Source organism: Bradyrhizobium sp., from assembly GCF_049519115.1.
Taxonomy (GTDB): domain Bacteria; phylum Pseudomonadota; class Alphaproteobacteria; order Rhizobiales; family Xanthobacteraceae; genus Bradyrhizobium.
On sequence record NZ_JBEKRB010000003.1, the window covers coordinates 112,757 to 168,401 of the forward strand.

Below are 55,645 nucleotides of genomic sequence, written 5' to 3' on the forward strand. Positions count from 1 at the left end.
TGGAGACGGAGCTGCGCGGCAACTCCCCCGTCGGTGAGCGGCAGGTGAACTTCCGCCTGCGCGACTGGGGCATCTCGCGTCAGCGCTACTGGGGCTGTCCGATCCCGGTGATTCATTGCCCGAAATGCGACGTCGTGCCGGTTCCTGACAAGGACCTGCCGGTCGTACTGCCCGAAGACGTGACCTTCGACAAACCGGGCAACGCGCTCGACCATCACCCGACCTGGAAGCACGTCAATTGCCCGCAATGCGGGGCCACGGCGCTGCGCGAAACCGACACCATGGATACCTTCGTCGATTCGTCCTGGTATTTCGCGCGCTTCACCGATCCGTGGAACGAGACCTCCCCGACCACGCCCGATGTCGCCAACCGCCTGATGCCGGTCGATCAGTATATCGGCGGCGTCGAACACGCGATCCTGCACCTGCTCTATAGCCGCTTCTTTACCCGCGCCATGAAGGCGACCGGTCACATCGACATCAAAGAACCGTTCGCCGGCATGTTCACCCAGGGCATGGTGGTTCACGAGACCTATCAGAAAGCCGATGGCACTTACGTCACGCCGGCGGAGGTGAAGGTCGAGAGCGCGGGCGCCGATCGGCAAGCCACGCTGCTGTCCTCCGGTGAGCCGGTTGCGATCGGCGCCATCGAGAAAATGTCGAAGTCGAAGAAAAACACGGTCGACCCCGACGACATCATCGCGACCTACGGCGCCGACGTGGCCCGCTGGTTCATGCTGTCGGATTCCCCGCCCGACCGCGACGTGATCTGGAGCGATGAGCGCGTGCAGGGCGCCTCGCGTTTTGTGCAACGGCTCTGGCGCCTCGTTCATGAAGCGGCCGAGGCCGGCAAGACGGCGCCTGCCGCAAAGCCTGCGTCATTCGGGACCGACGCGCTTGGCTTGCGCAAGGCGGCCCACGGCGCCCTCGACAAGGTTTCGACCGGAATCGAGCGGCTCCACTTTAATGTCTGCCTGGCTTATATCCGGGAGTTCTCCAATGCACTGGGCGATGTCCTGGCGCGCCCCGGGCAACCCTCGCCAGACCTGAGCTGGGCCATCCAGGAAGCCGCCACGATTCTCGTTCAACTGTTTGCGCCCATGATGCCCCATCTGGCGGAGGCCTGCTGGGTGCTGCTCGGCCGATCGGGTCTGGTTTCGGAAGCAAACTGGCCCAAAATCGAACGAGATTTGCTGATTGAAGACAGCGTGACGCTGGTGGTCCAGGTCAACGGTAAGAAACGGGGCGAGGTCACGGTGCCCCGCGACGCCCAGAATCCAGAAATTGAGGCTGCCGTTTTGGCCCTTGATGCGGTAAAACAATCTCTGGGGGACAAGCCCGTGCGTAAGGTGATTGTTGTTCCGATGAGGATCGTGAATGTCGTTGGCTAAGATCGTCACTCGGTTTCTCGCCGTGGCCGCCTTGGCCTCCCTGACGGCCGGCTGCTTCCAGCCGATGTATGCCGAACACACAGACGGCACGCCGGGCCTGCGGGAAAAATTGATGGGGGTGGAACTCCCTCCGGTCAACAAGCCGAACTCGTCGCGTGACGCCCGGTTGGGCGTGGCGATCCGCAATGCGCTGGCGTTCAAGCTTTATGGCAATGCTACGGGGACGACACCTACTCACAGGCTTGAGATCCGATTCAACACCGGACGTAGTGATCTGATGACCGACACTACGACGGGGTTGCCGACCAGCGAAAATTACAGCCTCGACGCGCAGTTCAACTTGATCGACAACGCCACCAACAAATCGGTGATGACGGGAACAACGTTCTCGCATGTCACCTACGACATTCCGGGCAGCTATCAGCGGTTTGCCCGCGAACGCGCTTTGCGCGATGCCGAGGATCGTGCCTCTCAGGAGGTCGCCGAAAACATCAAGACGCGCCTGGCTTCGTTCTTCTTCGCCGGCGCCTGAGGTATCAGGCCTTCCTTGCCGCGCCTGCCGGCGCGAGCCACAGATTTTTTGTCGCGATCTTTGCCCTTCGCCCAAGGCGGCGGCTTCAAGACAGCGGCTTCGCCGATCCGAAAACGACAGGTATTGGTCCTTCCATGGTGGCGCTGCGCGGAAGAGAAATCGATAGTTTTCTCGCCCGGCCGGATCCGGGGCGGCCGATCGTCCTGCTTTACGGTCCGGACGCGGGCCTGGTGCGCGAGCGCGCCGAGGCGTTGTTGGCGTCGGCGGTCGACGATGCCAATGATCCTTTCTCGCTGGTGCGGCTGGACGGCGACGAGCTTTCGGCCGAGCCGTCCCGACTGGTTGATGAGGCGCTGACGATCCCGCTGTTCGGTGGCCGCCGCGCCATTCGCGTTCGCGCCGGCTCGCGGAGTTTTGCTAGCGGCATCGATGCGCTGGCGGAAACACCGCTCAAGGATTGCCGCATCGTGATCGAGGCCGGCGAGCTGCGGCCCGAATCGCCGCTGCGCAAGGCCTGTGAGCGTGCCAAGACCGCCGTCGCAATTGCCTGCTATCCCGACACCGAACGTGATCTGGCGAAATTGATCGACGACGAGCTAAAGCTCTCGAGCCTGCGTATCGCTCCGGATGCCCGCGCCGTGTTGATGAACTTGCTCGGCGGCGACCGGCAGGCTTCGCGGAATGAATTGCGTAAACTCACGCTCTACGCGCACGGAAAAAGCGAGGTAACCCTCGATGACGTGATGGCGGTCGTGGCCGATGCATCCGAGTTGAAGATCGACCCGATCGTCGATGGCGCCTTTGCCGGAAATCCTGCCGTCGTCGAGACCGAATTCGCCAAGGCCATGGTGGCCGGCACCTATCCCGGCGTGATCATTTCCGCCGCCCAGCGCCAGGCCGCGTGGCTGCACAAATCCGCGCTCGCAATCGCCGAGGGAACGCCGAGCTCTGTCGTGCTCGATGGCGGATTTCCAAGGCTGCATTTTTCCCGGAAGGCCAATGTCGAGACCGCGCTGCGCAATTTCGATGCGGCGCGGCTGACGCTGGTCATCGATCAGCTAGCGACCGCGGCGCTCGAAATGCGCAAGCAGGCAACGCTCGCCGCCGTCATTGCGCAACGCGCACTGCTTTCCATTGCAGTGAATGCAAAACGGCGGGGATGAAGCCGTCGCCGCGCTGCGGGAACGAACCCGTGATGCGGGCTAAGATAAAATCATCTCAACACTTGAAATCAGGATTTGGAACTCAACCGCCGCACGACATCGTCAAGCTGATCGAGGTCGCGGTAGCGGATGTGGACGATGCCCCCGGTTTCGTGATGATCGATGCTGACGGCAAGTCCGAGCGCGTCACTCACGGTTTTTTCCAGCGACACCGTGTTGGGATCCTTTGCCTTGCCGCCTCTCGCCTTTTGCGGTTTGCGCTCCGGCACGCCTTCCACATGGGCCAGGGCTTCGGCCTGGCGTACGTTGAGACCTTCTTCGACGATACGTTTCGCGGCGGCAGCGGGATCGGGAACTCCGATAAGCGCACGGGCATGGCCGGCTGACAGCTGGCCGAGCGCGATATAGGCCTGCACTTCTGCCGGCAGTTTCGTCAACCGCATCATGTTGGCGATATGACTGCGGCTCTTGCCGACGATTCTCGCAATATCTTCCTGGCTGCGTTTGAATTCGTTGGCGAGCGCGTGATAGCCCTGCGCCTCCTCCATCGCGTTGAGATCCTCGCGCTGGACGTTTTCGACAATCGCGATCTCGAGTGCGTCCGAATCGCTGACGTCGACCGGCACGATCGGCACTTCGTGCAGGCCCGCGGCCTGCGAAGCCCGCCAGCGGCGTTCGCCGGCGATGATCTCGAAGCGATCCTGCGCGCCGCGCACCGGCCGAACCACGATCGGCTGGATCACGCCGTGTTGCTTGATCGAATCGGCCAGTTCCTTCAGCTCGGCATCGGGAAATTCCCGGCGTGGATTGCGCGGATTCGGCTTGAGGAATTCGATCGGGACCTTGCGTTGCGCGCGTGGCCGGTCGACATGCGCAGCTTCGCCGCCGACATCTCCGATCAGACTTGCAAGACCGCGCCCCAGTCGCGAACGCGCTTCGTCGGCCATCGCCAGCTCCCTTGGATTCAACTCAACGCTCCCGTGTCGTGTTCGGTCCGGATAGTTCTTCTCGCCTAATGCGTCCGCAGCTCACGCTCGCGCTGGATGACTTCTGTTGCGAGTTTGAGGTAGGCGTCGCTGCCGACGCATTTGAGATCATAGACGAGCACCGGCTTGCCGTAGGACGGCGCCTCGGAAATGCGCACGTTGCGCGGGATCATGGTGTTGTAGACCTTGTTGCCCATGAACTGCCGGACGTCGGCGACGACCTGGTTCGACAGGTTGTTGCGCGAGTCGAACATCGTCAGCACGATGCCGTGGATGGAGAGGTTCGGATTGAGTGTGGAGCGCACCTGCTCCACGGTTTGCAGGAGCTGCGACAAGCCTTCGAGCGCGAAGAACTCGCACTGCAACGGCACCAGAATCGCATCCGAAGCCGCCATGGCATTGACGGTCAGAAGATTGAGCGACGGCGGGCAGTCGATCAGAACGTAGGTGTAATCGGCATCCGGCGAGACGTTGTGATTGAGGGCCGCGATAGCATCGCGCAGACGGAAGGCACGGCCGGCCGTCATTCCCAATTCAAGCTCAAGACCCGAGAGATCCATCGTCGACGAAGCAATATGCAAGCGCGGCACCGCGGTCGGCACCACCGCTTCGCGCAAAGCTGCCTCGCCGATCAGCACGTCATAGGTCGAACAATTGCGACTGCGGCGATCGATGCCGAGACCGGTCGAGGCGTTGCCCTGCGGATCGAGATCGACGATCAGCACCCGTTCGCCAATGGCGGCGAGCGCGGTACCGAGGTTAATCGCCGTGGTGGTCTTGCCGACTCCCCCTTTTTGATTGGCCAGCGCCAGGATGCGGGGATGGCCCGGCAAGGGTTGCGTACTATCTTCTTGTAAACCTTGATCTATTTCGCTCATAGCGTACTGCCATCGGCGCTTTTGGATGGGTTGCATCGCTCGATCCAATCGAGCTCGACAATCCAGCCGTGTCCGCCGGTGCGGCTGGGATGCAAAAGAGGTTTAATGTTCCAATATTTAGTGGCCTCGGTCAATTCTACTTCTACATCTTGGCCTTTGAGAAACAGGGCCTTTGCACCCTTCTTTACCACAGGTTCAGCAAAGCCGATGAGCTGATGTAGCGGAGCTACCGCACGCGCGGTGACGCAATCGATCGGCTCTACCACCCTATCCACAATATCCTCAATGCCGGCGAGATGGACCACCCCCGGTGCTGCGGTGACACGCAACGCCTCACGCAGGAAGGCGGCCTTCTTGCCGTTGCGCTCCACCAAATGAACCGACGCGCCTGGCCTGTCCGCGAGAGCGCAAGCCAGAACCATTCCCGGAAAGCCACCGCCGCTTCCGAGATCCATCCAGACCTTCGCAGCCGGAGCGAGGTCGAGGAGCTGCAACGAGTCCGAGACGTGCCGGCTCCAAAGTTTTGGCAAGGTCGAAAGCGAGACGAGATTGGTCTTCGCCTGCCATGTCCATAGCAGATCGACGAAGCGATCCAGCCGCGCCTCTGTTTCACGTGAAACAGGCGTCAGCGCGAGCGCAGCAGCTCTGTCGGCGGCGAGGTCCTGCTGCGAAGGAGTCTTGGCACCAGGTTCGGGGCGGTGAGTGGTCGCGTTCATGGAGAATCGTTTTGTTTCACGTGAAACACCATAGGCGTTTATCCGCCCGTGGCCGAGATCCCCGTGGCTGTTTTCCGCCGAGCTTCTCGCCGCAGATGGGCCGCCAGGATGCCGAGTGCGGCGGGCGTTACGCCGTCGAGGCGGCCGGCCTGACCCACCGTGCGCGGCTGCGCCGCCTTGAGCTTGGCCCGGGCCTCATTGGAAAGACCGGAGACCGCGTCGAAGTCGATGCCGGCCAAAACCAAGCCTTCGTCGCGCCGGAAGGCTTCGACGTCCACGACCTGGCGCTTGAGATAGACATCGTATTTGGCATCGATCTCGAGGTGGACGGCGATCCCCGGCTCAACGGCCGACAGCTCCGGCCAGATGGAGCGGACCTGCTCCCAACCGATCTCGGGATAGGCGAGCAGCTCAAAAGCGGACCGGCGCTGACCGTCTTTATTGAGTGTAAGGCCGTATCGGGCGGCCTCGTTTGGGGTCAGATTCAGCGATTGAGCCAGGGCCTTGGCGGCACTCAACGCAGCCATCTTGGCGCGGTGCCGTTCGGATCGTGCCGGCCCGACGCATCCAAGCGCGATCCCTTTATCCGTCAGGCGCTGGTCAGCGTTATCGGCCCGCAAGGTCAGGCGATACTCGGCGCGCGAGGTGAACATTCGATAGGGTTCGGTAATTCCCCGCGTCACCAGGTCGTCGATCATCACGCCGAGATAGCCTTCGGCGCGATCGAATACGATGGCTTGCGAACCACCCGCCGAAAGCGCCGCATTGAGCCCTGCCACCAGCCCCTGGGCCGCAGCCTCTTCATAGCCGGTGGTGCCATTGATCTGGCCGGCCAGAAACAAGCCGGCTAGCCGCTTCGATTGAAGGGTCGGATCGAGCTCTCGCGGATCGACGTGATCGTACTCGATGGCATAGCCCGGGCGAACCATCCGCACCCGCTCCAGGCCGGGGATCGTGGCGAGGATGGCGGATTGCACCTCCTCCGGAAGCGAGGTCGAGATGCCGTTGGGGTATACCGTGGTGTCGTCGAGGCCTTCCGGCTCAAGGAAAATCTGGTGCCCGTCCCGCTCGCCGAAGCGGACGATCTTGTCCTCAATCGAGGGGCAATAGCGCGGTCCGCTGCTCTTGATCTGGCCCGAATACATCGGAGAGCGATGCACATTGGCGCGGATCACCTCATGGGTCGCTGTCGTGGTTCGCGTGATCCCGCACTGGATTTGAGGCGTGGCGATTCGGTCGGTCATGACCGAAAACGGTTCGGGCGGATCATCGCCGGGCTGCATCTCGACTGCCGACCAATCGATTGTGGTGCCGTCGAGACGCGGCGGCGTGCCGGTCTTCAGACGACCCAGCTTGAAGCCGATACGCTCGAAAGACGAGGAGAGCTCAACAGCCGGTGCTTCGCCGACTCGGCCAGCGGGCCAGTTCTTCTCGCCCAAATGAATCAGGCCGCGCAGGAAAGTCCCGGTGGTGACAACGATCGCTCCGGCGGCCAGCTCACGGCCTTCGGAAAGCCTGACGCCTCGCAGCCTATCCCCGACAACCAGCAGCTCGTCGGCCTCGCCTTCGACCACGACCAGGTTCGCGGTCTCACGGATCGCGGCCTGCATCGCCGCTGCATAGAGCTTACGGTCGGCTTGGGCGCGTGGCCCGCGGACAGCCGGACCCTTACGTCGGTTGAGTACGCGAAACTGGATGCCGCCGGCGTCGGCGACTCGACCCATCAATCCGTCGAGCGCGTCAACTTCTCGAACCAGATGGCCCTTACCCAAACCGCCGATAGCGGGGTTGCAGGACATCGCGCCGATGGTCGAAAAGCGATGGGTCAGCAGCGCGGTCCTCGCACCCATCCGCGCAGCCGCGCTGGCCGCTTCGCAGCCGGCATGGCCGCCGCCAATGACGACGACGTCAAATGAATTGGAACGGAGAGTCATACGGCATCTTCTATACCGCAGCGATCAAACCCGAAAGTGACAAGCCGCTGTTTCACGTGAAACAGCGGTCTCTCTCAATAGTTATAGAACTGAATTTATATTCATTATTTACCGATGCAGAATTCCCGAAAGATCTTATCGAGAATGTCCTCGACATCGATTCGTCCGAGCAACCGACCCAGCGCCTGAGACGCCACTCTCAGCTCCTCCGCGGCCAACTCATCGCCTTGTCCAGCAACTGCCAGGCAGCGCCGCAATCCGTCCGCCGTCTCGTGCAACAGCCGCCTCTGTCGCTCCCGGCCGATCAGGCTGTCCTCTTCCGACCCAAAGTAATCCCGTGCAAAGGCTCCGAGGGCTACGACCAACTCCGAAATGCCAACGCCCTGAGCCGCGGAGATTTGGAAGGTCGCGCCCTGCCCTGGTTCAATCTTCGCTCCTGCCCCGGCTCGCCCATCGACCGAGTCGAGATCGATCTTGTTGCGAACCGCCCACACCACCGCCGCCGGATTCGTCATCTCGTTCCTGCCGGTCTTGTGCTCGCCGTCCGTCACCCACAGCACGAGATCCGACTCGGCGGCGCGCGATCGGGCGCGCCGCACGCCTTCCTGCTCGACGGGATCTTCGGTGTCGCGAATGCCAGCCGTGTCGATCACCGTCACCGGATAGCCATCGAGATCAAGCTGAACCTCGATCACGTCGCGCGTGGTGCCGGCATGCGGCGAGACGATCGCAACCTCTCGCCGCGCCAGGAGATTGATCAGTGTCGACTTCCCGACATTGGGCGGACCCGAAATCGCAACCGTCAGGCCGTCACGCAGCCGTTCACTTCGTCCCTGCGCCGCCAGGGTTTCCTCGATTTCGCGGAGCAAGGCTTTGATCGTCGCCAAAGCAGGCGCGATCAACTCCGCCGGCACATCGCCTTCGTCGGAAAAATCAATTCCGGCCTCAATCAAAGCCTGCGCCTCGATGATGCGCTTTCGCCAATCGCGCGCCTTGTCACCGAGCAGTCCCTGAAGCTGGCGCAACGCCTGGCGCCGCTGCCGGTCGGTGTCGGCGTGAATCAGATCGTCGAGGGCTTCGGCTTCGGTGAGATCGAGCTTGCCGTTCTCAAATGCGCGGCGGGTGAACTCGCCGGGCTCCGCAGGCCGGACATTTACAAGCTTCGAGAGCGCGGCGAACAACGCGGCCTGCACCGCGCGGCTGCCGTGAATATGAAATTCAGCGACGTCTTCTCCGGTCGCGCTTGCGGGTCCCGGAAACCAAAGCAAGATCGCATCATCGATCCCCTGCCCCTCGCAGTCTTGCAGCAGGACTCGCGTCGCCATCCGGGGTTGCGGCACCCCGCCCGCCAAGGCCTCAAGCGCCGCCTTGGCCAGCGGACCCGACACCCGCACGATCGCAATCGCGCTCGGCGGCCGGCCCGATGACAGCGCAAAAATGGTCTGCTCGCGTGGGTGCATGGCCTATTTGGCGGCGGGCCATTGAAAATGCAATGGAATTTGAATCGCCGGGCGTTGGGGGCGTTTCCTGCTGCGGCATTTGTTGCAGCATAACTTCTGAAGAACAGACCGGTCGAGATAGCTAATCACGGCCTCAAATGAAAAGGGCGCCCCCATCGGAGGCGCCCCACTCGGCCAATGGCCTAGTTGTTACGTATTCATCGATTCAAAGAATTCCGAGTTGTTCTTGGTGTTGCGGAGCTTGTCGAGCAGGAAGTCGATCGCGTCCATCGTTCCCATCGGATTGAGGATCCGCCGCAGCACGTACATTTTCTTCAGCACCTGCGGATCGGTGATCAGCTCTTCCTTACGGGTGCCGGAGCGCGAAATGTCGATCGCCGGGAAGGTCCGCTTGTCCGAAACCTTGCGGTCAAGGATCAGTTCGGAATTGCCGGTGCCTTTAAATTCTTCGAAGATGACTTCGTCCATGCGGCTGCCGGTATCGACCAGGGCGGTCGCAATAATCGTCAGCGAACCCCCCTCCTCGATGTTACGCGCAGCGCCGAAGAATCGCTTCGGCCGCTGCAACGCATTGGCGTCGACACCGCCGGTCAGCACCTTGCCCGAGGACGGCACCACGGTGTTGTAAGCGCGTCCCAGGCGTGTGATCGAATCGAGCAGGATCACGACGTCACGGCCATGCTCGACCAGGCGCTTGGCTTTCTCGATCACCATCTCGGCGACCTGAACGTGGCGGACGGCGGGCTCGTCGAAAGTCGACGAGACCACCTCGCCTTTTACCGAGCGCTGCATGTCGGTGACTTCTTCCGGCCGCTCGTCGATCAACGCTGGCCTTTGCCGATCGGGGCCACGATGTCGATCACCCGCGCCGAAAGGTCTTTCCTGGTGGGATCTTCGAGCTCGAGGCGGAAGCGCTCGTCCGGAAACAGCGGCGTCAGATTGTCGAAATTGACTTTGTGCTTGGATTTCTCCGGATCCTCGAAATTCAGCGTGTTGACTTTCAACAGCGCGAAATATCGCTCGCCTTCTTTCGGGCTACGGATATGGCCCTCGATGGTGTCGCCGGTGCGGAGCCCGAACCTGCGGATCTGCGACGGTGAAACATAGATATCGTCCGGGCCGGGCAGGTAGTTGGCGTCCGGCGACCGCAAGAAGCCGAAGCCGTCGGAGAGAACCTCGACAACGCCTTCGCCGATAATATCGGTTTCCTGGATCGCGAGTTGTTTAAGAATGGCAAACATCAGCTCCTGCTTGCGCATGGTGCTGGCGTTTTCGACCCCCTTTTCTTCCGCAAACGAAACGAGTTCCGCCGGCGTCTGGGCTTTGAGGTCTTGAAGTTTTATTTCCCGCATTGGGATGGTCCTGTGGAGTGCTTAGGGGGAGGGTGCAAGGAGGCTTTTTGGAAATGCGGACCTGAATCAGAAAGTCCGCAGGTCTGAGCAAGGAAAGCGCCAGGAAGGCTTCAAACCTGATGCGGCGGCCGGTCCAATGAGGAAACCGGGACACGACCACATCCGCCTGCGTAGGGTGGGAATGTCCCCAATATAGAAAATCAGCCGAGTTTCCGCAAGATGGCCTCAGACGATGCCACCGCCCGCAAGCGCGGCTAAAACGGTTTAACCACTACCAGGATAACGATCCCGATCATCAGGACGGTCGGTACCTCGTTGATAACCCGATAAAATTTCTGTGACCTCTGATTCCGGTCGGCCGCGAAATCCTTCACGCAGCGGGCAAAAAAGCCGTGGACGCCCGACAGCACGACCACCAGCAATAATTTTCCGTGTAACCAGCCCATCGAGAACAAATGACCAGCCCAGGCCAGATAAAGCCCGGCCAACCAGGTCACGATCATCGCCGGATTGATGATCGCCTTCAGCAGCCGCCGTTCCATGACCTTGAAGGTCTCGGACTGCTTCGAACCAGCGTCGGCTTCACAGTGATAAACGAACAGCCGCGGCAGATAGAGCATGCCGGCCATCCAGGAGATGACCGAGATGACATGCAGCGCCTTGATCCACTCGTACACCGTTTCTCACTTTCCTCGGAACGTCCGCAGCGCGACGACGTTGACCGGCAACGGCGCGGTCGCTTCCAACTGATCTTTGCTTCAGCCCGGCAACACATATCCGCAAGCGACGCTTATCTAAACTAATAATTTTAGAATCTTAGAGTTTGAGTCTGAGTAGCGGTGAATTAGACCCACGCAAAAAAGCCGGACCGTTCTCCAGCAGTTCTTCACAGCTATCGACAATTTCGGCACCAACTTCGTTGATGGCCATTACGCCAGACGTTTCAGTTGTTTGGCGGGCGGGCTCGTCTGTTTATAAAGAGACAAATCCACAAAACCTCACTAACGTTGGTAGTGCGGAGTAGACTTATCCTTGTCGGGAGCGCTGTGAAGAAAAAGGCGGGTTATCCCGGAAGGGGCGGTCCGGCCTAAAATATCTCAGAGAAGCTCCACAAGGATTCACAGACCACACAGGGTTTTACGTGCCCACGACCAGCAATTATTTCCACCTGCATCTGATCTCTGATTCGACCGGCGAGACATTGATTACCGTGGCGCGCGCGGTCGCCGCGCAATACGCCAACGTGACGCCGGTCGAGCATGTCTATCCGCTGGTCCGCAGCCAGAAGCAGCTTGATCGGGTATTGGCCGAAATCGAGGAAGCGCCCGGCATTGTGCTGTTCACGCTTCTGGAAAAAGATCTCGTCTCAAAGCTTCAGGCCAAATGCCAGGAAATCAACATTCCGAGCCTGTCGATCATCGGTCCGGTGATGCAATTGTTTCAAGCTTACCTCGGCGCACCGACGTCGGGCCGGGTAGGAGCCCAGCACACGCTGAATGCCGAATATTTCAAGCGGATCGATGCGCTGAATTATACGATGATGCACGACGACGGCCAGCACGTGGAAGGGCTCGATGAAGCCGACGTGATTCTGGTCGGTGTGTCCCGCACATCAAAAACCCCGACTTCGATCTATCTCGCCAACCGCGGCATCCGCACCGCGAACGTACCGCTGGTGCCGGGGATTCCGATTCCACATCAGTTAGAGACCTTGACCAAGCCGCTGGTCGTCAGTCTGCATGCCACACCGGAGCGTCTTATTCAGGTAAGGCAAAACCGGTTGTTGAGCATGGGTGACCGCGACAACGACACCTATATCGACCGGCAGTCGGTGACCGACGAAGTTGCATACGCGCGGCGCCTATGCGCCAAGTTCGACTGGGCACAACTTGATGTCACCCGACGCTCGATCGAGGAAACCGCCGCGGCGATCATGAAGCTTTTCACCGACAGACAAAGGCAGCGGCTGTCCGAATGACGTTGTGGCTGGGAAAAGCGCCGTTGATGCTGGCATCGCAAAGCAAGGCGCGGCAAGCCTTGCTTGCCGATGCGGGGATCGAATTCGAAAGCGATCCAGCTGACATCGATGAGCGAGCCATCCAGGCATCGTCAGGTCTTTCGGCGCCGGGCGATATCGCAGGCCTTCTGGCCCGTGAGAAGTCCCGCACGGTTTCGGACCGACGGCCGGGACGATATGTCGTTGGTGCCGATCAGACGCTGACGCTGGGATCTCGGATTTTCAACAAACCGGCGGGAAGGGCGCAGGCCGCCGACCAACTGCGCGCGCTTTCGGGCCACTGCCACGAACTTCATGCCGCGGTTGCCGTGGTGCGCGATGGAAGGCTAATGTTCGAACATGTTTCGTTCGCGCGCATGACCGTGCGGCGGCTAGGTGATGCCGAGATCGACAACTATCTCGAGAAGGCCGGCGATGCGGTGACTTCCAGCGTCGGCGCCTACCAGCTTGAGGGGCTCGGTATTCACTTGTTCGAGCGGATCGAGGGTGATCACTTCACCATCCTGGGCCTGCCGCTGCTGGAGCTACTCGCATTTCTGCGCAGCGAGCATCTGCTGGGTATTTGACATGATCGTCCTTGGATTGACCGGTTCGATCGGAATGGGAAAGTCGACCACCGCGCAATTGTTCGCGGAAGCCGGCGTGCCTGTTTATGACGCCGATGCGGCCGTGCATCGGCTCTATGAAGCTGAGGCGGGACCGGCCATCGAGGCGGCATTTCCGGGTACGACAACAAACGGCAAAGTCGATCGCAACAGGCTCTCAGCCCGTGTGGTGCACGATCCCGCCGCCATGAAGCGGCTTGAGGAAATCGTTCACCCGATGCTGGGCGCCTCGCGGCAGAAATTTCTCTGGGATGCCGAACAATCCGGCGCGGCGGTTGCGGTGGTCGACATCCCCTTGTTGTTCGAGACCGGAGGCGAGAAACGTGTCGATGCGGTGGTCGTGGTCACGACGACGCCCGAAATTCAGCGAGAGCGGATTCTGGCCCGCCCCAATATGACCGAGGAAAAACTCGCAGCCATTTTGGCCCAGCAAATGCCCGACGCGGAGAAAAGAAAGCGTGCGCATTTCGTGGTGGATACATCGCATGGTCTTGATCCCGTGCGAGCGCGGATTCGCGACATTCTGGCCGAGGCTGCTAAAATGTCACCTCCACGAACCTGATTCGGCTCTTCTAGGCGGCTTATTTCCATGCGCGAAATCGTTCTCGATACCGAAACCACCGGCCTCGATCCGTTACGCGGGGACCGGCTGGTCGAAATCGGCTGCGTCGAGATTTTCAACCGCATGCCGACCGGGCAGACCTTTCACCGCTATTTCAATCCCGAACGGGACATGCCGGCGGAGGCCTTTGCCGTCCACGGGCTTTCCAGCGAATTTCTTTCCACTAAGTCGCTGTTCGCGGAAGAGGTAGACGAGTTCCTGGCGTTTATTGGTGATGCACCGCTCGTCATTCACAACGCCTCGTTCGATATCGGTTTCATCAATGCGGAACTGGACCGGATCAAGCGGCCTGCGATCTCAAGAGAGCGGCTGGTCGACACCCTGCTGCTGGCGCGGCGCAAACACCCGGGCGTGTCCAATCGCCTCGATGATCTTTGCTCGCGGTATTCGATCGACAATTCGCGGCGTACCAAGCACGGCGCGCTGCTCGATTCCGAGCTTCTCGCCGAGGTGTACATCGACCTGATCGGAGCCCGGCAATCGCAATTAGTCCTGGCCTCGGAATCCCGAGACACGCGAGCGGCGGCCTACGGCGAAATGCCGCGGCGGCAGCGCGAAGTTCCGCTCGCACCCCGCATCACCGAGGCCGATCGTGCGGCGCATCGGGACTTTGTCGTGACCCTCGGCGACAAGCCGATCTGGAACGACTTTTTGCCGGCGGTCTAAAGTACAATCCGGAAAAGTGTACGCTCAGCTCGGCTTGATCTGCGAAGCCTGCATCTCTGCGGCTTGCCGTTCCATGTTCTGACGGTAAAGGCCGACAAAATCGACCGGGTCGAGCATCAAAGGCGGGAAGCCGCCGTCGCGGACCGCGGTTGCGATGATTTCCCGCGCGAACGGGAATAACAGGCGCGGGCATTCGATCATGACCAGCGGGTGCAGATTTTCCTTCGGCACATTGACGATCCGAAACACGCCGGCATAGACGAGTTCGAAGCTGAACATCAGCTTGCCGGCATGCTCGGCCTTGCCTTCGACCGACAGGGCGACTTCGTAATCATTTTCAGCAACGTTGCCGGCGTTGACGTTGATCTGGATGTTGATCGCCGGCTGCTGCTGTTGCGGCGCCAATGAAGCAGGCGCATTCGGGTTTTCAAACGACAGGTCCTTGGTGTACTGCGCCAGCACGTTCAGTTGCGGAGGAGGGGCCGCCTCGGGAGGCGTGCCATTGCCGTTGGTCATACGAATTTCTCCTGGAGCGATCTGGCGAGCGGAGCCGCTTGGCACATCCGGTTTCGCCTTAAAGGGAAGCAAAAAGCCTTGTCGGGGCGAGTGGCTATCATAGGCCTGCCTCTTTCCACAAGGATGACCGTCAAAGCGGATCGTGAAAGCGGCCCGATTTGCTCACTTACACCAGGTCGGGAACGAGAAGCGTCTCTAAACGATTGAATATGCGTGATTTCCGGTGCCTGTGGGGTTTCCCCTCGGACCTGAAACGCGCTACAATTAAGTGCAGGGCAAACCGGCCAAGGCGGGATCGGCCTGTACGTAACGCGTCCAGCATTTCTGCCGGCAGATGCCATTGGCCGGACAAGGTTTCGTGCTTACATGAGGCTGACCCATCCATGATGTAATATCTGCTAGTGCCCGCAACTTTCCGAAGTTCGTCAAAGGTGGTTGCTGAGCTGTAGTACGAACTCCGGAAAGTGCGCACTAGCCCCCAAGGGGCGCTCTACCGCCGTTACCGCCACCGGCGTCTAGAACCAGAAAGCGAATTCGACGTGGATATTTATACCATTATCTTCCTGGCGTTGGCCGTGTTCATCTTCCTCCGTCTGCGGAATGTCCTTGGACAGCGCACCGGCAGCGAACGGCCGCCCTATGATCGCGCGGCGCGCAACGTCGTGCAGGGCGCGCCCGACAGTAACGTCGTTCCAATACCTGGAACCGTCATTGACCAGACGCCGCTGGCGCCGACCGCTGACGTTGCGCCGCCGACGGATCGCTGGAAGGGGTTTGCCGAACCCGGAACGCCGCTGGCCCAGGGTCTCGACGGGATCGTCGCGCAGGATTCATCGTTCGATCCCCGCCATTTCGTCACTGGCGCGAAAAGCGCCTACGAAATGATCGTATTGGCATTTGCCAATGGCGACCGCCGCGCGCTGAAGGACCTGCTATCGACCGAGGTCTATGAGAGCTTCGAGGCCGCGATCAAGGACCGGGAGCGGCAAGAGCGCAAGACCGAGACGCGCTTTGTTTCGGTCGACAGGGCTGAGATCGTCAGCGCCGAAGCGCGCGACCGCAACGCGCAACTCACCGTTCGCTTTGTCTCGCAAATGATTTCGGTCACCCGAGACAAGACCGGCGCGATTGTTGACGGTAACCCGGACAAGGTCGCCGATATCACCGATGTCTGGACATTCGCTCGCGACCCGGGTTCGCGCGATCCTAACTGGAAGCTGGTTGGCACCGGAAGCGTCCATTAATCGCGCGCGGCGTATCGCCGCCGTGCTTGGTGTGACGGTTCTGGCGCTGTCGGTGATTCCACTGACGGCATGGGCGGCGCGCAAGGCGCGAACGTCGCTCGCTTCGCGCAGCGCGCAACTGCCGGCTCCTCGCGTCATCCCCTATCCGCAGCTTGAATGGCCGATCGTCGTCAACGGCGGCCAATATACGCCGTTGAATTGGGCCGACATCGCCGGCTGGGCGTCGGACGATCATGTGCAGGCCTACAAGGCCTTTCGCGTCAGTTGCGGCTCCATCGCGGCGCAACGAAATCCGCCAGAGGATTCCAAGGCGCTCGGCGCCTCGTTGCGCGAGCCTTGCCGTGCGGCCAAGGCCCAGGAGATCACGGAGGACGGCAAGGCGCGCGCGTTCTTCGAGACAAATTTCCTGCCCTTGCAGATATCGCGGCTTGGTGAGGATGCCGGTTTTGTCACCGGATATTATGAGCCGATCGTCGACGGATCGCGTACCCAGACCGATGTCTACACCGTTCCGGTCTATCGCCGGCCCTCCAATTTGTTTGTTCGGGGTTTCAAGCAGGACGCCGTTAGTCTGCCCAACAAGGGACAGGTGTTTCGCAAGATCGGACGCCGCAAGCTTGTGCCTTATTACGATCGCGGCGAAATCGAAGATGGCGCGATCGCCGGTCGTGGGCTTGAAATCTGCTGGCTCAAGAATCAAACCGATCTTCTGTTTTCGCAAATCCAGGGGTCGGCCCGGATTCGTCTCGAGGACGGCGCGACCATCCGCATCAATTACGACGCCCATAACGGTTTTCCCTATACGGCTGTCGGCCGTGTCCTGATCGACCGCGGCATCATTCCGAAGGAACAGATGTCGATGCAGAAGATCAGGGAATGGATGGAACAAAACCCCGTCGGGGCGAATGAATTGCGGCGGCAAAACCGGGCCTATGTGTTCTTTCGCGAGGTGTCGCTCTCCGACAAGGATGAAGCGGTGGGCGCGCAAGGTGTGCCGTTGACGCCGGGGCGCTCGATCGCGGTCGACAACTCTCTTCATGTGTATGGCACGCTGTTTTTCATCGAAGGCGAGTTGCCGATCGAATCGTCGCAGTCGAAGACACCGTTCCGGCGGCTGATGGTTGCGCAGGATACGGGTTCGGCGATCACGGGTCCTGCGCGCGCCGACATCTACTACGGTGCTGGCAGCGAAGCCGGTCGCGTGTCCGGCCGCTTCCGGCACAACATGCGCTTTGTCATGCTGGTGCCGAAGAGCCTTGATCCGGCCGCCCGCGGTCGCAAGATGCCCGCGCCGGATCCACGGCCCTCGGAGAAGATCGCCAAGCTATTTCCGCCGACTGAACCCTTGAAGGATAAGCCGAAAGAGCCGCCCGATAGCGCCAAGCCGACCACGGGATCAACGGCCACGGCGCCAGTCAACGAAGCCAAGGTGCCGCTGCCGGAGGCGCGACCGGTGATCGAGCCCGAGCAAACCAGTCGCCGTCATCGCCGGCTTCATCGTTACCGTCGATAGAATATGAAGCGACCGCCGCAAATCCTGGACCCGCCGCGCCGCAAGCGAGCCCTGAGCGAGGAGGAGCGCGCGCTGTGGGAGAGCGTCACCAAGCAAGCCAAACCGCTGCGAAAGAAACAGCGGGTCACCGATACCCAGGCGTCTTCCGCAAACGCGGAAGTGCCTGTTGCTGCCAAAGCCGTGGCTCATCCGACTTCGGAGATTCCCACCGCCGTTCCGTCGCCAAAGAAGCCAGTCGTGCCGCCACTAGCGCCGCTCGGCCGCCGCGAACGGTCGCAACTGTCGAAGGGCAAGAAGGAGATCGAAGCCCGCCTTGACCTGCATGGCATGACGCAGGCGCGGGCGCATCGTGCGCTGTCGGGTTTCCTGCATCAGGCGCATGGGGAGGGTCTGACCTTCGTGCTCATCATCACCGGCAAGGGCAAGATCGGCGCCGAATCCGAGCGCGGCGTGCTTCGCCGCCAGGTGCCGCAATGGCTGAGCCAGCCCGAATTTCGAACGTTCGTGGTCGGCTTTGAAGAAGCCCATATCGGCCACGGCGGCACCGGCGCGCTTTATGTGCGTATCCGGCGATCGCGGATTTGAATCCCATAGCGTCAAAAAATAAAAATCAGAACGGCCGGATCACCCCGACGCGCGGGATCAGCGTCACGATCCAACCGAGCACGCCTGTCTTCTTGTCATCACCAGCGACCGGCGAGGCGACTCGCGCGGAGGGCAGGGCCTTGACGGCATGCAGGATCAGAAACAGGCACACCGCCCAGTTCGAGATCCATCGCGAATAGTCGAACACCATCGAAAACATGATGAGGTAAGCCGCGGTCACCGCAGCGATGCCGGCGACAACGATGCGGCGCTGGAAATCGTCGGCGAGCGACCGGATCAGATCGGCAAAATATCGCCAGAGCGGCGAATGCAGCCAGATCAATAGAGCGAAGACCGGCACACCGAGAATGTTCGACGGCATCCGCTGCCACGTATCACTGATTTCCTTCGCCAGCGGCTGGTACCAGATATAACTGAAGTTCAGGAGATCGGTGCGAGACGGATCGGCCATCCGGGTTTTTAGATAGGCTGTGAACTCGGCCGCAGGAATCGGCATCGTCCCCCGGAACTGCAAGGCCAAAAAGAGCGCGCCAAGCGCTAAAAGGGAGATCACTCCCACCGCGAGATTGGTTCGGTCGATCCCCGCGTTCAGATAGTGTCGGAGGATCACGATCACGGCGATGGTCGGCACATACATCAGAAGATGGATGTGATGAATCAGGATCAGGATGACCGAAAAGAATGTTGCCAGCAGCACAAAGCCGGTCGATTGCGCCGGAATGAGCAAAAGGACGATCGCAAACAGGCAGCCGTAAATATCGAAATGCCCGAGCGTGTGCATGAAATTCTTCAGGAAGAACGGCGAGCCCGCGGTGAAGACGAACAGCGGCATATGGGTATCGTCAAAGCCGAATGTGCGCCGGAATAGTTTGACGAACAGAAGCGCGGTCAGGACCCAGACCGCGCCGCCAAGCGCGAAAACCAGCCACACCGGCACCTTTTCGGTAAACAGCGACACAATCGCGCCGATCAGGGCGCGTTTGACGAACCCGAAATGATAATCGACGAGCAGATGAATGTAGGGGACGTAAGGCGGCAGCGTGATCTTGTGGATCAGCACCCCGGCCATCACGGCGACGTTGACGGCGAGCATCACGCGCCAGGGATTTTGCCATGCACGAAGGCTCATGCGTGGCTTTCGATGTCGTCCCGGCCAAGCGAGTGCTGGCGAGTGCGAGCCGGGACCCATAACCACCGATGTTGGTATTGCGCCAAGGCTGGAGCCGCTTTTTCGTTTGTAACGAGCGTTTGTGGTTATGGGTCCCCGCTTTCGCGGGCACGACAGCCACAATGATACGATTATAAGATAAACCGGCTCAAGTCGGTGTTCCTGGCGAGATCGCCGACGTGTTTTTCAACATACTCGGCGTCGATCCGGATGGTTTCGCCGTGGCGATCGGGCGCGGCGAAGGAAATTTCGTCCAGCACGCGCTCCATCACGGTCTGCAGGCGCCGGGCGCCGATATTTTCCACCGACGAATTGACGGCAACCGCGATATCGGCGAGCGCGTCGATGGCACTGTCGTCGATGTCGAGCGTCACGCCCTCAGTCTGCATCAGCGCGACATATTGCTTGATCAGGGAAGTCTCAGGCTCGGTCAGGATCCGGCGCATATCGTCGCGGGTCAGCGCCGACAATTCGACACGGATCGGTAGCCGTCCCTGCAATTCGGGCAACAGGTCAGATGGTTTAGCGATATGGAACGCGCCGGAAGCGATGAACAGGATATGATCGGTTTTCACGGCGCCATGCTTGGTCGACACCGTCGTGCCTTCGATCAGCGGCAGAAGATCGCGCTGCACGCCTTCGCGCGATACCTCGCCGCCGACGCGGCCGTCGCGCACGCAGATCTTGTCGATCTCATCGAGGAACACGATGCCGTTGTCCTCAACGGCTGTGATCGCCTCGAGCACGAGTTGATCGTTGTCGAGCAGCTTGTCCGCTTCCTCGTTGACGAGAGTTTCGTGGGAGCCCGCAACGGTCAATCGGCGCGTTTTGGTGCGGCCGCCCATTTTGCCGAAGATGTCGCCGATCGAGATCGCGCCCATCTGTGCGCCCGGCATGCCCGGAATTTCGAACATCGGCATTCCGCCCGAGGACTGGGTTTCGATCTCGATTTCCTTGTCGTTGAGTTCGCCGGCGCGCAGTTTCTTGCGAAACGAGTCCCGCGTCGCCGCGCTCGAATTGGCGCCGACCAGCGCATCGAGCACGCGCTCCTCGGCTGCGAGCTGGGCTCTCGCCTGAACGTCCTTGCGCCTGCGCTCGCGGGTTTGCGCAATCGCGACTTCGACGAGATCGCGGACAATCTGCTCGACATCGCGGCCGACATAGCCGACCTCGGTGAATTTCGTGGCTTCGACCTTGATGAAAGGCGCGCCGGCAAGTTTGGCCAACCGCCGCGCGATTTCGGTCTTTCCGACCCCGGTCGGCCCGATCATGAGGATGTTTTTCGGCAACACTTCCTCGCGCAGGCCTTCGGCGAGCTGCTGACGCCGCCACCGATTGCGCAGGGCGATGGAGACGGCGCGTTTGGCGTCGGCCTGGCCGACGATAAAACGGTCAAGTTCGGAGACGATTTCACGGGGAGAAAAGTCGGTCATGTTTCCCAAGTAAGCTCAATTGTGGACAGCACAAGTTGCGTCAGATGATGGGTGGTCCTGCCTGCCAGTGCTTGATGGCCTCGAAAGGGTGAATCAACATGATGATGTTCAGCGTAAGATTGTCACGAATGTGAAGTCCCACGAGGATCTCGAATGCGAGCCCGAGCGCGATTGTTAGCGCAACCGGCAGCTTTCGCGCCAGCAGAAACCCTACGATCATTGAAAGCGTATCCGACACCGAATTGACGATGCTGTCGCCAAAATAGTCCAGCGACACCGTGGCGCTCCGATAGCGCTCGATAATCCAGTTCGAGTTTTCGATCACCTCCCAACCACCTTCAATCAGCATCGCCAGGATAAGGCGGGCCGGCCAGGCAAGACGCGGCAAAATCAGCCAGCTAGCGCCGTAGAACAAAAACCCATGGATAATGTGCGAGAAGGTGTACCAGTCGGTCAGGTGCTGCGAATTCTCCGAGCTCTGCACCACGCCGTGCCAGAATTTAATGTAACCGCAGGCACAGATCGGGCGCCGGCCCATCGCCAGCAGGATCGACGCCTGAAGTGAGAGCAGTAGCAGGGCAATCAGCGCCCATTGCCAGGCCGAAAGGCCTGACGCCGTGCTTCGCGTGTGAGACGTCGTCATTGATCACGCACCATCAGTAGCGCCGGACCGTCTGGCGTTTCGACGAGGTTGTCGCGGCGAAATCCGGCCTTTTCATAGGCCCGGATCGCCCGCGTGTTGAGCGGGTCGGGATCGGTCACGACGCGGGGCGTTCCGGAAGCCAGCAACCGGTCGGCAAAGGCGCGGGCGAGCGCCGAGCCGTAGCCGCACCCAATCATATCCGCTTCGCCGATGAATTGATCGAGCCCCCGGGTGCCTTTGGGTTGCGGGCCGAAGCCGGTATTCCAGGCGCTCAGGTTGTAGCATTGCAGATAGGCGAACTCTGTTCCGTCCGCGGCGACGATGAATTGCGCCATGTCGGGGTGGCCGAGATCGCCGCTCACGAGTTCGAATTGTTCGGCCGGGTCGTGCCACCACTCTCTGACATGAGGCATCTCCAGCCAGCGCTTGATGATGGGCAGGTCATCGGCCTCCATTGGACGGAACGCGTAAGCTGCCATGCCTAGTGGTCCGATAACATTCGCATCCCATTGCAGCGGCCCCATTTTGCGAATGTTAGAATCAAAAGGACCCAGCAAAATATAGGTTCTTCGTGGAGTTTTGGATTCGACATTCGCTTGGCAATCTCGCGGTTCGTTTGGTAGCGACTGTCAAATCCACTCCACTGACCGCCTTCTCAGCCCGCTTGCAGCGTCTCGATGGTGACATTGCGGTTGGTGTACACGCAAATGTCGGCCGCAATGTCGAGCGATCGGCGGACGATCGCCTCGGCGTCCTTGTCGGTGTCGATCAGCGCGCGTGCAGCGGCCAAAGCGTAGTTGCCGCCCGAACCGATCGCCATCACGCCGGCTTCCGGCTCCAGGACGTCGCCGGTGCCGGTCAAAACCAGGGAGACGTCCTTGTCGGCGACGATCATCATCGCCTCCAGCCGGCGTAAATAGCGGTCGGTCCGCCAGTCCTTGGCGAGTTCGACCGCCGCGCGGGTCAATTGGCCGGGATATTGCTCAAGCTTGCTTTCCAACCGCTCGAACAGCGTAAAGGCGTCGGCCGTGGCGCCGGCGAAACCCCCGATGACGTCGCCTTTGCCGAGCTTGCGGACCTTTTTGGCGTTGGACTTGATCACAGTCTGTCCGATCGAGACCTGACCGTCGCCGCCAACCACGACCTTGCCGCCCTTGCGGACCGTCAAAATGGTGGTGCCGTGCCAGACCGGAGTCTCGTGGGCTGATGCGTGCATGAAATACCTCGTGCCGGTTCGTATCGGCCAGATTTAGGGGCAGGCCGACGCGGTTACAACACGGCATCCCGCCCAAGCCAAGCGACCTTCGGGCCGCATGAGGGGCGCTGATTTCGGTCACCATAGCGGGAAGTTGGCCTTCAAAACGGCATCCCGCAGTGGCGAAGCCCAAGGCGGCCTGTTAAAAGGCGGCCTGCTAAAAGAACCGCGTTTTTGGCCAAGGGGTTGGCCCCAAAGGAAGACTTTTCATGCGCAGCGCCACCATCAAGCGCAAGACCAAGGAAACCGACATCGAGGTGACGGTTAGCCTCGACGGCTCGGGCGTCTCCAACGTCGCGACCGGAATCGGCTTCTTTGACCACATGCTTGATCTTCTGGCCCGGCATTCGCGCATCGATATTACCGTCAAAGCCAACGGCGATCTTCACGTCGACCACCACCACACCACCGAAGATGTCGGCATCGCGCTGGGGCAGGCGGTGAAGCAGGCCTTGGGCACCATGGCCGGCATCACCCGCTATGCCAGCGTCCACATGCCGATGGACGAGACGCTATCGCGGGTCGTGATCGACATTTCCGGACGGCCGGTTCTGGTGTTCAAGGTTGAGTTTCCGCGCGACAAGGTCGGTCAGTTCGACACCGAGCTCGTGCGTGAATGGTTCAACGCTTTTGCGATCAATGCCGGCGTGACTTTGCATGTCGAGACCCTATATGGCGAGAACAGCCATCATATCGCCGAGTCCTGTTTCAAGGGTCTGGCGAGGGCGTTGCGGACAGCAGTTGCCATCGACCCGCGCGCGGCAGGCGAGGTGCCGTCCACCAAGGGTCAGCTCGGCGGCTGATCCGGTTTGGGCGGCGAGTGACGAACTTCGGAAACGAGGGCAGTAAATGCCGGTCTATACAGTTCATGCACCCGTGACCAACAACGTGGATTTTCGCGCGACCGATCGCTTTGCCTTCGTGCGCGACGGCTTCCATGTCTGGGCCGCCGTTTTCGGCGTGATCTGGCTGGCCTGGTACCGTCTCTGGCTGGCGTTGCTCGGCTGGATCGTGCTGATGGCGGTCATCGACATCGCGATGGTCAAATTTGGCGTCGCCGGCGCAACGGTCTTTGTCGTCGATGCGTTGCTGGCTCTGCTGTTGGGATTTGAGGCCGCAAGCCTCAGGCGCTGGACGCTGTCGCGGCGCAAATGGCGGCAGCTCGATATTGTCGTAGCCGACGATGAGGAAGCCGCCGAGCGCCGCTTTTTCGATCGTTGGACCGCGCGGCTGCGCGTGACAACCAACGACCAGCCGGCGGTTGATCGCGGCGGTCCGCCGCCGACCCGGGATGTGCCTGGCCAGGCCTTTTCACGGCCGCCGTCGCCACCGCGCGACGAGATCATCGGCCTGTTTCCAGAACCGGGGGCGCCGCGGTGAGCGTTGCTATCATCGATTACGGCTCCGGCAACCTGCACTCGGCGGCGAAAGCCTTCGAGCGCGCCAGCCGCGGCATGGAAGCGCCGGACAAGATCGTCGTCACGCGCGATCCGGATGTGGTGTTTCGCGCGGATCGCATCGTGCTGCCCGGTGTAGGTGCCTTCGCCGATTGCCGGGCCGGCCTCGACGCGCTCGACGGCATGGTCGATGCCCTGACGGAAGCCGTGCGGCACAAGGCGCGGCCGTTTTTCGGCATCTGCGTTGGCATGCAATTGATGGCGACGCATGGCAAGGAGTACGTCACGACCAACGGATTCAACTGGATCGCCGGCGACGTTGAAAAGATTTCGCCGCGCGACGAGAACTTGAAGATTCCGCATATGGGGTGGAACACGCTCGATATGGTGCGCGAGCACGCCGTGCTTGAGCGGTTGCCGTTGGGGCCGAAGGGTCGCCACGCTTATTTCGTGCATTCCTATCACCTCAACGCCGCCAATGAGGCGGATGTGCTGGCGCGCGCGGACTATGGCGGCCCGGTGACCGCGATCGTCGGCCGCGACACCGCCATCGGCACGCAATTCCACCCCGAGAAGAGCCAGCGCTTCGGACTGGCTCTGATCTCCAATTTCTTGAAATGGAAGCCGTGATTCTTTTTCCCGCCATCGATCTGAAGAACGGGCAGTGCGTGCGCCTCGAACAAGGCGACATGGCGCGCGCCACTGTGTTCAATCTCGATCCGGCGGCGCAGGCCGCAAGCTTTGCCGCACAAGGATTTGAGTATCTGCACGTCGTCGATCTCGATGGCGCCTTTGCCGGCAAGCCCGTCAACGCGCATGCGGTCGAAGCGATGCTCGCCAAGGTCACTATGCCGGTGCAACTCGGCGGTGGCATCCGCGATTTGAAGACGGTCGAGGCCTGGCTCGAAAAGGGCATCGCGCGGGTGATTATCGGCACAGCTGCCGTGCGTGATCCTGAACTGGTCAAGAGTGCCGCCAAGAAATTCCCCGGCCGTGTCGCAGTGGGCCTCGATGCGCGCGACGGCAAGGTCGCGGTCGAGGGCTGGGCCGCGACGTCCGAGGTGACTGCACTCGATATCGCGCGGCGGTTCGAGGACGCGGGCGTTGCCGCGATTATCTTCACCGATATTGCGCGCGACGGCCTGTTGAAGGGCCTCAACCTCGACGCCACCGTCGCATTGGCCGATTGCATTTCCATTCCCGTCATCGCTTCCGGCGGATTTGCGTCGATCGACGATGTGAAGGCGCTATTGACGCCGCGCGCCAAGATACTGGCCGGCGCCGTCGTCGGCCGCGCGCTTTATGACGGGCGCCTCGATCCTGCCGCAGCACTGGCGCTGGTCCGCAGCGCGCGTGCGGTAGCTTAGGAGTTTCGATGTTCAAGGTTCGCGTGATTCCTTGCCTCGACGTGAAAGATGGACGCGTGGTCAAGGGCGTCAACTTCGTCGATCTGCGTGATGCCGGCGATCCGGTCGAAGCGGCGATCGCGTATGATGCCGCCGGCGCCGACGAGCTTTGCTTCCTCGACATCACGGCTACCCACGAAAATCGCGGCATCATGCTGGACGTGGTGCGGCGTACGGCGGAAGCCTGTTTCATGCCGCTGACGGTCGGTGGCGGCGTGCGCACGGTCGACGACATCAAAACATTGCTGCGTTCCGGCGCCGACAAGGCCTCGATCAATACCTCGGCCGTCAGCCGGCGCGAATTCGTCAAGGAAGCCGCCGAAAAGTTCGGCGACCAGTGCATCGTGGTCGCCATCGACGCCAAGCGGGTGAAACGCGGCGGCTCCGACCGTTGGGAAATCTTCACCCATGGCGGACGCAATTCGACCGGGATCGACGCGATCGAATATGCCCAGGAAGTGGTATCGCTCGGCGCCGGCGAAATCCTGTTGACCTCGATGGATCGGGACGGCACCCGCCAGGGATTCGACCTGCCGCTGACCCGGGCGATCGCCGACAGTGTTTCCGTCCCGGTCGTTGCATCTGGCGGGGTCGGCAATCTCGACCATCTGGTGGACGGCGTCCGCGAGGGCCATGCCAACGCGGTGCTGGCGGCCTCGATCTTCCACTTCGGCGAATTTACCATCCGCCAGGCCAAGGAGCACATGGTCCGCGCCGGCTTAGCCATGCGGCTCGATCCCTGACGACTCTTTGTGACAGAAGTGCTAGATGAGAGACGCCATTGGCGCCCGTGGCGCCGGGCGTGTGAATCGAAGTTGAGCTCGAAGTGATGTCGCGTTTTTCGCTCCACGACCTGGTCAAGATCATCGACGCCCGTGCGGCGTCGGACGGCGAGACCTCCTATACCCGCAAACTCCTGGACAAGGGGCCGGAGCATTGCGCCAAGAAGTTCGGCGAGGAGGCGGTGGAAACCGTGATCGCCGGGGTTGGCAACGACCGCGACCACCTCATCGCGGAGAGCGCGGATTTGCTGTTCCACTGGCTTGTCTTGTTGAAGTCGCGCGGCGTCAGGCTTGAGGAAGTCGAGGCCGCGTTGGCACAGCGCACCGGCATGTCCGGGCTTGAGGAGAAGGCCGCGCGCAAGCGTGACTAATGTTAAGCCTCGCGGAGCGAGATAGGCGGCGTCATGGATATTCGGGCCCCGGATCAGCAGTACAATCCTTACCGGATATTCTCCCGGGAGCAGTGGGCGCGCCTGCGCGATGGAATGCCGATGACGCTCGAAGCGAGCGAGATCGCAAAGCTTCGCTCGGTGCATGACCGGCTCGATCTCAGAGAAGTTGAGGAGATCTACCTGCCGCTGTCGCGGCTGTTGTCGATCTATGTGGATGCCATGCAGCGGCTTTACGTTGCCCAGCGCCGCTTCCTCGGTATCCAGGACCGCAAGATGCCCTACATTATCGGCGTGGCGGGCTCGGTCGCAGTAGGAAAATCCACCACCGCGCGCGTGCTGCAAGCGCTGCTGGCGCGCTGGTCGCCGCGGCCGAAGGTCGATCTCGTGACGACCGACGGTTTTCTGTTTCCGAATGCCGCGCTCGAGCGGCAAGGATTGATGCAGAAAAAGGGCTTTCCCGAAAGCTACGACCTGCCGAGGCTGTTGTCGTTTCTGAGTGACATCAAAGCCGGCCGCGAACGGGTGCGGGCGCCGGTCTATTCGCATCTTACCTACGACATCATCCCCAATGAGTGGAACGAGGTTGATCGGCCGGACATCCTGATCGTCGAGGGCGTCAATGTGCTGCAAACCGGCCGGCTGCCGCGGGACGGCAAGGCGGTGCCTGTGGTGTCCGACTTCTTCGACTTCTCCGTCTATATCGATGCGGAGGAGCCGGTGCTCCGCGACTGGTATATCCGCCGTTTCCTGGCGCTGCGCGACACGGCGTTCCACGATCCCCGGTCGTATTTCCATCGCTACGCGCCGCTGTCGGATGAAGAAGCCACCGCAACGGCGATCGCGATCTGGGAACGCACCAACCTCGCCAACCTCGAAGACAATATTTTGCCGACGCGGCCGCGCGCGACGCTGATCCTCAAGAAAGGCGCAGACCACGTGGTTGAAACCGTTGCGCTGCGCCGGCTCTAATTTTTCCTACTTTAGTGCCCGCGGCCTTTCCTCGTCGAGGAATCCCATCAGTTCATGGAAGAACTGCATGCGGTTCTTTTCCATCATCACCGTATGGGTTCCTTCGCTGAGTTCGATCAGCCGCTTGTACGGCGTGTTCTTGAGCTGGGCGAAATAGTTTTGCGCCTGATAGCTCGGCAGATCCGCGTCCCATTCGGCATGGAGCAAGAGCGTCGGCACGGTGATTTTGCCGGGATCGTAGAGCGCCTTGCCGGCGCCATAGGTATTCGCGCTGTCCTCCATCACCCCGTTGGGCGCGCGCAGCATCGGCGGATTTTGTTTTGAGGCTTCGCGGTCAGTGGCCCAGGTCGCGGTGGCCCAGGCCTCGAACACGCCGGGCGGAATCAGGTCGGCCTGTTTGTCCTCGGTGACGCCTTTCAGCCAGCGTGCCCTCGCGGAATCCTTCGACACCAGCCGGTATGCGCCCAGCGGCGTCGCATTTGGTGTGGCCTGCTCATTCCGAATCCATTGCGGCGCGTACAGCACGAGCTTCTCGATCTTATCGTTATGCTCGCTGGTGTAGGAGCCCGCGATCGAAGTGCCCCAGGACCAGCCCATCAGATTGATCTTGCTCACCTTGCGCTTGTGCAGGATGTAGTCGACCGCGGCGCCGAGATCGTGGGCGGCGACTTTCGTCGACACGATCGGCTTGTTGGCTTCCGGCGGCTGGCTCATCTCGGGAGGCCTGGTCGAACGCCCATAGCCCCTGACATCGACGAGATAGACGTCGTAACCGCGCAGCGCGATCAGGTCCATCATCGACACGCCCTCGATCGGCAGGTCGAAAGCGGTTTCCGCCGGGTAGGTCGCGCCATGCACAAACAGCAAAATCTTGTCGGAAGAACTCTCCCGGCCGGCGAGATGCTTGTTGCGGACGAATAGCTGGATGCCCGCATCTCCCGACGGGATCATGGCGTCGGAAGTCTCGAGCTTGGGTTCTTTGGCATTTGCCGGAGGAGGGGCAAAAAGGCCCGTCGCGAGAAACGTCGATACAACTAAAAAAGAAAACCGCAAAAGCTGGCCGCGCATCGAATGCCTCCCTGACGTTTTTTTGGAGCATGATCCGGAAAAGTGGATTCCGGCTTTCCCTCGCGACAAACGCAAAAGCGGTTGCGCGGAGATCATGCTCGACCGAGATATTTGGCCGATGCTCGATGGAATCGGGTGCGGCTGTCAAGGCGGGGGAAAGCAATCGAGGTTTGCTTTAAGGCAATCAGCTCAGACCACGAGGTGAGGGGAGGCGCCGAGCCGGTTAAGTGCGTCTGCGAGTTTTTCCCGATCGAGCGGCTTGACCAGAAACCCGTCCATGCCGGCTTCAAAGCAGGCATAGCGATCCTCGACCAGCGTATTCGCGGTCAAGGCGAGAACGGGCGTCCGCCGCCCGGCTCCCGCTTCGTTGACGCGAATGCGTTTGGTAGTCTCGATACCGTCGAGGCCGGGCATCTGGATATCCATCAGCACCAGATCGTAGGGCGTGCCGGCGGATTTCGCCGCAAGCCATGATTCCAGAGCTTCCTCGCCATTGGTGGTGATGACCGCCTGATGTCCGAGCCGGGTCAGCAGGGAACGCATCAACAGCGCATTGATCTCGTTGTCTTCGGCGACCAGCACGGAAAGGCCGCGCAGTGAGATGGCAATGGCCTCAACCGTCTCCGCCTCGGGCGGGGCATCTTCGACAAGGTTCCTCGATGCAAGACTTGCTTCAGCAAGACTTGGCGCGGATATTTCCGGTGGCCCGACAAGACGGGCGGCAAGCGAAGCCGCGCGCAGTGGTTTGACGAGATATCCCGTGAGCGCCGAGGTGGCGGATTGCACTTCCTGCCGCGTGGCGGGCGTGAAGAGGACGATTCGTTGAGGCGCGAAAGGCTTGGCGGCCTCCGCCAGCGCCTCGACCTCTGAGGTACCGAGCGTGTGGTCGAGCAGGACCGCATGCCAGGAGCGCTCCGGCAACAGCGCGCAAGCCACATCCGGGTCGGAGACCATGCAGGTCTGGCCGCCCCAGCCTTCAAGCCGCCGCGCAATCAGCGACGCTTCGATCGTCTGGGGCGCCACCAGCATCACCGACCGGCCGCCAAGATCGGGCACAGGCGGCGGCTGGGGTGCATCGGAACTTGCCGTCAGGGGGAGGCTCACTTCAAAGGTCGAGCCTTCACCAAGCGTGCTTTGAAGCGTGATACGGCCGCCCATGCGTTTGACGATGCGTTCCGAAATGGAGAGGCCAAGGCCGGTGCCGCCATAGCTCCGCGCAATGCGCTCGTCGGCCTGTTCGAATTCGCAGAAAATGCGCGCCTGCGCCTCGGGCGCAATGCCGATACCGGTGTCGCGCACCAGGAACGAGATTTCGTTGGGCCAGATGCCGGGCTCGACGATCAGCGCCACGCCCCCGGTTACAGTGAACTTGATTGCGTTGCCGGCGAGGTTGAGCAGCACCTGCCGAAGCCGCGCAGCATCGCCAATCACTTGCGCCGGCAGGCGGTCGTCGATGAAGGCTGCGATTTCAAGTTTTCGCGCCTGTGCCCGCGGCGCCAGCAGTTCGGTGATATCCTCGATCAGGGCCGCCAGCGCAAAGGGGCGCGATTCCAGGTCGATCTTGCCGGCCTCGATCTTGGAATAATCGAGCAACTCCTCGATCAATGCGAGCAGCGCATCGCCGGAAGTCTTCACCGCCTTGGCATAGGTCGTCTGCTCCGGCGTCAGCACGGTGTCGAGCAGCAAGCCGCTCATGCCGATGATTCCGTTCAAGGGCGTGCGGATTTCGTGGCTTGCCATCGCGAGAAAGCGCGACTTGGCGCGGTTGGCGGCATCGGCCTGGTCGCGCGCCTCGGAAAGCGCGCGTTCGGTTTCGGTGCGGTCGGTAACGTCACGGCCGACGCACTGCATTTCGGCCGGTGCGCCGGCATCGAAACGCACCAGCGCCTCGCGCCAGGCGATCCATCGCAGGCCCAATGCGGTTTCGATTCGTTGGTCGTGAATCCGTGTGCCGCTGGATTCGATCGCGCTTGCACCCTGTTCAACCACGGTGAACTGGAAACGGCTGCCGATCAGCTCGTTGCGCTCCTTGTGCGCCAGTTCGCAATAGGCGTCGTTGACAAAGGTGATCCTGCCGTCGGCGCCGCGCAGCACGATCAGGTCGCCCTGCGACTCGAACAGGCTGCGGGCGCGCTGTTCGGCTTCCTGCAGTTCCCAATTGCGGTCGGCCATCGCCTCGTTATGCAACACGATCTTGCGCAGCTTCTTGCGCAGGAATCGCAAGCGCATGCTCACCGTGGCAAGCGCCAGACAGGCGATCGCAAACAGAAAGCTTGCGCCGATCGCGAAGCTGTTGGGGTCGTAGCCCGAATGTTCGGAACGGCTGCCGGCAATGAAGCCATAAGCGCCGCCAAAGGCCGCGGAAAAGATTACAAACGAGCGAACGGTGACGGATAGCCAGGGATGGCGCCGCGAGAAGCGGCGCAGATGCAATTTGATCCGGCTCATCTGCCCCATCATCGATCACCCAATTGTTTTTCGTGCTCGCTTATTTGGCGATGAAGATGCCGCGCACCACCTTGCGAAGTGCTTGAGGGCACTCTGGTTCCGTCCGTGGCGTGCGAACGTGGTTAATCAGGGGTTAATCGCGCGAGGGGTGGCTCAGAGCGAGGCGGCCTTGAGCGGATGCCTGGCGAAGTTGGCGCCGACGACGAGCGCCGCCGCCTCGCGCTGGGAGAATGTCCTGGAGCGGACATAGATCCGATAGTCGGCCGGGCCATCATGCGACAGATAGATAATGGGTACACCACGCGATGCCGTGTCCGAAATCGCGACGGCGTGGGTGGCGGGATCGGCGTCGCAGGCGCCGGCTTCCGCGACATCAGAGTCGTCGACGAGGGCGAAGTCGGCCGCTTCCGCGCTCTCTGTGACTTGTACGCGCACGCTCGCTTCTGCCGGATCGTCAGTGAAGGCGACATGAAGGTCGGCGCGCCAGGGCATGTCGGCGATTTCCACCGAGGCGCTGGCGCTGGCGATGCAGGGATGCGGGCCGGGCAGGAGCCCGCCGCGTGCGAACAGTGCGGCGGCAACCAGAGGAACGGCCGAGGCCAGGATCTTAAAGCGCAACATGGAACCGCCCGCACATTCCGGCCCCGACACAACGCGGGCCTATGGTTTGCGGAGTGTAAATAAAACAGGTTACCGCGGGGTTGACGGGAAGTGTGTGGCGCGGTTTGCGACGCATTCGTTCTCACCTGTCAAACAGCGCACAATCGTCATCGCGAGCGTTAGCGAATCGATCCAGAAGAGCTGGATTGCTTCGGAGCTATGTTCCTCGCAATGACGCGTGCTAGCATTCTCGCGACGTCAAACGCCCGAGTTGTGCATCAACTTTTCATCCCGACCTCAGAGGGAGCAGGGAACGTCGGGTGCGTCAGCGCACCCGCAGCCTTGCGTGCAAAATGAAAAAAGCACGCAAGCAAGTCACCGCAGGTTCGCCGAAACACTCCGGCATTCCCCGCGCAATGGTTTTACGGCTTATTTCGTGGTCTCCCTGGTGATCGGGCTTTCTTGCCACCATCCCCGCGCAATGCGAAGCATTGGCGCGAGTTGATACCAGCGTCGAGATATCAGGGCGCCACGACTTTGCCGTCCGCAACCGGCGCGCTCGTCGCGCGCGCCATTGCGTCCACCGCATCTTCCGCCCCACGTTCGTGACGATCGCGAAACGCCCCTCATGCGGGCAGAAGACGCGCGGAAAAGTGCCGGTGATTTGCCCGCCGTCGCAAGCAAAAAGGCCCGCGGCACATTGGCAGGACGGGCAAATCAGGTGATGAGCCGGAAACGGCGTCAAGACCCATCGTCATTCCGGGCCTGAGAAGTTTAGGGCTTCCTCGTCTGCTGCGAATCGACTACCGCAAATAGCCACGCAACATCATTTAACCTGCACAAGGTTATGAAGCGCAAACAGCTCCGTGCCAGCGGCAAGATCGGGAGTCCGTCGAAAGACTCCGTCGCATCGCTCTATGATGCCGGCTTGCGGCATTTTCAGTCCGGATTGCTTGCGGTGGCCGAAGAGCGAATACAGCGGGCGCTGGCGTTAGACCCGCAGCACGCCGGTTCTTTGCATCTCGCCGGTCTGCTTCATGCGCAAGCGAACCGGGTCGATCTCGCGATCGATTTCGTGGCGCGCGCGATCCGCATCGATCAGGGCAACCCCGAATATTTTTCCAGCCTCGGCGCCTTATTGGCGAGCCAAGGCCAGTTCGCGGAAGCCTTGAAGAGCTACAACATTGCGCTGTCGCTCGACCCGCGCCACCTCGACGCCGCAGATAAAAGCGGATCGCTGCTGATTGACTTGAGGCGCTATGGCGAAGCGCTCGCTAGGTTCGAACAGTCCGACGCGATCCGGCCCGGTCGATCCGAGACGCTCTTCAAAAAAGCGGTGTGCTTGCAGCTTCTCGCGCGGCCGGAAGAAGCCGCCGCCAGTTACACCATGGCGCTGGCCGCCGACGCGAAAAACTATGTCGCGCGAAACAACCTGGGTGCTGTGTTGCTGGACATGGGCCGATTCGAGGAAGCGGCTGGGCATTTACGCAAGGTGATCGAGGGCAGGCCCGATGTCGTCAATGCCTTCAACAACCTTGGCCTCGCTCTAACCCGGCTGAAACGCTTCGATGAAGCACTGACGGTGCTTGATCGGGCCGTTACGCTCGATCCCAATCTCGTCGAAGCGGTCAACAACCGGGGCAACGTGCTCAGAAGCCTCGATCGCCAGGAGGAGGCGATGGCGGATTTCGATCGCGCGATTGCTCTCAAGCCGGACTATGCCAATGCCTACGCCAACCGCGCCGCCTGCCTGGACGACTTGTCCCGGTTCGAAGAGGCGTTGGCGAGTTACAGGACTGCGCTCGCCCTGAAGCCGGATCACGGGGACGCGCACTGGAATCTCGCCATCAACCGATTGCGCGTTGGCGATTACAAGACCGGCTGGGCCGAAGCCGAATGGCGCTGGAAGGCGCCGCTGGTCGATATCCAACGAAGGCGATGGGACCGGCCATTATGGCTGGGATCAGAACCGATCGCCGGCAAGACGCTGCTCCTGTTCAACGATCAGGGTTTGGGCGATGCGATCCAGTTTTGCCGCTATATCCCGCAACTCGCCGAGCGTGGAGCAAAGGTAATCATCGAGATCGACAGGCCGCTCAGGGAATTGCTGTCCGGCATCGCCGGCATCGCGCAAGTGGTGGTCAAGGGCGAGGCCTTGCCGGAGCACGATTTCCATTGTCCGCTGATGAGCCTTCCGCTGGCTTTCGGCACCACCATCGACACCATCCCGTCAAACGTACCGTATGTTTCGGTCGACCGGCACGCCAAGAACTGGGACCCATTTTTAGGTTCGACGCGAAGGCCGCGGATCGGAATCGTCTGGTCGGGCAATCCCAACCATGCGAATGATCGTAAACGCTCGCTACCGCTGAAAGCCGTGATACCGCTATTCGACACCGGGGCGCAATTCGTCAGCCTGCAAAAGCAGGCGCGCGACAGCGACCTCGTTACGCTACGCGAACTCAGCGGCATCCTGGATGCGGCGCCAGAACTTGAAAGTTTTGCCGATACCGCGACGTTGGTCCAGCAACTCGACCTCGTGATTTCGGTCGATACCAGCGTCGCGCATCTTTCGGGCGCGCTTGGCAAGCCGGTCTGGATCCTTCTGCCCTATGTGCCGGACCATCGATGGCTGCTCGGTCGCGACGACAGTCCATGGTACCCGACGGCGCGATTGTACAGGCAGACGGCGGCGCGCGACTATGCCGAGGTCATCGACCGCATGCGGGCCGATCTGCTGCGAGACGGCGCGCACTAATTGCAAGACATCCCCAGCATCATGCCAAACCGCGCTGTCTGACAGTGGGGTTCGGGGTTCGCTTGAACAGCAGGAGCGGGCCGGTCGATGAAGCCCGTCACATTAGCTGCCGGTGCCGCCGGCCGTGGCGGCGCGGTCGCTGCCATTTTCGCAAGCTGGCGGCGCTGAAACTCGGTGACGATTTGCGAATGAAGCTGCGCCTTGACTGCCTTCATTTCGATCAGCGTCATCTTGCCCTTCTGCACCTTCTCGGCCAGCATCAGATTGTTGGCGAGTTCCTGGTCCATGAGATCCGGGTACACCATCTGAGGCCTCAGCAGTTCCATGTTGCGATTTTCGCACGTGGCGGTTGCTATCGCCTGCTTCACCGGGTCCGGATACTTGCGCTTGCACTCCTCGTTTCCGGCCTGAATTTGGCTCAGGACAGATGCCGCGGGATTTTGCGGGGCTTGTGGTTGAGTTTGGATTTGAGCCCGGACTTCGCGATTTCCCACCGAAAACGCGGCCGTCAGCAGCATCAGAAAAGCGCTTATTTTTTTCGCGGAATTCATGACGCCGCTCTGCCTCGTCAAATGATTCGTTCGAGCGAAGAATCGCGCAGTTTCCCGAATGCGGCAAGCGGGGATGGCTACGTGGTTGCTTAGTCGGAAAAGTCTCTTCGTCATTCCGGGGCGCCACGAAAGTGGCGAGCTACGATGTGCAATTGCACATCGGAGAATCCATCGCACCGCATGAATGTCGGGAAAAATGGATTCCGGATAGCTGCTGCGCGGCTTCCGAAATGACGAGGGAGGGTTGTCACGCCGCCCGCTGCAAGTCCTCGGAGAGCGCGCGATAGGACAGCGCCTCGGCCAGATGCAGCCAGGTGATCTTCTCGGCGCCATCGAGATCGGCCAAGGTCCGCGCCACCCGCAATACGCGATGATAGGCGCGGGCCGAGAGCCGCATGGTCTCGGAGGCCTCGCGCAACAGTTTCGTTCCCGCCGCGTCCGGTTGTGCGATGGTTTCCAGTACGGAAGCCGGTGCTTCCGCATTGGTGCGAATGTTCGGCAGACCAATTCCGGCATAACGCGCGGTCTGGATATCGCGCGCCGCCGCCACCCGCGCGGCCACTTCTTTCGAGCCTTCCGCCGGCGGCGGCAAAATCAAGTCGGCCGCGCTCACCGCCGGCACTTCGATGCGCAGATCGATGCGATCCATCAGGGGGCCGGAGATGCGCGCCTGATAATCGGCCGTGCAGCACTCGATGCGATTACGTTTACACGCGAAGCCCGGCGCAAAGGCGTGGCCGCAGCGGCAGGGGTTCATCGCCGCGATCAGCATGAACCGCGCCGGATAGGTGACGCGGTGATTGGCGCGCGACACCGAGACCTCGCCGTTTTCGAGCGGCTGGCGCAGCGAATCGAGCACGCGCGGATCGAATTCCGGCAGTTCGTCGAGGAACAGAACACCGTGATGGCTCAGCGAAATCTCGCCGGGCTTGGCGCGCAGGCCGCCGCCGGTCAGTGCGGCCATGCTCGCCGAATGATGCGGCGAGCGGAACGGCCGCTGCGCGGTGAGCGCGCCGTCGCGGATTTCGCCCGCGACGGAGGCGATCATCGAAACTTCCAGAAGTTCGGACGGCGACAATGGCGGCAGGATCGAGGGCGGGCGCGCGGCGAGCATCGACTTTCCAGCGCCGGGCGATCTCATCATCAGCAGATGATTTCCGCCGGCGGCCGCGACTTCGCGCGCGCTTGGCGCTTTCCTGGCCCTTGATGTCGCGCAGATCGAGCGTGCTTGCAGTTGCCGCGTGCACCTTCGGCGAGGGCCGCGACAAAACGTGCGTGCCTCGGAAATGATTGGCGATCTGGATCAGCGAACTCGTCGCCACGATCTGGAGTTCGGGGCTCGCCCAGGCGGCTTCGGCGCCGCAGGCTGCCGGGCAAATCAAACCTTCCTCGCGCGCGTTCGCCCCGATCGCGGCCGGCGCAATCGAGCCGTCGAGGCCGAGTTCGCCCAATACCGTGAAGCCGGAAAGCGCGTCCGGCGGGATGGCGCCGATCGCCGCCATCAGGCCAAGCGCGATCGGCAGGTCATAATGGCTGCCTTCTTTCGGCAAATCTGCAGGCGCGAGATTGACGGTGATGCGGCGCGCGGGCAGCGCCAGCCCCGAAGCGATCAGCGCGGAGCGAACCCGTTCGTGTGCCTCGGAGACGGCCTTGTCCGGCAGGCCGACGATGGCAAAGGCGGGCAAACCCGGCGCGACCTGCACCTGCACATCGACGGCGCGGGCCTCGATGCCCTCAAACGCGACGGTGGAAACCCGCTGGACCATTTGCCCCTCCGCAATCAAAGGTAGCGGAAGGCGCCGCGAGAGCAAGAACATTCAGGGAACAGTCGGCTGAGGAAAATGAGGGCATTCGGGGCGGCCACGCTTCCCGATCCGCCGTCATCCCTCTAAAAATAAAACATATTCAATAGTTTACGTCTCTGTCACCGATGCTGCCGATTCGGGTTCCACCGGTTTTCCGAATGGCCCCATGCCGTTTCGGTTCCATTCCCGGGCGTTATCCCCGCGGAGGGAGTCATGCCGATGTATCGCGCCTATTTCATCGATAAAGACGACAGGGTGGAGTCTTTCAAACCTGTCGAAGCCGATAGCGACGAAGAGGCGCTGGCGGCAGCCACGCAGCTTGTGGATGGCCATGACGTCGAGGTCTGGCTTCTCGACAGGATGGTCGGCCGGCTGACCAAGCAAGTATAAGACAGGCGGAGTTGCAATCCACGCGGAGGGCAAGATGTCTGTATCACCACCTGATGGTTTTGCGCTGATCAAGCCGGGCCAGACCTATCTCGGCAAGCAGGGCATCGTTTACGGCGCGGGCGCGTCCAAGGAGACGGTCGGCGCGCAAAAGATCTGCATGAACGTGATGCCGATGCCGCCGGGCGCGGTCGCCAAAGCGCATTACCACAAGGATATCGAGACGATCGCCTACATGCTTGAGGGCGAGTGCGCCGTCTATTACGGCGATCATCTGGAAAAGCGCGTCGACGTGAAACAGGGCGAGCAGTGTTTCTGCGACGCCAACATTCCGCATGCGCCGCGCAACGAAAGCGGCAAGCCCTGCACCTGGATCGTCGTGCACTCCTCCGGCAGCGATCAGGACGGCATCGTGCTGTTGCCGGAGTTGGATAGGGAATTGGCGCAGCGGCTGGCGGACAAAGTGTGAGCGGCTAACTTTATTGCTAGGCCAACCGGTATCCACCCTCGGTTCAAGTCCGAGGGCATGCTTCGCTCGAAAACGCTCTGGTTTTGGGAGGACCTGATGTTCCGTTTCGCGTTCCTCGTTTTGCTGGCGCTGCCCCTCGCGACGCGTTGCCTTGCACAACAATTTCCGCTTCTGCCGGGCGGCGAGTTGCCTGTTGCCGCGATAGAACTGGACAAGATGCCGTGGACGAAAATTCCCGGCATCGACGCACAGGAATTTGCGACCATCGTGGGCGACCGCGCAAAACCAGGACTTTATATTCAACTCGTCCGCTGGCCGCCCCACTCGGTCCTCAAGGCGCACTCGCACCCCGATGACCGGTACGTGATGGTGCTGAGCGGCACGTTCTATCACGGCATCGCTGAAAAATTTGACGAGAGGAAATTGGAAGCGCGGCCGGTGGGCAGTTTCTTCACCGAGCCAAAGGGTGTTCGTCATTTCGGAATGACAAAGGATGAGGCAGTGGTGCTGTACTTTGTCGGCACCGGCCCGTCGACAACGGACAATCTCGAAAAATAAGCCTGGGACGGTCCGCCGGTCGGTGGTGGCCGGAGCCCGTTAAGGAATTGGCGGAGCGGCTCGCGGACAAAGTGTGAGTTCTTATCCCTCCACCGCGGAACGCGCGGCGAGGGTGGATCATCGTGAGCGGAAGCGAGCGATGAGCCGGGTGGGGGTTGCTTGTCCAGACCCCCACCCTGACGCCCATTTCATTCGCGTCTTCCCTCCCCGCAAGGGGGAGGGATAAGGAAGCGCCTTCATCGCGACTTATGCGCCTCAGACCGAACCGACGATGCCTTCGACCAGATAGTCCGTGCTTTCGAGCGACGGATCGTAGAGGGGAGTGTCCTTGCTGGTGATCACCTTGCCCGCATTGCTCTTGACGGTGCCCGTGAAAATCGGCTTGCCCGCCTTGAGATCCGCAATCGCGGCCGTCGCGGCATTGCGGCCGGCGTCGCTGCATCCGGCGCCGAATGCCGAGCTTTGCACCATATCCTTGTCGTACCCGCCGATCACCATGTTCGGCAGCTTCTCGCCCTTGCCGATCATGCCGGCGAAGCTCGTGTAAATGGTGCCCCACTTCAGTTCGGCGCCGGTGATGAAGCCCTTCGGCGCCAGATCAGCCTGGTTGGCGTTGTGGCCGCAGCTCTTGACGCCGCGCTTCTCGGCGGTTTCGACCACCACCTTCGGGCTGTCGATGTGGCAGGCGATGATATCGCAACCGGCATCGACCAGCGCGTTGGCGGCTTCGGCCTCGCGTACCGGCATCGCCCAGTCGCCGGTGACGATCAGTTGCACGGTGGCGTTGGGATTGACCTTGCGCGCGCCCAGCGTGAACGAGTTGACGTTGCGCAGCACCAGCGGAATCGGCTTGGCCGCGATGTAACCGATCTTGTTGGACTTGGTCGAAAGGCCGGCGGCGATGCCGTTCACATAATGGCCCTGGTCGAGATAGCAGAAATAGCCGCCGGCGTTGGTCGGATCCTTGCCCTCCTTCCACAGAGATGTCGGATGGCGAAACTCGATCTTCGGGTATTTTTTGGCCGCATCGAGCATGAAGGGGTTGAAGTAGCCGAACGAGGTCGGGAACAAGAGTGTTGCGCCGTCGATGTTGATCATCGACTCCATCGTTTTCGTCACCGCGACCGTCTCCGGCACGTTCTCTTCCTCGACCACCTTGACGCCGGGCAGGTCCTTCAGCGCCTTGGCGCCGACCGCATGGGCCTGGTTCCAGCCGTAGTCGGCGCGCGGGCCGACATAGATGATGCCGATCGTGAGGCCGGCGGCCTGCGCCGGAGCGCCGAGGCCTGACAGCACAAAGGGGCTGGCTGCCGCGCCGCCGAGAAAAGTTCTGCGAGAGAGGTTTCTGCGGGAGATGGAACGCGTGATCATCGACAATACTCCGTCCTGGTTCGCGGCATTGCCGCCGCGGTGATGGGAAGCTTGGGCAAGAAGAACCGCGAAAGCGGCAGCGAGAAAATCGTCGTTTGTTGAATCATCGTTTTCGCGATCATTTTTTCCCCCTGGCTTTCGGTCGGGAAAGCCGGGCGACCTTGGCGGAGCCGGCGCCATCGAGACCGCCGGCATAGCGCGACAGCACGGCGCCGAGATCGAAGGTGGCCTCGCGCCCCTGGTCGAACAGCGCCCGCTCTTCGACCGAGCCCAGATGATGATCCATGATCTTGATGGCGGCATCCGCATCGCCGGCGCGCAATGCGGCGACGATTTCGCGGTGTTCGTTGACGGCGCAGTCGGCCGAATGCGGCCGTCCGTAAAGCGCGAGAATCAGCGAACAGCGCGACACCACTTCACTCAAGTAACGCCGCAGCAACGTGTTGCCCGCCATCCCGCCGAGCCGGGTGTGGAATTCACCGGCAAGCCGGATCGACACGCGGGCCTCGCCCGCCTGACGCGCGGCTTCCTCGGCCCGCAGATGGCCCTCGAGTTCGGCGCCGAATTGCGGTTGCCAGCGCCCGATCACGAGACGCACCACCTCGCGCTCCAACAGGCGGCGGATTTCGAAAATCTCCCGGGCCTGGTCCAGTGTCGGTTTCGCAGTGGTCGCGGTGCGCCGCGGCGGCGCATCGACCAGTCCTTCCGACTGCAACTGGGACAGTGCTTCGCGCACCAAGGTGCGGCTCATGCCAAAACGGACGCCAAGTTCATCCTCCGGCAGTTTGGTGCCGGGCGGCAGCGCCTGTTCGATGATGGCCTGCCGCAATGCCTGGCAGGCCAGATCGACGCGGGTGGATTTCTTGCTCATCGGGTACGCGCCCAGCGATGCCGGCCCGCATTGGCCAGCGAAATCTGGTGTACGGTATCACCGGGAACTGTACACAGAATGCAGAAATAATAGCCGCCGCGCGCGAATAAGCGGCAGCACTCCGCCCAAAGTTTGCGCTCGATTAGGCCCGGAAAGCGCCGATAATCGGTGCGAATGGATCGGTCCAGAATCGTGTCTGGCAGCTCAACTGTATACGAGATTTATCTCTGGGTTGCTTGGGAGGCATTGAATGGCGGAAAACGTGATCAAATTGCAGCTCAATCAGCAGCAGCTTGAATTGATGGACCGCACCATCGCGCGCGGCGTCGCGCCGGACCGCATTGCTCTGGTGCGCCTTGCGCTCCGCGAATACGTGGCCGCGCGCCAGGCCGAGACCAAAGCGAAGCCGAACGATCGGGAGGCGCAGCGATGAGCGAGCGCGATATTCTGTTCGAACATGTTCTGGAGCCCGGCACCGGCAAGGCGATCGAACTCCTCAAAGGCCAGATCCTGCGCGTCGAGCAGGCCGAAGGCGGCCAGTGCGCCGACTTCAATTGTTTCAACCTGCATGACTACAAGGAGTTCATGCATTGCGGGCGCACCCGCACGGTGCATGGCTTTCATCCCACGACAGGCACGTTCATGTGGTCGGCGCCGCCGCGTGAGCGCGCCATGCTCTATATTTTGGAAGATACGGTCGGACGCAACGACGTGCTGTTTCCCCGTTGCAGCGCCTATGTCTACGAGGCGTCGTACGGCTTCTCGGTGCACACCAATTGTCACGACATCCAGGCTGAGGCGCAGCGCGAATACGGGCTGACCCCCGACGACGTGCACGACTCGTTCAACCTGTTCATGTGCACCGGCGTCGATCAGGACGGCCACGCCTATATGACGCGGCAAACCACCAAGGCCGGTGACTACGTCGATCTGCTGGCGCTGATGGACGTGCTGGCGGTGCCGAACGTCTGCGGCGCGGATGTGATGCGCACCAGTAATTTTGCGCTCAAGCCGCTCAAGTTGACGGTGTTCGCGGCGACCGACGCCGATCTGGCGCGCGTGCCGAAGACGCCAACACTGGCAAGCCAGCGCACGCCGAAGGATTTTCGCAATCCCACGATCAAGACCGACCGGCCGTTGCGCCGCGATCCCGCCTACAGGTCGGAATTTCCGAATACGCCGATCCGTGTCACCGAGCTTCCCGTCGCGCTGTCGGCTGAGGAGTTCGCAGCGTTCCAATCGGTCAAGCGTACCGACATCTATGGCGATGACGACGCGGCGGCGCTGCGCGATCTGCTGTTCTCCTGGTGGGAGGAGCGTTTCCTGCAGGCCCATGCCGGCGCGCCGTCGATCGAGAGTGAATGATGGACGCGATGTCCCACGCGCCCGGCGAGCCGCCGCACGACGTCACCTTCGACTTCCGCGTACTGTCGGCGCGCGACAAATACAAGCTGATGATCGGCACCGTGGTGCCGCGCCCGATCGCGCTGGTGACGACCGTCGACGCCAACGGCCGCGTCAACGCCGCGCCGTTCAGCTTCTTCAATTGCCTGTCGGCCGATCCGCCGATCCTGGCGTTAGGGGTCGAAAACCATCCGGACATGCGCTTCAAGGACACCGGATTGAATATCCGCCTGACCGAGGTCTTCACCGTCAACATCGTCTCGCATGCGATTGCGGAAGCGATGCATGTCTGCGGCGTGTCGTTCCCGCCCGACCGCGACGAATTGCAGGCCGCCGGCCTCACCGCGATGCCGGGCAAGACGGTGGCCTCGCCCTGGATCAAGGAAGCGCCAGCGGCGTTCGAATGCCGGCGTCACCTCACGCTCGAACTCGGCAAGTCACGGCAGATTATCCTGGGCGAAATCCTGTTCGCGCACTACCATTCCGACGTCGTCGATGCCGATCGATTGCACATCGATCCCGCCAAACTCGACGCGATCGCGAGGCTGGGCGGCAACACCTGCTCGACTATCCGCGACCGCTTCGACATGCCGACGCCGACCGTGGACGATTTCAGGCCGGCGGACGCATGAGCCTGTTGTTTATCGCTTCACATCGACAGCGACAGGCTGATCCTTGGCCTTGATGCGGATCACGATGGTCCGGGACACCCCGTCGGTGGCGTTGCGCCCGAAGTGCGGGGTATTCGGCGGGGTATAGATCGCCTCACCGGCTTTCACGACCTTGGTGCCGACGCCGTCAATCTCAAAAGTCTGCTCGCCCTCGACAACATAGGTGAGCTCGTGTCCCTCCGGGTGCATATGCAGCGGCAATCTGAAACCGGGCTGCCAGCTCGATGCGTACATCAGCACTTCCTGCCCGGGCAGATTGTTCAAGTCGCTCTGGAAAACTAATTTGGTCGCGAGCGCCGGCGCCTGGGCGTGGATGATTTCGGACGAGGCGGCCCCCACCACGATGCCGCCCGCGAACAACAACGCCGCAAGACCTTTTCGTTTCATGTTCGCTGCCTTTCCGGTCAAAATTGAAAAGAAAAAAGGGCGGCTCGAAAGCCGCCCCGTATTCGAAGCCGCTTTCAAAGCGGCGTGATCTGCATCGGCTCGGGTACGTAGTGGAAACCCTCGCCCGTTTTGGCAATATGGCCGACGCCGGGCCACGGATAGTGATAGGCGAGCACCGGGATCTTTTGCGCCGCCAGCATGTCCAGCATTTTCACGCGGCTATTCGCCGCCTGCTTTGGATCGGTGTCGAAGGAAAATTCCATCCGCGGCTTTTCCATCAACAGGATCGGATGGTGGGTGAGGTCGGCGGTATAGGCAAAGGATTTGCCGTCCGACGAGATCACGAAGATGGTGTGGCCGACGGTGTGTCCGGGCGCCGACAGAGCGGTCACTCCCGGCAGGAACTCCTGCTCGTCCTTGTAGAACACCAGGCGGTCGCGCACCGGCGTCAGGTTCTTCTTGGCGTGGTCCACGAAGTCCTTCATCGGGGCGCCGGCCTTGTCGTAATCGGTCCAGTAATTGAAGTCGCTCTCGGCGATGTAGAATTGGGCGTTGGGGAAGAGATTCTTGCCGTCATCGCCGACCACGCCGCCAATGTGATCGATATGGCCGTGCGAAAACACCACGGCGTCGATGTCCTCCGGCTTGATGCCGGCTTCTTTCATGCTCTTCTGCTGGCGTCCGGTGGTCGGGCCGAACATCTTTGACGTGCCCATGCCAGTGTCGAACAGCACGAGTTTGTCGCCGAGGTTCACGATTGGAGAATTCTGTTCCAGCACGACGCTCGCAGGCGGCAGGAAATTGTCGGTCAGCATCTTGCGCATTTCGTCGTCGGGCACGCCGGTGAAGGTGCCCTTTGGGTCGCCCAAGGCCAGCGCGCCGTCGGAGACGACGGTAACCTCGGCGCCGCCGACGTTGAAGCGATAGAAGTATTGCGGCTGCGGGCCGAGCTTTGGCGCTTTTGCCTGCGCGACGTCGCCCAACAGGGCCGATGTGGTAAGACCTGCGCCCAGCGCAAGCAGCGACCTTCGCGAAACATCTGATGTCATGCTTGTTCCCTCCACTTATGATGTGTTGGATCGTCTTATGTCGGCGATCTTAGTTGCTTTGTTGATGCGGAACCCTCGCGACAAACGCAAAAGCGTTTGCGCGCGGATCACGCATCAGCTTACCCGAAAAGCTGCGACCGCTTTTTGACATTTGGAAGGCGATGCAACTCGCGCGACGCTACCGCACCGGCGTTCAATCCAAGCTGTGCCTTTTGTCGCGGGCTGCAATGCGAAGATTCGAAAAATGCCGCATGCCGGAAAATGCGGATGGTGCGCGAACCACTCCGCGCCACATCCGGTCAGCGTTGTTGACCCAATTTCCTAGGCGCGCTTGCCTTCGATCGTATCCCAGATTTTGGCGGCGACGTCCGGTCCGTTGAGCCGGGCGATGGCGCGAATGCCGGTCGGCGAGGTCACGTTGATTTCGGTCAGATTGCCGTCGATCACGTCGATGCCGACAAATAAAAGCCCGCGCTGGCGCAAATGCGGCCCGAGCGTTGCGCAGATCTCGCGCTCGCGATCGGAAAGCTCGGTGGCCTTCGCCGCGCCGCCACGCACCATGTTGGAGCGCAGATCGTCCGCCGCCGGCACACGATTGACGGCGCCGGCAAACTCGCCGTCGACCAGGATGATGCGCTTGTCGCCGTGCTTCACTTCCGGCAGGAAGCGCTGAATCACCCAAGGCTCCCTGAACGTGACGGAGAACATGTCGAACAGCGAGCCGAAATTCATGTCCTGCGGCAGGATGCGAAACACCGCAGCCCCACCATGGCCGTGTAGCGGCTTCATCACGACCGCGCCGTGCTCGTCGCGAAACGCGTTGATCTCGTCGAGATCGCGCGAGATCAGCGTCGGCGGCATCAACTGCGGGAAATCCATCACGAACAGTTTTTCCGGCGCGTTGCGCACGGAGGCCGGGTCATTCACCACCAGCGTCTTCGGATGGATCTGTTCGAGCAGATGTGTCGAGGTGATATAGGCAAGGTCGAATGGCGGATCCTGCCGCAGCAGGATGACGTCGAAGGCCGAAAGCGGTTCGCGCCTCGGCTCGTCGAGGGTGAAGTGGTCGCCGACCTCGTCGCGCACCGTCAGCGCCTGCACCTGCGCCACCAGCTCTTCGCCCTTCAGGGAAAGTTTATCGGGCGTGTAATAAGACAGCCCATGCCCGCGCTTTTGCGCCTCCAGGAGCAGCGCGAAGGTGGAATCGCCGCGGATGTTGATGCGCGCGATCGGGTCCATCTGGACGGCCACGTTCAGTTTCATGGGCTAGAGCTCCGATTCCGAAGTTCGCAAGATAGCGCGGCGACCTCCGATGCGAACTTCGGAATCAAAGGAGCTCTAGCAAACCTCGTATTTCTAGTGCGGCTTTGAATTTGAAGTTCCTATGACAAACTTGTAGCAACCCCCGATAGGAACTTCAAATTCGCCGCACCAGGATCCGTCAGCTATCTCGGTCAGTGTTCACTTAACTACTCGCGTCGAAAGCCGATAACACATGGCGCGGCAAACGGCGCGGCGCGATCAGCATGGCATCGAAGCGCAAATCATATGCCTCATGTCCGGGGTGCGCCATCAGCCAGACCTGCGCGGCCGCGATGATCCGCGCCTGCTGGCGAGGCGTCACCGCATAGGCCGCGTCGTCGAGGCTTGTCCGTGCCTTGACCTCGACAAAGGCGACAAGATTGCGCCGTCGCGCCACGATGTCGATTTCGCCATTCGGAGTGCGAAACCGCCGGGCGAGGATGCGATAGCCCTTGGTGATCAGAACCGCAGCAGCCTGCGTCTCCGCCGAAAGGCCGGTGCGGAATGCCTCGACGCGCGCGGGCGAGGCCACTTTGTTACGACGGCCGTTGGCCTTATTGGCGTCGGTATCGGAATCAGTCCTGGCCATGCGTGCCCTTCGCCAGTTCAAGCGCGCGGGCATAGACTTCGCGACGTGGCCGCCCGGATACTTCGACCGCGTGCGCCACCGCGTCCTTGACGCTGTCGTGCGACAGCCGGTCGCGCAGGAGATCATCCACCTCGTCGATCGTCATGATTTGACTGCCGTCGGGCCGCGGTCCGATCACCAGCACGAATTCACCGCGCGTCTCCAGCGTCGCGGCCGATTGCGCCAGCTCGGTGAGCGGCGCGCGGGTGACTTCCTCGTGCAGCTTCGTCATCTCGCGGCAGATCGCGGCGTCGCGCGCGCCCATGATCGCGGCGAGATCGGCCAGGGTTTCCTGCACGCGGTTGCCGGATTCGAACAGCACTAGCGTCGCATCGAGCCGCGCCAGTTCGGTGAGGCGGGTTCGGCGTGCAGTCTGTTTCGGCGGCAGAAATCCTTCGAAGAAGAATCGATCGGTCGGCAGTGCTGCTACCGACAACGCGGTCAGCACCGACGACGGGCCCGGCAGCGCGACGACGCCAAACCCGGCGGCGCAGACCTCGCGCACCAGTTTGAAGCCGGGGTCGGAGATCAGCGGCGTTCCGGCGTCGGAAACGAGCGCGACCGAAGCGCCTTGCGACAAATGTTCGAGAATTTTCGGCCGGGCCGATGCTGCATTATGCTCATGATAGGGCGTGAGCTGGACGGTTATTCCATAACGCTCGGTCAGGCGGCGGGTGATCCTGGTATCTTCACAGGCGATGAGGTCGACGCCGGCAAGCGTTTCCAGCCCGCGCAGCGTGATGTCGCCGAGATTGCCGATCGGCGTTGCGACCAGATAAAGTCCGCCGGCCGGCTTCGGCGCGGCCAGCGTCTGCCCGTTCAAGGCATAGGTCCGTGCAGCGGGCTGGCCCGCGGCATCAGGCGTGTTGGTGGAAACGACTTTTGCGCGCATAATGGTATTGTAAAGCACGGCGAGGGAGAGTGCGAACCGCGGCGAGGGGTTCGCGCCAGGTGAAAAGGCCAGGGAACGACCGAGACAGGCCCAAGATAAAGCGGGTTTCTTTCGCATGGCGAAGTGATCAACCCCTAGGGCCGGAAGGCTAGAATCCTTTTGTTTTGGTTAACTATTCGCCGACAATATGCCTGAATCCACCCCTCCTGATGGCGAAGTCCTGGCCTTATCGTGGGCCGGGTAAGAAAAGAGATATGATGGTGGGTCCGTTCGATCCCAACGTTCAATCCGGTAAATCTGGAACCGAGGGGTCCGGAACAGGTCAGTCCGGGCTTCCGGGCACACCGGCGAGCCGGCGGACGGCGCTTGGACTCATTTTGGGGGCCCCGCTGCTTGGCGCGTGTGCCGGCGTCCAGCAGAGCATCAGCCAGTTTTCTCTTCCCGGCTCGTCGTCGCCAGCCGCAGGTCCTGCCGGTCCGCCGGCTCAATCGACTTCGGTTGGGAATGGCCAGGTCAAGGTCGCGGTGATCCTGCCGTTGTCGGCGGGCGGCAACGCCGCCGTTGCCGCGCAGTCGATGAAGAATGCGTCTGAAATGGCGCTGTCGGAATTCCTCAATCCCAATCTTCAGCTTCTGATCAAGGACGACGCCGGCAGTCCGCAAGGCGCGCAGCAGGCTGCCCAGCAGGCGGTTGATGAGGGTGCGGAGATCATCCTGGGTCCGCTGTTTGCCACCTCGGTCCCGGCGGTAGCCCAAGTGGCGCGCAGTCGCGGCATTTCGGTGATCGCGTTTTCGACCGATTCGAGCGTGGCCAATCGCGGCGTCTATCTGCTCAGCTTCCTGCCGGAATCCGACGTCAACCGGATTGTCGAATATGCCGCCACCATCGGCAAGCGCTCGTTTGGGGCCCTGTTGCCCGAGAACGCCTACGGCAATGTCGTCGAGGCCGCGTTCAAGCAGGCGGTGCCGAAACGCGGCGGTCGCGTCGTCGTGTTTGAGAAATATGGCGCCGATCGCGCCGCGGCCGCGCGCAACGTGGCGGCGGCGCTGAGTTCCATCGACACGCTGCTGCTGGCCGACGATGGCGAAGCGGTGGTCGCAACAGCGGATGCGCTGTCGGCCGCCGGCGCTAACTTGAAAAACGTGCAATTGCTCGGCACGGGCCTTTGGGACAATCCGCGGGTGTTCGCAAGCCCGACGTTGCAGGGCGGGCTGTACGCCGCGCCCGACCCGGCGGGCTTCCGCAGTTTCTCTACCCGCTACAAGAACAAATACGGCGCCGAACCTGTTCGGACCGCGACGCTCGCTTACGATGCGGTGGCGCTGGTTGCCGCGTTGTCGCGCAGCCAGGGCGGCAAGCGCTTCACGACCGAAGTGCTGCTCAATTCGTCCGGCTTTTCCGGCATCGACGGCCTGTTTCGATTCCGCCCCGAAGGCATCAACGAACGCGGTCTTGCCGTGATGCGGGTTGCCACTGGCGGCCCGACGCCGGTCGCGGGCTCGCCCAGAAGTTTTGGGGCGTAGTTACTTCTGTTCTCCCGGCCAAGCGAGCAATGGCGAGCGGAGCCGGGATCCATAACCACCAATTTTGATCATTTGCGCTGCGGCCACAGCTCGCTCTAACTGCAAACCCCTATGGTTATGGGTCCTGCTTTTGCAGGGACGACGGAACTACGCCGCCAGATCCGCGACCACCGCATCGAGCACCGGAAACCCCGCTTGCGTCACGCGTAGCCGCCCATCGGCGTCGACTACAATCGCGCCTTCCTCGCGCAACAGCGCGATCCGGCGCGGATCGAGCGGCCGGCCCGACAAAGCCAGATAGCGGCTGGGATCGATGCCCTCCGCGAGCCGCAGCCCCATCAAGAGAAATTCGTCGGCGCGCTCCTCGCTGTTAAGGAGGTCGTCGACCACCACGCCATGGCCGTTGGCTTCGACGCGCATCAGCCAGGCTTCGGGCCGCTTCTCGGTCGAAATCGCATGCCTCACGCCCTCGATATCGAGACGTCCATGGGCGCCGGGGCCGATCCCGGCATATTCGTGGGCCCGCCAATAGACGAGGTTGTGCCGGCATTCGGCGCCGCCGCGCGCGTGGTTGGAGATTTCATAGGCGTTGAGGCCATATTGGCCGCAGACCTCCTGCGTCACGTCGTAGAGCGAGCGGGCCAGTGATTCATCCGGCGTCTTCAGCTTGCCTGCCGCATGCAAGCCGAAAAACGGCGTGCCCTCCTCGATCGTCAATTGGTAGAGCGAGAGATGTTCGGCCGCCTCCGCGATCGCCAGCTTCAATTCGCTGGTCCAGGCCTCGGCGGTCTGATCGGGACGGGCATAGATCAAATCGAAGGAATAGCGCTCGAACGAGCGGCGCGCGATCGCGACCGCGTCCAGCGCCTCGCGCACGCTATGCAAACGTCCGAGCATCTTCAGCGATGCATCGTCCAGCGCCTGCACGCCGAGCGACACGCGGTTGACGCCGGCGGCGCGATAGCCGGCGAAACGCGTGGCCTCGACACTGGTGGGATTGGCCTCCAGCGTCACTTCGACATCGGAAGCGACGCGCCAATACTTGCCGATCGCTTCCAGGATCGCTGCCACGGTCTGCGGCCGCATCAGCGAGGGCGTGCCGCCGCCGAGAAAAATCGATGACACCTCGCGATTCGGTGCGCGCGCCGCCGTGGTTTCGATCTCGCGGGCAAAGGCGCGGGCAAAGCGATCCTCGTCGATCGCGGCATGCCGGACATGGCTGTTAAAATCACAATAGGGACATTTCGACAGGCAAAATGGCCAATGCACGTAAACGCCGAAAGCCTGGTTGCGGTTACTAACCAAGGCAGCGCTCCGCCAGTTTGACGAAGGCGCGCGCCCGGTGCGACAGGCCTTTTCCAAGCGGGGGCAGGCCGTGCTTTTCGATTGAGCTCATCTCGCCGAAGGTGCGGTCGTGACCGTCGGGCAGGAACATCGGATCATAGCCGAAACCGGCCGAGCCACGCGGCGGCCAGACCAGCGTGCCATCCGCGCGCGCCTCGACTTCTTCAACATGGCCATCGGGCCAGGCCACGCACAGCGCCGAGACGAAATGGGCTTTTCGTTTAGCCGGCTCGTTGGCACCGCGCTCTTCGAGCAACCGTTCGATCCGGCTCATCGCACCATTGAAATCCTTGGACGGCCCGGCCCAGCGCGCCGAATAGATTCCGGGCGCGCCGTCCAGCGCTTCGACGACAAGACCGGAATCGTCGGCGAAAGCCGGAAGTTTAGCTGCGGTCGCGGCGGCCACTGCCTTGAGCTTCGCGTTCGCTGCGAAACTGTTGCCGGTTTCTTCCGGCTCGGGGAGGCCGAGTTCGCCGGCCGATATCGCAGTCACGCCGTGCGGCGACAGCAATTCGCGCATCTCGGCCAATTTGCCGGGATTGTGGGTCGCGATCACAAGCTGGCCACTGATTCGACGGGGCATGTTTTTAATCCTAGCCCACGGCTATCTTCTGCAAGTCCACGAGCTTGGAGACGCCCTTCTGCGCCAGCGCCATCAGCGCCAGGAACTCCTCTTGCGAGAACGGCGTCTTCTCCGCCGTGCCCTGCACCTCGATGATGCGCCCGTCGCCGGTCATGACGAAATTGGCGTCGGTCTCGGCGTTTGAATCCTCGGCGTAATCGAGGTCAAGCACTGGAGTACCGTTATAGATGCCGCAGGAGATGGCGGCGACGTGGTCGCGCAGCACATTGGTCTTGATCATGTTGCGCGCCTTCATCCAGGCGATGCAGTCGGCGAGCGCGACCCAGGCGCCGGTGATCGACGCGGTCCGAGTGCCACCGTCGGCTTGCAGCACGTCGCAATCCACCGTGATCTGACGTTCGCCGAGCGCTTCGAGGTCAAGCGTTGCGCGCAGCGAGCGGCCGATCAGCCGCTGGATTTCGACGGTGCGGCCGCTTTGCTTGCCACTGGAGGCCTCCCGCCGGGTGCGTTCCAGCGTCGCCCGCGGCAGCATGCCGTATTCGGCCGTCACCCAGCCGCGGCCCTGGCCCTTGAGCCACGACGGCAAGCGCTCTTCCAGCGTCGCCGTCACCAGAACATGGGTGTCGCCGAACTTCACGAGGCAGGAGCCTTCGGCATATTTGACCGCGCCGCGTTCCAGCGACACGGCGCGCAGTTCATCCGGCGCACGGCGGCTTGGCCGCATGAAAACCTCCAAAATTAACCAACAGATGCATTTGAGATGCGTTTGCCGTGCTTGTAGGAGGGGGAAAGGGCAGCGGCAAGGGCTTTGGCCTTTGTTTGGCGATCATTGCGTGCTTGTCACTGGCTTCCCGCGGGGACAAAATCAGAGCTGAAAACGTCGGGAGTTTGATTTTTGGTTCACCACGAACCGATCGGCCTGATCGCATCGCGTGCCGGGCTTGCCCAGCTCAACGAGCGTTCGCGGGATATCTTCCGCCAGATCGTCGAGAGCTATCTGGCGACCGGCGAACCCGTTGGCTCGCGCAACATCTCACGCCTGATCGCGGTTCCGCTGTCGCCGGCCTCGGTGCGCAATGTGATGGCCGATCTCGAAGCGCTCGGGCTGATCTATGCGCCGCATACCTCGGCCGGGCGGCTGCCGACCGAAATCGGCCTGCGGTTCTTTGTCGATGCCCTGATGCAGGTCGGCGATCTCACCGAAGCCGAGCGGCAATCGATCCAGACCCAACTCGCTTCCGTCGGCAAGGCGCAATCGGTCGAGGCTGCATTGGGCGAGGCGCTGACCCGGCTCTCGGGCCTTACGCGCGCGGCCGCCGTGGTGTTGACCGGCAAATCCAATTCGCGGCTGAAGCACATCGAGTTCGTTCGCCTGGAACCGGAACGCGCACTGGTCGTGCTGGTCGGCGAAGACGGCCAGGTCGAAAATCGTGTGCTGGCCTTGCCGCCGGGCGTTCCTTCTTCGGCGCTGATCGAAGCGACCAATTTCCTCAATGCGCGGATCCGGGGGCGAACGCTGGCGGAAGCCCGCCTCGAGCTCGAAACCGCGCTGACGCAGGACCGTGCCGAACTCGATCAGCTGACGCAGAAGGTGATCGCGGCGGGACTTGCCAGCTGGTCCGGCGGCGAAAGCGAGGATCGGCAACTGATCGTGCGCGGTCACGCCAATCTGCTCGAAGATCTCCACGCGCTCGAAGATCTCGAACGCGTTCGGCTGCTGTTCGACGATCTCGAGACCAAGCGCGGAGTGGTCGATCTCCTCGGCCGGGCCGAAAGCGCCGAGGGGGTGAGGATTTTCATCGGTTCGGAGAACAAGCTGTTTTCGCTGTCCGGTTCTTCCACCATCATCGCGCCTTACCGGGATGGCGCCGGCAAGATCGTCGGTGTTCTCGGGGTGATCGGGCCGACCAGGCTCAATTATGCGCGCGTGATCCCGACCGTGGACTATGCGGCCCGGATCGTCAGTCGCTTGCTGGGCGGGTGATCAGCGCTTGATTTTCGGCCGCTAAAGCACGATATCCGGCCCAGCAATCCGATCCTTAAGGCTATCCAAAAGACGATTTTCGAGAAGGATACCGCATGACCGATCCCAGCGGGCAAAACGACAATTCGGCCGGTCCGGAGCAAGGAGCGGAGCCCATGGTTTCCAAGCCCTACATCATGCCCGACGATCCCGAGCCGGGATCGGCCGAGGCGCTCGCCAAGGAAGCCGCGGACCTGCGCGACAAGATGCTGCGGACGCTCGCCGAAATGGAGAATCTCCGTCAGCGGACCCGGCGCGAGGTTGCCGACTCCAAGATTTATGGAATTACCGGCTTTGCCCGCGATGTGCTCGACATTGCCGATAGTCTTCAGCGCACCATCGATGCGGTTCCGGTCGAGACCCGGGAGTCCGCCGATCCTTTGCTGAAGTCGCTGATCGAGGGCGTCGAGTTGACCGAACGCTCGCTGCTCAGCGCGCTGGAGAAAAACGGCGTCAAGAAGTTCGATCCGCTAGGAGAGAAGTTCAATCCGAACTTCCAGCAGGCGATGTACGAGGTTCCCGATGCTTCAGTGCCGTCAGGCACGGTGGTGCAGGTCGTCCAGGCTGGCTACATGATCGGCGAACGGGTGCTGCGCCCGGCGCTGGTCGGTGTTTCCAAAGGCGGGGCGAAAGCAGCGCCAGCGGCGGAACAGCAGAATTAAATCCGCTAATCCATAAAGCGCGAACTTCTCCGCTTGTCATGGCCGGCACAGCCGTTCGAAGAACGGCGTCGCTTCCGCTCGCATATGACCCGGCCATCCATGTCTTCCTTTTTCTACGCCCAAGACGTGGATGCCCGCGACCAGCGCGGGCATGACGAAGAACGGGAGACTACACTGCGATATCGCCGGACTGGATTCGCTTCACGCCGGCCTTGGCCATATCCGCCCAGGCCTTGGCGAGCGAGCCCTGGGTGTCGATGCCGCGGCAGGCGTCCTCGATGACATAGGCTTCGAAGCCGGCCTTTCGCGCGTCCGTCGCCGTCCACGCCACACAGAAATCGGTCGCAAGTCCTGCGATGAAAAGCTTTTGCAGCTTGCGTGCCTTGAGATAGGCGGCAAGCCCCGTCGTCGTCTTGCCGTCGGCCTCGGTGAAGGCGGAATAGCTGTCGACGTCCTTGTGGTAGCCTTTGCGGATCACAAGCTCGGCCTGCGGGATCGAAAGGTCTTTCGAGAGCGAGGCGCCGTCGGTGCCCTGAACGCAGTGATCGGGCCACAGCACCTGCTTGCCGTAAGGAAGATCGATGGTCTCAAACGGCTTCTTGCCGGAATGTGTGGAAGCGAACGAGACGTGGCCGACCGTGTGCCAGTCCTGCGTTATCACGACGTTGGTGAATCCCTTGGCGAGCTTGTTGATGACCGGCACAACCTGATCGCCGTCTTTCACGGCGAGGCTGCCGCCCGGCAGGAAGCAGTTTTGCACATCGATCACGAGCAGCGCGGAAGCGTCATCGATCTTGATCGAGGCCGCCGCCCAAACGGGTCGCGCGGCGACCGCGGTCAAGGCCAGGCTTCCCAGCGCTGCGAGTGTCTGTCTTCGGTCCATCATGATGCCGGTCCCCTCTCTCTGTCGGATGACGTTAGCAAATCAGGTTGGCGGCGGAAGGTCAAAGAAGCGGCTTGTCTGCCTGTATCGTGATCGTGGACCACTAGCGCGGTTCGACCCCGTCGCGGACCGCGCGGAAACGCGGAAAGGCCTTCTCCCATTGGTCGCGCGGCGCGCTGCCGATGATTCGAAGGGAGCCCTGGCCGCCGAAGCGCAGCCATTGCACCAGCGTGACCGGCGTATCGTCCCGGCCGCTGGTGGCATCGATCCGCGTCTCATACCCGGCCATCCCGTCGATGCGGACCGGCTCGGACATCGTGATCCGCCCGCTGTGCATTCCGGGAATGGCGCGCGCGGCCTGCTCGGCGAAACGGGCGCGGTCGTCAGGTTGTGTGGGCGTCGACGGCATCAGACCGATTACCATGAAGGGGGCGAGCTCGAAGCCCGCGGTCTCATCGCCGTCGGCGAGCAGCAGGGCGCCGGTCGCTCCCAGCGCCCGAACATTCTTGAAGTCGCCGAGACTGTCGACCTTGAACGGCATCAGCGCGAGTTGCTCGGCAATCGGAACTTCCTTGCGGATTGTGGCGGACGCCAGCATCTGGCGGACCGCATCGTCGCTGTAGATCCTGGTGGCGTTCTCTGGGACCTGGATCTCGACAAGGCCGGAGAAGGTGCCGCCTGAGAGAATCATCGAGTAGTGGCGGAACACGCCGGACGTGTTTTTGCTGGTTTCGGCAGTGTAATAGGCCGTTCCCGCCGATGTCTCGAGGCTCTCGGGCTTGACGCCGGCAGGGATCGCCGGATTGGTCTTGAACGCATTCATGACCTCGCCGTAGGCGGCCGCGGGAAGCTCCGCGATCAGCACCTTGACGCTCTGGTCTTCCGTCTCGAAGCCGGTGAAGGCCTTGGCGGGGACGAGGCCGACCAGCGGCGTCATCCCGATCCGGCCTCCCGGGGGAAAAACCGGGTCGGCGGCACGGGCGCTTCCCGTAGCTGCCAGAAGGGGGGCCATGACGAGGAACGCCAGGAAAGCCAGGACGGAAAACAGGCGGGGGTGTTTCATCGGCAATCCACTCGACTTGTTTGGGGCCGTTCGACGATCGATAGGCTTGAGAAGCCGTCGGCATCGATTCGACCGCTTTTAGCGGGTTTGTCGCCCTTGCGACAGCGGCGGTGAGGGTCATGGCAGGCCTTTGGGGCCTTGCCGGGAGGGCCCGGCCTATCGTCTCGTTTCGAAACTATCTTTAAAAGTTGAGGGGCTTGACGGACGAAGGTTGCGCTAACCTCCTTGCAGGCCATGCCCCCCCTCCTATATGAGGCTCACCGTCGCAATATCGCGAGTATTTGATCGTTGGGGGTCCGGATCAGGGCGCCGTCAGGGCCCAGCCGACCTGCCGCAAAAAGAAGGATATGAGGACCATGGGAAAGGTCATTGGGATCGATCTCGGCACCACGAATTCGTGCGTCGCCGTAATGGATGGCAAGACTGCGAAAGTCATCGAAAACGCGGAGGGCATGCGGACGACGCCGTCGATCGTGGCCTTTAGCGACGACGGCGAACGCCTCGTCGGTCAGCCGGCGAAGCGCCAGGCTGTCACCAATCCCGAGCGGACCTTCTTCGCGGTCAAGCGCCTGGTCGGCCGCCGCTACGACGATCCGATGGTGGAAAAGGACAAGAAGCTTGTCCCCTACAAGATCGTAAAGGCGTCCAACGGCGATGCCTGGGTCGAGGCCGACGGCAAGACCTACTCTCCCTCGCAGA

At 61.6% G+C, this 55,645-nt stretch carries 56 protein-coding genes and 2 pseudogenes (2 of these 58 cut by a window edge); 28 read left to right on the forward strand and 30 right to left on the reverse strand.

Translation table 11 applies throughout. The features are described 5' to 3' along the window. From leuS to holA, 3 genes are all read left to right on the forward strand, one after another. Positions 1–1,391 carry the 3' portion of a leucine--tRNA ligase gene (leuS, locus tag ABSE61_RS03920; RefSeq protein ID WP_423869756.1) on the forward strand. Its footprint begins 1,234 nt before the window's first position, so 1,391 of the gene's 2,625 nt are visible here — the last part of the coding sequence; its start codon lies beyond the left edge, outside the window; its stop codon occupies positions 1,389–1,391. Continuing rightward, positions 1,378–1,923 (forward strand): LPS assembly lipoprotein LptE, encoded by a 546-nt coding sequence (gene lptE / locus ABSE61_RS03925; RefSeq protein ID WP_423869757.1) that lies wholly within the window; start codon positions 1,378–1,380, stop codon positions 1,921–1,923. The genes leuS and lptE overlap by 14 nt, the downstream gene beginning before the upstream one ends. Before the next feature lie 134 nt (positions 1,924–2,057). Next, positions 2,058–3,086: a DNA polymerase III subunit delta gene (gene holA, locus ABSE61_RS03930; RefSeq protein WP_423869758.1), complete on the forward strand. Its 1,029-nt coding sequence runs from the start codon at positions 2,058–2,060 to the stop codon at positions 3,084–3,086. Between the two features lie 68 nt (positions 3,087–3,154). On the opposite strand, the gene ABSE61_RS03935 is transcribed toward holA, so the two are convergent. From ABSE61_RS03935 to hemJ, 7 genes and pseudogenes are all read right to left on the reverse strand, one after another. Beyond that, entirely contained in the window at positions 3,155–4,033 is an 879-nt protein-coding gene (locus ABSE61_RS03935) for a ParB/RepB/Spo0J family partition protein (RefSeq protein WP_423869759.1), read from the reverse strand. A gap of 65 nt (positions 4,034–4,098) precedes the next feature. Beyond that, positions 4,099–4,950 (reverse strand): ParA family protein, encoded by an 852-nt coding sequence (locus ABSE61_RS03940; protein ID WP_423869760.1) that lies wholly within the window; start codon positions 4,948–4,950, stop codon positions 4,099–4,101. After that, positions 4,947–5,666, reverse strand: a complete 720-nt coding sequence (rsmG, locus tag ABSE61_RS03945; protein ID WP_423869761.1) for a 16S rRNA (guanine(527)-N(7))-methyltransferase RsmG — start codon at positions 5,664–5,666, stop codon at positions 4,947–4,949. Before rsmG ends, ABSE61_RS03940 begins: the two co-directional genes overlap by 4 nt. Before the next feature lie 38 nt (positions 5,667–5,704). Next, entirely contained in the window at positions 5,705–7,600 is a 1,896-nt protein-coding gene (gene mnmG, locus ABSE61_RS03950; protein WP_423869762.1) for a tRNA uridine-5-carboxymethylaminomethyl(34) synthesis enzyme MnmG, read from the reverse strand. 104 nt (positions 7,601–7,704) lie between these two features. After that, positions 7,705–9,060 (reverse strand): tRNA uridine-5-carboxymethylaminomethyl(34) synthesis GTPase MnmE, encoded by a 1,356-nt coding sequence (gene mnmE, locus ABSE61_RS03955; protein WP_423869763.1) that lies wholly within the window; start codon positions 9,058–9,060, stop codon positions 7,705–7,707. A 189-nt stretch (positions 9,061–9,249) separates the two neighbouring features. Beyond that, positions 9,250–10,412: pseudogene (rho, locus tag ABSE61_RS03960) on the reverse strand (transcription termination factor Rho). Between the two features lie 254 nt (positions 10,413–10,666). Further along, positions 10,667–11,089, reverse strand: coding sequence for a protoporphyrinogen oxidase HemJ (gene hemJ / locus ABSE61_RS03965; RefSeq protein WP_423869764.1), 423 nt, complete (start codon positions 11,087–11,089; stop codon positions 10,667–10,669). Positions 11,090–11,553: 464 nt separating this feature from the next. On the opposite strand from hemJ, the gene ABSE61_RS03970 reads away from it, so the two are divergent. From ABSE61_RS03970 to dnaQ, 4 genes are read left to right on the forward strand one after another with little or no spacing between them, the layout of a single operon-like run. After that, positions 11,554–12,390, forward strand: a complete 837-nt coding sequence (locus tag ABSE61_RS03970; RefSeq protein WP_423869765.1) for a pyruvate, water dikinase regulatory protein — start codon at positions 11,554–11,556, stop codon at positions 12,388–12,390. Next, positions 12,387–12,995 carry a Maf family nucleotide pyrophosphatase gene (locus ABSE61_RS03975; protein ID WP_423869766.1) on the forward strand — a complete coding sequence of 203 codons (609 nt, stop codon included), beginning with the start codon at positions 12,387–12,389 and terminating at the stop codon, positions 12,993–12,995. The genes ABSE61_RS03970 and ABSE61_RS03975 overlap by 4 nt, the downstream gene beginning before the upstream one ends. A gap of 1 nt (position 12,996) precedes the next feature. Beyond that, positions 12,997–13,596 (forward strand): dephospho-CoA kinase, encoded by a 600-nt coding sequence (coaE, locus tag ABSE61_RS03980; RefSeq protein ID WP_423869767.1) that lies wholly within the window; start codon positions 12,997–12,999, stop codon positions 13,594–13,596. 27 nt (positions 13,597–13,623) lie between these two features. Next, entirely contained in the window at positions 13,624–14,322 is a 699-nt protein-coding gene (gene dnaQ, locus ABSE61_RS03985; protein WP_423869768.1) for a DNA polymerase III subunit epsilon, read from the forward strand. A 24-nt stretch (positions 14,323–14,346) separates the two neighbouring features. Here the strand turns inward: dnaQ and secB are convergent, their stop codons facing one another. Next, positions 14,347–14,838 (reverse strand): protein-export chaperone SecB, encoded by a 492-nt coding sequence (gene secB / locus ABSE61_RS03990; protein ID WP_423869769.1) that lies wholly within the window; start codon positions 14,836–14,838, stop codon positions 14,347–14,349. Positions 14,839–15,377: 539 nt separating this feature from the next. Here secB and ABSE61_RS03995 point away from each other — a divergent pair. Genes ABSE61_RS03995 through ABSE61_RS04005 form a run of 3 tightly spaced genes read left to right on the forward strand, consistent with a single transcriptional unit; the run spans position 15,378 to position 18,180 of the window. Further along, positions 15,378–16,082, forward strand: a complete 705-nt coding sequence (locus ABSE61_RS03995; protein WP_423869770.1) for a Tim44/TimA family putative adaptor protein — start codon at positions 15,378–15,380, stop codon at positions 16,080–16,082. Continuing rightward, entirely contained in the window at positions 16,060–17,595 is a 1,536-nt protein-coding gene (gene mltA, locus ABSE61_RS04000) for a murein transglycosylase A (protein WP_423869972.1), read from the forward strand. The genes ABSE61_RS03995 and mltA overlap by 23 nt, the downstream gene beginning before the upstream one ends. Before the next feature lie 3 nt (positions 17,596–17,598). Then, entirely contained in the window at positions 17,599–18,180 is a 582-nt protein-coding gene (locus tag ABSE61_RS04005; protein ID WP_423869772.1) for a Smr/MutS family protein, read from the forward strand. Positions 18,181–18,205: 25 nt separating this feature from the next. Here ABSE61_RS04005 and ABSE61_RS04010 read toward each other — a convergent pair whose 3' ends face one another. From ABSE61_RS04010 to hslV, 5 genes are all read right to left on the reverse strand, one after another. Beyond that, on the reverse strand, positions 18,206–19,330 hold the full coding sequence (locus ABSE61_RS04010; protein WP_423869773.1) for a hypothetical protein: 1,125 nt from the start codon (positions 19,328–19,330) through the stop codon (positions 18,206–18,208). Positions 19,331–19,500: 170 nt separating this feature from the next. Further along, positions 19,501–20,802 carry an ATP-dependent protease ATPase subunit HslU gene (gene hslU, locus ABSE61_RS04015; RefSeq protein ID WP_423869774.1) on the reverse strand — a complete coding sequence of 434 codons (1,302 nt, stop codon included), beginning with the start codon at positions 20,800–20,802 and terminating at the stop codon, positions 19,501–19,503. A gap of 40 nt (positions 20,803–20,842) precedes the next feature. Then, on the reverse strand, positions 20,843–21,445 hold the full coding sequence (locus ABSE61_RS04020; RefSeq protein ID WP_423869775.1) for a DUF2585 domain-containing protein: 603 nt from the start codon (positions 21,443–21,445) through the stop codon (positions 20,843–20,845). Then, complete coding sequence (locus ABSE61_RS04025) at positions 21,442–21,924, reverse strand: GNAT family N-acetyltransferase (protein WP_423869776.1); 483 nt, start codon at positions 21,922–21,924, stop codon at positions 21,442–21,444. The genes ABSE61_RS04020 and ABSE61_RS04025 overlap by 4 nt, the downstream gene beginning before the upstream one ends. 176 nt (positions 21,925–22,100) lie before the next feature. Further along, positions 22,101–22,661 (reverse strand): ATP-dependent protease subunit HslV, encoded by a 561-nt coding sequence (gene hslV, locus ABSE61_RS04030; protein WP_423869777.1) that lies wholly within the window; start codon positions 22,659–22,661, stop codon positions 22,101–22,103. Between the two features lie 248 nt (positions 22,662–22,909). Here hslV and hisB point away from each other — a divergent pair, with 248 nt between their 5' ends. The 7 genes from hisB to coaA all read left to right on the forward strand — a co-directional run bounded on the left by hisB (position 22,910) and on the right by coaA (position 27,646). After that, positions 22,910–23,503 carry an imidazoleglycerol-phosphate dehydratase HisB gene (hisB, locus tag ABSE61_RS04035; protein ID WP_423869778.1) on the forward strand — a complete coding sequence of 198 codons (594 nt, stop codon included), beginning with the start codon at positions 22,910–22,912 and terminating at the stop codon, positions 23,501–23,503. Positions 23,504–23,549: 46 nt separating this feature from the next. Continuing rightward, entirely contained in the window at positions 23,550–24,080 is a 531-nt protein-coding gene (locus ABSE61_RS04040) for a DUF2628 domain-containing protein (protein WP_423869779.1), read from the forward strand. Continuing rightward, on the forward strand, positions 24,077–24,727 hold the full coding sequence (hisH, locus tag ABSE61_RS04045; RefSeq protein ID WP_423869780.1) for an imidazole glycerol phosphate synthase subunit HisH: 651 nt from the start codon (positions 24,077–24,079) through the stop codon (positions 24,725–24,727). The genes ABSE61_RS04040 and hisH overlap by 4 nt, the downstream gene beginning before the upstream one ends. Beyond that, positions 24,724–25,464 (forward strand): 1-(5-phosphoribosyl)-5-[(5-phosphoribosylamino)methylideneamino]imidazole-4-carboxamide isomerase, encoded by a 741-nt coding sequence (gene hisA / locus ABSE61_RS04050; RefSeq protein ID WP_423869781.1) that lies wholly within the window; start codon positions 24,724–24,726, stop codon positions 25,462–25,464. The genes hisH and hisA overlap by 4 nt, the downstream gene beginning before the upstream one ends. Before the next feature lie 8 nt (positions 25,465–25,472). Then, positions 25,473–26,246 (forward strand): imidazole glycerol phosphate synthase subunit HisF, encoded by a 774-nt coding sequence (hisF, locus tag ABSE61_RS04055; protein WP_423869782.1) that lies wholly within the window; start codon positions 25,473–25,475, stop codon positions 26,244–26,246. An 86-nt stretch (positions 26,247–26,332) separates the two neighbouring features. Then, on the forward strand, positions 26,333–26,656 hold the full coding sequence (locus ABSE61_RS04060) for a phosphoribosyl-ATP diphosphatase (protein ID WP_423869783.1): 324 nt from the start codon (positions 26,333–26,335) through the stop codon (positions 26,654–26,656). Positions 26,657–26,689: 33 nt separating this feature from the next. Next, positions 26,690–27,646, forward strand: coding sequence for a type I pantothenate kinase (gene coaA, locus ABSE61_RS04065; RefSeq protein ID WP_423869784.1), 957 nt, complete (start codon positions 26,690–26,692; stop codon positions 27,644–27,646). Between the two features lie 6 nt (positions 27,647–27,652). Here the strand turns inward: coaA and ABSE61_RS04070 are convergent, their stop codons facing one another. The 3 genes from ABSE61_RS04070 to ABSE61_RS04080 form a co-directional block, all read right to left on the reverse strand. Next, positions 27,653–28,714, reverse strand: a complete 1,062-nt coding sequence (locus ABSE61_RS04070) for an alpha/beta hydrolase (RefSeq protein ID WP_423869785.1) — start codon at positions 28,712–28,714, stop codon at positions 27,653–27,655. Between the two features lie 189 nt (positions 28,715–28,903). Continuing rightward, positions 28,904–31,171, reverse strand: coding sequence for a PAS domain-containing hybrid sensor histidine kinase/response regulator (locus tag ABSE61_RS04075; RefSeq protein WP_423869973.1), 2,268 nt, complete (start codon positions 31,169–31,171; stop codon positions 28,904–28,906). A gap of 144 nt (positions 31,172–31,315) precedes the next feature. Beyond that, a complete protein-coding gene (locus ABSE61_RS04080) occupies positions 31,316–31,783 on the reverse strand; it encodes a hypothetical protein (RefSeq protein WP_423869786.1) in 468 nt (155 codons plus the stop codon). A gap of 826 nt (positions 31,784–32,609) precedes the next feature. On the opposite strand from ABSE61_RS04080, the gene ABSE61_RS04085 reads away from it, so the two are divergent. After that, positions 32,610–34,520 (forward strand): tetratricopeptide repeat protein, encoded by a 1,911-nt coding sequence (locus ABSE61_RS04085; RefSeq protein WP_423869787.1) that lies wholly within the window; start codon positions 32,610–32,612, stop codon positions 34,518–34,520. On the opposite strand, the gene ABSE61_RS04090 is transcribed toward ABSE61_RS04085, so the two are convergent. Continuing rightward, positions 34,517–35,071 (reverse strand): hypothetical protein, encoded by a 555-nt coding sequence (locus tag ABSE61_RS04090; RefSeq protein WP_423869788.1) that lies wholly within the window; start codon positions 35,069–35,071, stop codon positions 34,517–34,519. The two genes, ABSE61_RS04085 and ABSE61_RS04090, sit on opposite strands and share 4 nt — an antisense overlap. A gap of 247 nt (positions 35,072–35,318) precedes the next feature. After that, positions 35,319–36,837 (reverse strand): annotated as a pseudogene (locus tag ABSE61_RS04095) (YifB family Mg chelatase-like AAA ATPase). A gap of 252 nt (positions 36,838–37,089) precedes the next feature. Between ABSE61_RS04095 and ABSE61_RS04100 the strand changes: the two are divergent. From ABSE61_RS04100 to ABSE61_RS04110, 3 genes are all read left to right on the forward strand, one after another. Next, on the forward strand, positions 37,090–37,266 hold the full coding sequence (locus ABSE61_RS04100) for a hypothetical protein (protein WP_423869789.1): 177 nt from the start codon (positions 37,090–37,092) through the stop codon (positions 37,264–37,266). 34 nt (positions 37,267–37,300) lie between these two features. Then, positions 37,301–37,732 carry a cupin domain-containing protein gene (locus ABSE61_RS04105; protein ID WP_423869790.1) on the forward strand — a complete coding sequence of 144 codons (432 nt, stop codon included), beginning with the start codon at positions 37,301–37,303 and terminating at the stop codon, positions 37,730–37,732. A 96-nt stretch (positions 37,733–37,828) separates the two neighbouring features. After that, positions 37,829–38,290 (forward strand): cupin domain-containing protein, encoded by a 462-nt coding sequence (locus ABSE61_RS04110; protein ID WP_423869791.1) that lies wholly within the window; start codon positions 37,829–37,831, stop codon positions 38,288–38,290. Positions 38,291–38,545: 255 nt separating this feature from the next. On the opposite strand, the gene ABSE61_RS04115 is transcribed toward ABSE61_RS04110, so the two are convergent. Beyond that, entirely contained in the window at positions 38,546–39,658 is a 1,113-nt protein-coding gene (locus tag ABSE61_RS04115; RefSeq protein WP_423869974.1) for a BMP family ABC transporter substrate-binding protein, read from the reverse strand. Between the two features lie 121 nt (positions 39,659–39,779). Next, a complete protein-coding gene (locus tag ABSE61_RS04120) occupies positions 39,780–40,532 on the reverse strand; it encodes a GntR family transcriptional regulator (protein WP_423869792.1) in 753 nt (250 codons plus the stop codon). Between the two features lie 250 nt (positions 40,533–40,782). Between ABSE61_RS04120 and ABSE61_RS04125 the strand changes: the two genes are divergently transcribed. Genes ABSE61_RS04125 through ABSE61_RS04135 form a run of 3 tightly spaced genes read left to right on the forward strand, consistent with a single transcriptional unit; the run spans position 40,783 to position 42,568 of the window. Next, positions 40,783–40,965, forward strand: a complete 183-nt coding sequence (locus tag ABSE61_RS04125) for a hypothetical protein (RefSeq protein ID WP_423869793.1) — start codon at positions 40,783–40,785, stop codon at positions 40,963–40,965. Beyond that, positions 40,962–41,897: a DUF1989 domain-containing protein gene (locus tag ABSE61_RS04130; protein ID WP_423869794.1), complete on the forward strand. Its 936-nt coding sequence runs from the start codon at positions 40,962–40,964 to the stop codon at positions 41,895–41,897. The genes ABSE61_RS04125 and ABSE61_RS04130 overlap by 4 nt, the downstream gene beginning before the upstream one ends. After that, positions 41,897–42,568 carry a flavin reductase family protein gene (locus ABSE61_RS04135; protein ID WP_423869975.1) on the forward strand — a complete coding sequence of 224 codons (672 nt, stop codon included), beginning with the start codon at positions 41,897–41,899 and terminating at the stop codon, positions 42,566–42,568. The genes ABSE61_RS04130 and ABSE61_RS04135 overlap by 1 nt, the downstream gene beginning before the upstream one ends. Before the next feature lie 9 nt (positions 42,569–42,577). Here ABSE61_RS04135 and ABSE61_RS04140 read toward each other — a convergent pair whose 3' ends face one another. From ABSE61_RS04140 to rsmI, 5 genes are all read right to left on the reverse strand, one after another. Beyond that, positions 42,578–42,994, reverse strand: coding sequence for a cupin domain-containing protein (locus ABSE61_RS04140; RefSeq protein ID WP_423869795.1), 417 nt, complete (start codon positions 42,992–42,994; stop codon positions 42,578–42,580). Between the two features lie 74 nt (positions 42,995–43,068). After that, entirely contained in the window at positions 43,069–44,043 is a 975-nt protein-coding gene (locus ABSE61_RS04145) for an MBL fold metallo-hydrolase (protein ID WP_423869796.1), read from the reverse strand. Between the two features lie 321 nt (positions 44,044–44,364). Further along, positions 44,365–45,306 carry a glutathione synthase gene (gene gshB / locus ABSE61_RS04150; protein WP_423869797.1) on the reverse strand — a complete coding sequence of 314 codons (942 nt, stop codon included), beginning with the start codon at positions 45,304–45,306 and terminating at the stop codon, positions 44,365–44,367. Between the two features lie 202 nt (positions 45,307–45,508). Next, complete coding sequence (locus ABSE61_RS04155; RefSeq protein WP_423869798.1) at positions 45,509–45,934, reverse strand: YraN family protein; 426 nt, start codon at positions 45,932–45,934, stop codon at positions 45,509–45,511. Further along, complete coding sequence (gene rsmI, locus ABSE61_RS04160) at positions 45,921–46,865, reverse strand: 16S rRNA (cytidine(1402)-2'-O)-methyltransferase (protein ID WP_423869799.1); 945 nt, start codon at positions 46,863–46,865, stop codon at positions 45,921–45,923. The genes ABSE61_RS04155 and rsmI overlap by 14 nt, the downstream gene beginning before the upstream one ends. A 257-nt stretch (positions 46,866–47,122) precedes the next feature. Here rsmI and ABSE61_RS04165 point away from each other — a divergent pair, with 257 nt between their 5' ends. Next, complete coding sequence (locus ABSE61_RS04165; RefSeq protein ID WP_423869976.1) at positions 47,123–48,388, forward strand: penicillin-binding protein activator; 1,266 nt, start codon at positions 47,123–47,125, stop codon at positions 48,386–48,388. 147 nt (positions 48,389–48,535) lie between these two features. Here ABSE61_RS04165 and hemW read toward each other — a convergent pair whose 3' ends face one another. The 3 genes from hemW to rph are packed head-to-tail and all read right to left on the reverse strand — an operon-like array spanning position 48,536 to position 51,039. Further along, the gene (gene hemW, locus ABSE61_RS04170) at positions 48,536–49,693 is read right to left on the reverse strand and encodes a radical SAM family heme chaperone HemW (RefSeq protein WP_423869800.1); all 1,158 of its coding nucleotides are present in this window, start codon (positions 49,691–49,693) and stop codon (positions 48,536–48,538) included. Continuing rightward, complete coding sequence (rdgB, locus tag ABSE61_RS04175) at positions 49,686–50,315, reverse strand: RdgB/HAM1 family non-canonical purine NTP pyrophosphatase (protein WP_423869801.1); 630 nt, start codon at positions 50,313–50,315, stop codon at positions 49,686–49,688. The genes hemW and rdgB overlap by 8 nt, the downstream gene beginning before the upstream one ends. A 10-nt stretch (positions 50,316–50,325) precedes the next feature. Then, positions 50,326–51,039, reverse strand: coding sequence for a ribonuclease PH (gene rph / locus ABSE61_RS04180; protein WP_423869802.1), 714 nt, complete (start codon positions 51,037–51,039; stop codon positions 50,326–50,328). Positions 51,040–51,210: 171 nt separating this feature from the next. Between rph and hrcA the strand changes: the two genes are divergently transcribed. Beyond that, entirely contained in the window at positions 51,211–52,299 is a 1,089-nt protein-coding gene (gene hrcA / locus ABSE61_RS04185; RefSeq protein WP_423869803.1) for a heat-inducible transcriptional repressor HrcA, read from the forward strand. Between the two features lie 95 nt (positions 52,300–52,394). Then, complete coding sequence (grpE, locus tag ABSE61_RS04190) at positions 52,395–53,000, forward strand: nucleotide exchange factor GrpE (RefSeq protein ID WP_423869804.1); 606 nt, start codon at positions 52,395–52,397, stop codon at positions 52,998–53,000. A 169-nt stretch (positions 53,001–53,169) separates the two neighbouring features. Here grpE and pncA read toward each other — a convergent pair whose 3' ends face one another. Both pncA and ABSE61_RS04200 read right to left on the reverse strand, forming a co-directional pair. After that, positions 53,170–53,886, reverse strand: coding sequence for a bifunctional nicotinamidase/pyrazinamidase (gene pncA, locus ABSE61_RS04195; protein ID WP_423869805.1), 717 nt, complete (start codon positions 53,884–53,886; stop codon positions 53,170–53,172). Positions 53,887–53,986: 100 nt separating this feature from the next. Next, complete coding sequence (locus tag ABSE61_RS04200; protein WP_423869977.1) at positions 53,987–54,895, reverse strand: hypothetical protein; 909 nt, start codon at positions 54,893–54,895, stop codon at positions 53,987–53,989. A gap of 407 nt (positions 54,896–55,302) precedes the next feature. Here ABSE61_RS04200 and dnaK point away from each other — a divergent pair, with 407 nt between their 5' ends. Next, positions 55,303–55,645 carry the 5' portion of a molecular chaperone DnaK gene (dnaK, locus tag ABSE61_RS04205; protein WP_423869806.1) on the forward strand. It continues 1,559 nt past the right edge of the window, so 343 of the gene's 1,902 nt are visible here — the first part of the coding sequence; its start codon is at positions 55,303–55,305; the stop codon falls past the right edge of the window.

Excerpts from the sequence above, each read along its gene's own strand:
- lptE (WP_423869757.1), top strand. The coding sequence starts at position 1,378 with ATGTCGTTGGCTAAGATCGTCACTCGGTTTCTCGCCGTGGCCGCCTTG.
- holA (WP_423869758.1), top strand. The coding sequence starts at position 2,058 with ATGGTGGCGCTGCGCGGAAGAGAAATCGATAGTTTTCTCGCCCGGCCG.
- ABSE61_RS03935 (WP_423869759.1), bottom strand. The coding sequence starts at position 4,033 with ATGGCCGACGAAGCGCGTTCGCGACTGGGGCGCGGTCTTGCAAGTCTG.
- ABSE61_RS03940 (WP_423869760.1), bottom strand. The coding sequence starts at position 4,950 with ATGAGCGAAATAGATCAAGGTTTACAAGAAGATAGTACGCAACCCTTG.
- rsmG (WP_423869761.1), bottom strand. The coding sequence starts at position 5,666 with ATGAACGCGACCACTCACCGCCCCGAACCTGGTGCCAAGACTCCTTCG.
- mnmG (WP_423869762.1), bottom strand. The coding sequence starts at position 7,600 with ATGACTCTCCGTTCCAATTCATTTGACGTCGTCGTCATTGGCGGCGGC.
- mnmE (WP_423869763.1), bottom strand. The coding sequence starts at position 9,060 with ATGCACCCACGCGAGCAGACCATTTTTGCGCTGTCATCGGGCCGGCCG.
- ABSE61_RS03975 (WP_423869766.1), top strand. The coding sequence starts at position 12,387 with ATGACGTTGTGGCTGGGAAAAGCGCCGTTGATGCTGGCATCGCAAAGC.
- coaE (WP_423869767.1), top strand. The coding sequence starts at position 12,997 with ATGATCGTCCTTGGATTGACCGGTTCGATCGGAATGGGAAAGTCGACC.
- dnaQ (WP_423869768.1), top strand. The coding sequence starts at position 13,624 with ATGCGCGAAATCGTTCTCGATACCGAAACCACCGGCCTCGATCCGTTA.
- secB (WP_423869769.1), bottom strand. The coding sequence starts at position 14,838 with ATGACCAACGGCAATGGCACGCCTCCCGAGGCGGCCCCTCCTCCGCAA.
- ABSE61_RS04005 (WP_423869772.1), top strand. The coding sequence starts at position 17,599 with ATGAAGCGACCGCCGCAAATCCTGGACCCGCCGCGCCGCAAGCGAGCC.
- ABSE61_RS04010 (WP_423869773.1), bottom strand. The coding sequence starts at position 19,330 with ATGAGCCTTCGTGCATGGCAAAATCCCTGGCGCGTGATGCTCGCCGTC.
- hslU (WP_423869774.1), bottom strand. The coding sequence starts at position 20,802 with ATGACCGACTTTTCTCCCCGTGAAATCGTCTCCGAACTTGACCGTTTT.
- ABSE61_RS04020 (WP_423869775.1), bottom strand. The coding sequence starts at position 21,445 with ATGACGACGTCTCACACGCGAAGCACGGCGTCAGGCCTTTCGGCCTGG.
- ABSE61_RS04025 (WP_423869776.1), bottom strand. The coding sequence starts at position 21,924 with ATGGCAGCTTACGCGTTCCGTCCAATGGAGGCCGATGACCTGCCCATC.
- hslV (WP_423869777.1), bottom strand. The coding sequence starts at position 22,661 with ATGCACGCATCAGCCCACGAGACTCCGGTCTGGCACGGCACCACCATT.
- hisB (WP_423869778.1), top strand. The coding sequence starts at position 22,910 with ATGCGCAGCGCCACCATCAAGCGCAAGACCAAGGAAACCGACATCGAG.
- ABSE61_RS04040 (WP_423869779.1), top strand. The coding sequence starts at position 23,550 with ATGCCGGTCTATACAGTTCATGCACCCGTGACCAACAACGTGGATTTT.
- hisF (WP_423869782.1), top strand. The coding sequence starts at position 25,473 with ATGTTCAAGGTTCGCGTGATTCCTTGCCTCGACGTGAAAGATGGACGC.
- ABSE61_RS04060 (WP_423869783.1), top strand. The coding sequence starts at position 26,333 with ATGTCGCGTTTTTCGCTCCACGACCTGGTCAAGATCATCGACGCCCGT.
- coaA (WP_423869784.1), top strand. The coding sequence starts at position 26,690 with ATGGATATTCGGGCCCCGGATCAGCAGTACAATCCTTACCGGATATTC.
- ABSE61_RS04070 (WP_423869785.1), bottom strand. The coding sequence starts at position 28,714 with ATGCGCGGCCAGCTTTTGCGGTTTTCTTTTTTAGTTGTATCGACGTTT.
- ABSE61_RS04075 (WP_423869973.1), bottom strand. The coding sequence starts at position 31,171 with ATGGGGCAGATGAGCCGGATCAAATTGCATCTGCGCCGCTTCTCGCGG.
- ABSE61_RS04080 (WP_423869786.1), bottom strand. The coding sequence starts at position 31,783 with ATGTTGCGCTTTAAGATCCTGGCCTCGGCCGTTCCTCTGGTTGCCGCC.
- ABSE61_RS04085 (WP_423869787.1), top strand. The coding sequence starts at position 32,610 with ATGAAGCGCAAACAGCTCCGTGCCAGCGGCAAGATCGGGAGTCCGTCG.
- ABSE61_RS04090 (WP_423869788.1), bottom strand. The coding sequence starts at position 35,071 with ATGAATTCCGCGAAAAAAATAAGCGCTTTTCTGATGCTGCTGACGGCC.
- ABSE61_RS04100 (WP_423869789.1), top strand. The coding sequence starts at position 37,090 with ATGCCGATGTATCGCGCCTATTTCATCGATAAAGACGACAGGGTGGAG.
- ABSE61_RS04105 (WP_423869790.1), top strand. The coding sequence starts at position 37,301 with ATGTCTGTATCACCACCTGATGGTTTTGCGCTGATCAAGCCGGGCCAG.
- ABSE61_RS04110 (WP_423869791.1), top strand. The coding sequence starts at position 37,829 with ATGTTCCGTTTCGCGTTCCTCGTTTTGCTGGCGCTGCCCCTCGCGACG.
- ABSE61_RS04120 (WP_423869792.1), bottom strand. The coding sequence starts at position 40,532 with ATGAGCAAGAAATCCACCCGCGTCGATCTGGCCTGCCAGGCATTGCGG.
- ABSE61_RS04125 (WP_423869793.1), top strand. The coding sequence starts at position 40,783 with ATGGCGGAAAACGTGATCAAATTGCAGCTCAATCAGCAGCAGCTTGAA.
- ABSE61_RS04130 (WP_423869794.1), top strand. The coding sequence starts at position 40,962 with ATGAGCGAGCGCGATATTCTGTTCGAACATGTTCTGGAGCCCGGCACC.
- ABSE61_RS04135 (WP_423869975.1), top strand. The coding sequence starts at position 41,897 with ATGGACGCGATGTCCCACGCGCCCGGCGAGCCGCCGCACGACGTCACC.
- ABSE61_RS04140 (WP_423869795.1), bottom strand. The coding sequence starts at position 42,994 with ATGAAACGAAAAGGTCTTGCGGCGTTGTTGTTCGCGGGCGGCATCGTG.
- ABSE61_RS04145 (WP_423869796.1), bottom strand. The coding sequence starts at position 44,043 with ATGACATCAGATGTTTCGCGAAGGTCGCTGCTTGCGCTGGGCGCAGGT.
- gshB (WP_423869797.1), bottom strand. The coding sequence starts at position 45,306 with ATGAAACTGAACGTGGCCGTCCAGATGGACCCGATCGCGCGCATCAAC.
- ABSE61_RS04155 (WP_423869798.1), bottom strand. The coding sequence starts at position 45,934 with ATGGCCAGGACTGATTCCGATACCGACGCCAATAAGGCCAACGGCCGT.
- rsmI (WP_423869799.1), bottom strand. The coding sequence starts at position 46,865 with ATGCGCGCAAAAGTCGTTTCCACCAACACGCCTGATGCCGCGGGCCAG.
- ABSE61_RS04165 (WP_423869976.1), top strand. The coding sequence starts at position 47,123 with ATGGTGGGTCCGTTCGATCCCAACGTTCAATCCGGTAAATCTGGAACC.
- rdgB (WP_423869801.1), bottom strand. The coding sequence starts at position 50,315 with ATGCCCCGTCGAATCAGTGGCCAGCTTGTGATCGCGACCCACAATCCC.
- rph (WP_423869802.1), bottom strand. The coding sequence starts at position 51,039 with ATGCGGCCAAGCCGCCGTGCGCCGGATGAACTGCGCGCCGTGTCGCTG.
- grpE (WP_423869804.1), top strand. The coding sequence starts at position 52,395 with ATGACCGATCCCAGCGGGCAAAACGACAATTCGGCCGGTCCGGAGCAA.
- pncA (WP_423869805.1), bottom strand. The coding sequence starts at position 53,886 with ATGATGGACCGAAGACAGACACTCGCAGCGCTGGGAAGCCTGGCCTTG.
- ABSE61_RS04200 (WP_423869977.1), bottom strand. The coding sequence starts at position 54,895 with ATGGCCCCCCTTCTGGCAGCTACGGGAAGCGCCCGTGCCGCCGACCCG.